The 56,938-nt window shown below is 73.1% G+C and carries 52 protein-coding genes and 3 pseudogenes (1 of these 55 cut by a window edge); 27 read left to right on the top strand and 28 right to left on the bottom strand.

The genetic code is table 11. The features are described 5' to 3' along the window. Window positions 1-378 carry the 3' portion of a winged helix-turn-helix transcriptional regulator gene (locus tag CHB98_RS15845; RefSeq protein ID WP_245821223.1) on the top strand. The gene continues 129 nt to the left of window position 1, outside the view, so 378 of the gene's 507 nt are visible here — the last part of the coding sequence; its start codon lies off the left edge, out of view; the stop codon is at window positions 376-378. Next, entirely contained in the window at window positions 375-914 is a 540-nt protein-coding gene (locus CHB98_RS15840; RefSeq protein ID WP_089306567.1) for a PaaI family thioesterase, read from the top strand. The genes CHB98_RS15845 and CHB98_RS15840 overlap by 4 nt, the downstream gene beginning before the upstream one ends. A 7-nt stretch (window positions 915-921) precedes the next feature. Here the strand turns inward: CHB98_RS15840 and CHB98_RS15835 are convergent, their stop codons facing one another. Beyond that, the gene (locus tag CHB98_RS15835; protein WP_089306566.1) at window positions 922-4,167 is read right to left on the bottom strand and encodes a TM0106 family RecB-like putative nuclease; all 3,246 of its coding nucleotides are present in this window, start codon (window positions 4,165-4,167) and stop codon (window positions 922-924) included. A gap of 171 nt (window positions 4,168-4,338) precedes the next feature. On the opposite strand from CHB98_RS15835, the gene CHB98_RS15830 reads away from it, so the two are divergent. Further along, a complete protein-coding gene (locus CHB98_RS15830; RefSeq protein WP_089306712.1) occupies window positions 4,339-4,575 on the top strand; it encodes a ribbon-helix-helix domain-containing protein in 237 nt (78 codons plus the stop codon). Next, entirely contained in the window at window positions 4,575-4,892 is a 318-nt protein-coding gene (locus tag CHB98_RS15825; RefSeq protein WP_089306565.1) for a type II toxin-antitoxin system PemK/MazF family toxin, read from the top strand. Before CHB98_RS15830 ends, CHB98_RS15825 begins: the two co-directional genes overlap by 1 nt. Window positions 4,893-5,116: 224 nt before the next feature. Here CHB98_RS15825 and CHB98_RS15820 read toward each other — a convergent pair whose 3' ends face one another. From CHB98_RS15820 to CHB98_RS15805, 4 genes are all read right to left on the bottom strand, one after another. Continuing rightward, window positions 5,117-5,398 carry a type II toxin-antitoxin system RelE family toxin gene (locus tag CHB98_RS15820; protein ID WP_089306564.1) on the bottom strand — a complete coding sequence of 94 codons (282 nt, stop codon included), beginning with the start codon at window positions 5,396-5,398 and terminating at the stop codon, window positions 5,117-5,119. Beyond that, the gene (locus CHB98_RS15815) at window positions 5,395-5,667 is read right to left on the bottom strand and encodes a type II toxin-antitoxin system Phd/YefM family antitoxin (protein WP_089306563.1); all 273 of its coding nucleotides are present in this window, start codon (window positions 5,665-5,667) and stop codon (window positions 5,395-5,397) included. Before CHB98_RS15815 ends, CHB98_RS15820 begins: the two co-directional genes overlap by 4 nt. Window positions 5,668-5,974: 307 nt before the next feature. Then, window positions 5,975-6,343: a nuclear transport factor 2 family protein gene (locus CHB98_RS21200; protein ID WP_179224568.1), complete on the bottom strand. Its 369-nt coding sequence runs from the start codon at window positions 6,341-6,343 to the stop codon at window positions 5,975-5,977. Window positions 6,344-6,608: 265 nt separating this feature from the next. Further along, on the bottom strand, window positions 6,609-6,833 hold the full coding sequence (locus CHB98_RS15805; RefSeq protein ID WP_089306561.1) for a hypothetical protein: 225 nt from the start codon (window positions 6,831-6,833) through the stop codon (window positions 6,609-6,611). Window positions 6,834-6,916: 83 nt separating this feature from the next. On the opposite strand from CHB98_RS15805, the gene CHB98_RS15800 reads away from it, so the two are divergent. Further along, window positions 6,917-7,333 (top strand): cupin domain-containing protein, encoded by a 417-nt coding sequence (locus tag CHB98_RS15800; RefSeq protein WP_089306560.1) that lies wholly within the window; start codon window positions 6,917-6,919, stop codon window positions 7,331-7,333. A 9-nt stretch (window positions 7,334-7,342) separates the two neighbouring features. On the opposite strand, the gene CHB98_RS15795 is transcribed toward CHB98_RS15800, so the two are convergent. Continuing rightward, entirely contained in the window at window positions 7,343-8,419 is a 1,077-nt protein-coding gene (locus tag CHB98_RS15795; protein WP_089306559.1) for an extracellular catalytic domain type 2 short-chain-length polyhydroxyalkanoate depolymerase, read from the bottom strand. Window positions 8,420-8,514: 95 nt separating this feature from the next. Then, window positions 8,515-8,829 (bottom strand): DUF3303 domain-containing protein, encoded by a 315-nt coding sequence (locus CHB98_RS15790; protein ID WP_089306558.1) that lies wholly within the window; start codon window positions 8,827-8,829, stop codon window positions 8,515-8,517. A 271-nt stretch (window positions 8,830-9,100) separates the two neighbouring features. On the opposite strand from CHB98_RS15790, the gene CHB98_RS15785 reads away from it, so the two are divergent. Next, complete coding sequence (locus tag CHB98_RS15785; RefSeq protein ID WP_143425111.1) at window positions 9,101-9,691, top strand: hypothetical protein; 591 nt, start codon at window positions 9,101-9,103, stop codon at window positions 9,689-9,691. Further along, on the top strand, window positions 9,688-10,587 hold the full coding sequence (locus tag CHB98_RS15780; protein ID WP_089306556.1) for a phosphorothioated DNA-binding restriction endonuclease: 900 nt from the start codon (window positions 9,688-9,690) through the stop codon (window positions 10,585-10,587). Before CHB98_RS15785 ends, CHB98_RS15780 begins: the two co-directional genes overlap by 4 nt. A 233-nt stretch (window positions 10,588-10,820) precedes the next feature. On the opposite strand, the gene CHB98_RS15775 is transcribed toward CHB98_RS15780, so the two are convergent. Continuing rightward, entirely contained in the window at window positions 10,821-11,420 is a 600-nt protein-coding gene (locus tag CHB98_RS15775; protein ID WP_179224566.1) for a DUF4352 domain-containing protein, read from the bottom strand. A 420-nt stretch (window positions 11,421-11,840) separates the two neighbouring features. Between CHB98_RS15775 and CHB98_RS15770 the strand changes: the two genes are divergently transcribed. The 3 genes and pseudogenes from CHB98_RS15770 to CHB98_RS23115 all read left to right on the top strand — a co-directional run. Further along, window positions 11,841-14,423, top strand: a complete 2,583-nt coding sequence (locus CHB98_RS15770) for a DEAD/DEAH box helicase (protein ID WP_218822389.1) — start codon at window positions 11,841-11,843, stop codon at window positions 14,421-14,423. Beyond that, window positions 14,420-14,692 carry a hypothetical protein gene (locus CHB98_RS23120; RefSeq protein WP_483866707.1) on the top strand — a complete coding sequence of 91 codons (273 nt, stop codon included), beginning with the start codon at window positions 14,420-14,422 and terminating at the stop codon, window positions 14,690-14,692. The genes CHB98_RS15770 and CHB98_RS23120 overlap by 4 nt, the downstream gene beginning before the upstream one ends. Before the next feature lie 60 nt (window positions 14,693-14,752). Next, window positions 14,753-14,947, top strand: a pseudogene (locus CHB98_RS23115) (hypothetical protein); the annotation flags it as partial. A 232-nt stretch (window positions 14,948-15,179) separates the two neighbouring features. Here CHB98_RS23115 and CHB98_RS15765 read toward each other — a convergent pair. Further along, window positions 15,180-16,799, bottom strand: a complete 1,620-nt coding sequence (locus CHB98_RS15765) for an N-6 DNA methylase (RefSeq protein WP_089306554.1) — start codon at window positions 16,797-16,799, stop codon at window positions 15,180-15,182. A gap of 95 nt (window positions 16,800-16,894) precedes the next feature. On the opposite strand from CHB98_RS15765, the gene CHB98_RS15760 reads away from it, so the two are divergent. Beyond that, window positions 16,895-19,870, top strand: a complete 2,976-nt coding sequence (locus CHB98_RS15760; protein WP_089306553.1) for an Eco57I restriction-modification methylase domain-containing protein — start codon at window positions 16,895-16,897, stop codon at window positions 19,868-19,870. A 428-nt stretch (window positions 19,871-20,298) separates the two neighbouring features. Here the strand turns inward: CHB98_RS15760 and CHB98_RS15755 are convergent. Beyond that, a pseudogene (locus CHB98_RS15755) lies at window positions 20,299-21,519 on the bottom strand (IS256 family transposase). 247 nt (window positions 21,520-21,766) lie between these two features. On the opposite strand from CHB98_RS15755, the gene CHB98_RS15750 reads away from it, so the two are divergent. From CHB98_RS15750 to CHB98_RS15735, 4 genes are all read left to right on the top strand, one after another. Further along, on the top strand, window positions 21,767-23,464 hold the full coding sequence (locus tag CHB98_RS15750) for an AIPR family protein (protein ID WP_089306552.1): 1,698 nt from the start codon (window positions 21,767-21,769) through the stop codon (window positions 23,462-23,464). Between the two features lie 602 nt (window positions 23,465-24,066). Further along, window positions 24,067-24,528: a hypothetical protein gene (locus CHB98_RS15745; RefSeq protein ID WP_245821218.1), complete on the top strand. Its 462-nt coding sequence runs from the start codon at window positions 24,067-24,069 to the stop codon at window positions 24,526-24,528. A gap of 121 nt (window positions 24,529-24,649) precedes the next feature. After that, on the top strand, window positions 24,650-25,273 hold the full coding sequence (locus tag CHB98_RS15740) for an antibiotic biosynthesis monooxygenase (RefSeq protein WP_089306711.1): 624 nt from the start codon (window positions 24,650-24,652) through the stop codon (window positions 25,271-25,273). A 605-nt stretch (window positions 25,274-25,878) separates the two neighbouring features. Further along, window positions 25,879-26,766, top strand: a complete 888-nt coding sequence (locus CHB98_RS15735; protein WP_089306551.1) for an alpha/beta fold hydrolase — start codon at window positions 25,879-25,881, stop codon at window positions 26,764-26,766. A 252-nt stretch (window positions 26,767-27,018) separates the two neighbouring features. Here CHB98_RS15735 and CHB98_RS15730 read toward each other — a convergent pair whose 3' ends face one another. After that, window positions 27,019-28,224 (bottom strand): MFS transporter, encoded by a 1,206-nt coding sequence (locus CHB98_RS15730; protein ID WP_179224564.1) that lies wholly within the window; start codon window positions 28,222-28,224, stop codon window positions 27,019-27,021. Between the two features lie 282 nt (window positions 28,225-28,506). Between CHB98_RS15730 and CHB98_RS21750 the strand changes: the two genes are divergently transcribed. The 4 genes from CHB98_RS21750 (at window position 28,507) to CHB98_RS15715 (ending at window position 31,308) form a co-directional block, all read left to right on the top strand. Continuing rightward, window positions 28,507-28,650, top strand: a complete 144-nt coding sequence (locus CHB98_RS21750) for a hypothetical protein (RefSeq protein WP_179224562.1) — start codon at window positions 28,507-28,509, stop codon at window positions 28,648-28,650. Window positions 28,651-28,682: 32 nt separating this feature from the next. After that, window positions 28,683-29,276 carry a tetratricopeptide repeat protein gene (locus CHB98_RS15725; protein ID WP_089306549.1) on the top strand — a complete coding sequence of 198 codons (594 nt, stop codon included), beginning with the start codon at window positions 28,683-28,685 and terminating at the stop codon, window positions 29,274-29,276. Window positions 29,277-29,461: 185 nt separating this feature from the next. Beyond that, the gene (locus CHB98_RS15720; protein WP_089306548.1) at window positions 29,462-30,706 is read left to right on the top strand and encodes a polyhydroxyalkanoate depolymerase; all 1,245 of its coding nucleotides are present in this window, start codon (window positions 29,462-29,464) and stop codon (window positions 30,704-30,706) included. Window positions 30,707-30,879: 173 nt separating this feature from the next. Further along, the gene (locus CHB98_RS15715; RefSeq protein ID WP_089306547.1) at window positions 30,880-31,308 is read left to right on the top strand and encodes a DUF3237 domain-containing protein; all 429 of its coding nucleotides are present in this window, start codon (window positions 30,880-30,882) and stop codon (window positions 31,306-31,308) included. 373 nt (window positions 31,309-31,681) lie between these two features. Here the strand turns inward: CHB98_RS15715 and CHB98_RS15710 are convergent, their stop codons facing one another. Then, complete coding sequence (locus CHB98_RS15710) at window positions 31,682-33,079, bottom strand: DUF4407 domain-containing protein (protein WP_089306710.1); 1,398 nt, start codon at window positions 33,077-33,079, stop codon at window positions 31,682-31,684. A 159-nt stretch (window positions 33,080-33,238) separates the two neighbouring features. Here CHB98_RS15710 and CHB98_RS21745 point away from each other — a divergent pair, with 159 nt between their 5' ends. From CHB98_RS21745 to CHB98_RS15695, 3 genes are all read left to right on the top strand, one after another. Beyond that, the gene (locus tag CHB98_RS21745) at window positions 33,239-34,360 is read left to right on the top strand and encodes a TolB-like translocation protein (RefSeq protein ID WP_089306546.1); all 1,122 of its coding nucleotides are present in this window, start codon (window positions 33,239-33,241) and stop codon (window positions 34,358-34,360) included. 209 nt (window positions 34,361-34,569) lie between these two features. Continuing rightward, window positions 34,570-35,151 carry a DUF6318 family protein gene (locus CHB98_RS15700; RefSeq protein ID WP_143425108.1) on the top strand — a complete coding sequence of 194 codons (582 nt, stop codon included), beginning with the start codon at window positions 34,570-34,572 and terminating at the stop codon, window positions 35,149-35,151. Between the two features lie 113 nt (window positions 35,152-35,264). Further along, the gene (locus CHB98_RS15695; RefSeq protein WP_143425107.1) at window positions 35,265-36,059 is read left to right on the top strand and encodes a hypothetical protein; all 795 of its coding nucleotides are present in this window, start codon (window positions 35,265-35,267) and stop codon (window positions 36,057-36,059) included. A gap of 84 nt (window positions 36,060-36,143) precedes the next feature. On the opposite strand, the gene CHB98_RS15690 is transcribed toward CHB98_RS15695, so the two are convergent. Continuing rightward, window positions 36,144-36,752 carry a TIGR03086 family metal-binding protein gene (locus CHB98_RS15690; protein ID WP_245821216.1) on the bottom strand — a complete coding sequence of 203 codons (609 nt, stop codon included), beginning with the start codon at window positions 36,750-36,752 and terminating at the stop codon, window positions 36,144-36,146. A gap of 131 nt (window positions 36,753-36,883) precedes the next feature. On the opposite strand from CHB98_RS15690, the gene CHB98_RS15685 reads away from it, so the two are divergent. The 3 genes from CHB98_RS15685 (at window position 36,884) to CHB98_RS15675 (ending at window position 39,285) form a co-directional block, all read left to right on the top strand. Beyond that, entirely contained in the window at window positions 36,884-37,276 is a 393-nt protein-coding gene (locus tag CHB98_RS15685) for an excalibur calcium-binding domain-containing protein (RefSeq protein WP_089306542.1), read from the top strand. A 70-nt stretch (window positions 37,277-37,346) separates the two neighbouring features. Beyond that, complete coding sequence (locus tag CHB98_RS15680) at window positions 37,347-38,144, top strand: class F sortase (protein WP_245821214.1); 798 nt, start codon at window positions 37,347-37,349, stop codon at window positions 38,142-38,144. A 67-nt stretch (window positions 38,145-38,211) separates the two neighbouring features. Then, on the top strand, window positions 38,212-39,285 hold the full coding sequence (locus CHB98_RS15675) for a transglycosylase domain-containing protein (RefSeq protein WP_089306541.1): 1,074 nt from the start codon (window positions 38,212-38,214) through the stop codon (window positions 39,283-39,285). A gap of 50 nt (window positions 39,286-39,335) precedes the next feature. On the opposite strand, the gene CHB98_RS15670 is transcribed toward CHB98_RS15675, so the two are convergent. From CHB98_RS15670 to CHB98_RS15630, 8 genes and pseudogenes are all read right to left on the bottom strand, one after another. Continuing rightward, window positions 39,336-39,632: a hypothetical protein gene (locus CHB98_RS15670; RefSeq protein WP_089306540.1), complete on the bottom strand. Its 297-nt coding sequence runs from the start codon at window positions 39,630-39,632 to the stop codon at window positions 39,336-39,338. 111 nt (window positions 39,633-39,743) lie between these two features. After that, window positions 39,744-40,778: a hypothetical protein gene (locus CHB98_RS15665; RefSeq protein WP_089306539.1), complete on the bottom strand. Its 1,035-nt coding sequence runs from the start codon at window positions 40,776-40,778 to the stop codon at window positions 39,744-39,746. After that, window positions 40,771-41,796 (bottom strand): hypothetical protein, encoded by a 1,026-nt coding sequence (locus tag CHB98_RS15660; RefSeq protein WP_089306538.1) that lies wholly within the window; start codon window positions 41,794-41,796, stop codon window positions 40,771-40,773. Before CHB98_RS15660 ends, CHB98_RS15665 begins: the two co-directional genes overlap by 8 nt. Next, window positions 41,793-43,205: pseudogene (locus tag CHB98_RS15650) on the bottom strand (UGSC family (seleno)protein). The gene CHB98_RS15660 and the pseudogene CHB98_RS15650 overlap by 4 nt, the downstream one beginning before the upstream one ends. Then, on the bottom strand, window positions 43,202-44,263 hold the full coding sequence (locus tag CHB98_RS15645; RefSeq protein WP_089306536.1) for an acyl-CoA dehydrogenase family protein: 1,062 nt from the start codon (window positions 44,261-44,263) through the stop codon (window positions 43,202-43,204). Before CHB98_RS15645 ends, CHB98_RS15650 begins: the two are co-directional and overlap by 4 nt. Then, window positions 44,260-45,393, bottom strand: coding sequence for an acyl-CoA dehydrogenase family protein (locus CHB98_RS15640; RefSeq protein ID WP_089306535.1), 1,134 nt, complete (start codon window positions 45,391-45,393; stop codon window positions 44,260-44,262). The genes CHB98_RS15645 and CHB98_RS15640 overlap by 4 nt, the downstream gene beginning before the upstream one ends. 73 nt (window positions 45,394-45,466) lie before the next feature. Continuing rightward, window positions 45,467-46,204, bottom strand: a complete 738-nt coding sequence (locus CHB98_RS15635; protein WP_089306534.1) for an enoyl-CoA hydratase-related protein — start codon at window positions 46,202-46,204, stop codon at window positions 45,467-45,469. A gap of 42 nt (window positions 46,205-46,246) precedes the next feature. Further along, on the bottom strand, window positions 46,247-48,391 hold the full coding sequence (locus tag CHB98_RS15630) for an acetate--CoA ligase family protein (protein WP_089306533.1): 2,145 nt from the start codon (window positions 48,389-48,391) through the stop codon (window positions 46,247-46,249). A gap of 93 nt (window positions 48,392-48,484) precedes the next feature. On the opposite strand from CHB98_RS15630, the gene CHB98_RS15625 reads away from it, so the two are divergent. Beyond that, window positions 48,485-49,141: a TetR/AcrR family transcriptional regulator gene (locus CHB98_RS15625; protein WP_245821212.1), complete on the top strand. Its 657-nt coding sequence runs from the start codon at window positions 48,485-48,487 to the stop codon at window positions 49,139-49,141. A 60-nt stretch (window positions 49,142-49,201) separates the two neighbouring features. Here CHB98_RS15625 and CHB98_RS15620 read toward each other — a convergent pair whose 3' ends face one another. From CHB98_RS15620 to CHB98_RS15590, 7 genes are all read right to left on the bottom strand, one after another. Then, window positions 49,202-49,972, bottom strand: a complete 771-nt coding sequence (locus CHB98_RS15620; protein WP_089306531.1) for a fumarylacetoacetate hydrolase family protein — start codon at window positions 49,970-49,972, stop codon at window positions 49,202-49,204. A 45-nt stretch (window positions 49,973-50,017) separates the two neighbouring features. Next, complete coding sequence (locus tag CHB98_RS15615; RefSeq protein WP_089306530.1) at window positions 50,018-50,518, bottom strand: AbrB family transcriptional regulator; 501 nt, start codon at window positions 50,516-50,518, stop codon at window positions 50,018-50,020. Beyond that, entirely contained in the window at window positions 50,515-52,089 is a 1,575-nt protein-coding gene (locus CHB98_RS15610; RefSeq protein WP_089306529.1) for a tripartite tricarboxylate transporter permease, read from the bottom strand. The genes CHB98_RS15615 and CHB98_RS15610 overlap by 4 nt, the downstream gene beginning before the upstream one ends. A gap of 16 nt (window positions 52,090-52,105) precedes the next feature. Further along, window positions 52,106-52,666: a tripartite tricarboxylate transporter TctB family protein gene (locus CHB98_RS15605; protein WP_089306528.1), complete on the bottom strand. Its 561-nt coding sequence runs from the start codon at window positions 52,664-52,666 to the stop codon at window positions 52,106-52,108. Further along, window positions 52,663-53,652, bottom strand: a complete 990-nt coding sequence (locus CHB98_RS15600) for a Bug family tripartite tricarboxylate transporter substrate binding protein (RefSeq protein WP_089306527.1) — start codon at window positions 53,650-53,652, stop codon at window positions 52,663-52,665. Before CHB98_RS15600 ends, CHB98_RS15605 begins: the two co-directional genes overlap by 4 nt. 80 nt (window positions 53,653-53,732) lie before the next feature. Then, window positions 53,733-54,515 carry an enoyl-CoA hydratase-related protein gene (locus CHB98_RS15595; protein WP_089306526.1) on the bottom strand — a complete coding sequence of 261 codons (783 nt, stop codon included), beginning with the start codon at window positions 54,513-54,515 and terminating at the stop codon, window positions 53,733-53,735. 3 nt (window positions 54,516-54,518) lie between these two features. After that, on the bottom strand, window positions 54,519-55,733 hold the full coding sequence (locus CHB98_RS15590) for a CaiB/BaiF CoA transferase family protein (protein WP_089306525.1): 1,215 nt from the start codon (window positions 55,731-55,733) through the stop codon (window positions 54,519-54,521). A gap of 162 nt (window positions 55,734-55,895) precedes the next feature. On the opposite strand from CHB98_RS15590, the gene CHB98_RS15585 reads away from it, so the two are divergent. Beyond that, entirely contained in the window at window positions 55,896-56,732 is an 837-nt protein-coding gene (locus CHB98_RS15585) for an IclR family transcriptional regulator (RefSeq protein WP_218822387.1), read from the top strand. Window positions 56,733-56,938 lie beyond the last annotated feature (206 nt).

Raw genomic sequence — 56,938 nt, 5'->3', positions numbered from 1 at the left:
CACCGCTTCAGCGACATCGCCCGCGGCACCGGTGCCCCGCGCGACCGGCTGTCCGCGCGGCTCACGGCCCTCGTCGCGGCCGGGGTGCTGGAACGGCGTCCGTACGCCACCGCTCCCCCGCGCTCGGGCTACCACCTCACGGCGGCCGGCCGGGACCTCGTGCCGGTGCTGCAGGCGCTGCTGCTGTGGGGCGAGCGCTGGGCCGCCGACCGGCCGGCGGTGCGGCTGCACCACGAGACGGCCGGCCACGGCGACCACCCGGTCGACGGCACCTGGACCTGCCGGACCTGCGGCGAGCCGCTGGCCGGCGCCCGCCCCACCCTGACCCCGGCCGGCCGGACGCTGCTCGGCCTGCCACCCGAGGAGGACCCGCGATGACCGACCGAACCGCCGACCTGGTGACGCCGCAGGAGAGCTGGGGGGCCAGCCGGTCGCGCAGCGTCGAGTGGTACGACCCGATGGTCACCGCGGCCGGCGCGGCCGGGCTGAGCGGGCTGGACGCGATGCGCGCCATCCGCGACGGGCGGCTGCCCCCGCCGCCGATCGCCTCGCTGCTGCGCATGTCGGTGCACGCGATCGAGGAGGGCATGGTCGAGTTCGGCTGCGCGGTCGACGAGTCGGTCTACAACCCAATCGGCGTGGTGCACGGCGGCCTGGTGTGCACGCTGCTGGACACCGTGGTCGGCTGCGCCGTGCACACGACGCTGCCGCAGGGCGTCGGGTACACCTCCATCGAGCTGAAGGTGAACTACCTGCGCGCCGTCCGGGCGACCAGCGGGCCGCTGCGCGCGGTCGGCCGGGTGGTCAAGCCCGGCAGCCGGGTCGCCTTCGCCGAGGGCGAGGTCACCGATGCCGCCGGGCGGGCGGTCGCCACCGCGTCGGGCTCGCTGCTGGTCTTCCCCCTGCCGTCCTGAGCCGCGCTCACCGGACGACGGTGGCCATCTCCACCAGCCGGCACAGCGCGTTGACCTGGCGCAGCTGCTCCGGCGTCCGGACGGCGGCGTCGAGCAGCTCCTCGCTGAGCACCACGACGGCCAGCGCCTTGGCCCGGGACACCGCCACGTTGAGCCGGTGCAGGTCGTAGAGGAAGGGGACCCCGCGGGGCGCGTCCTCCGCCGACGTCGACGTCATCGAGTAGACGACGACCGGCGCCTCCTGTCCCTGGAAGCGGTCCACGGTGCCTACCCGGGCGTGCGGCAACAGCGTGCGGATGGCGCCGACCTGGCTGTTGTACGGCGCGACCACCAGCACGTCGTCCGGGCCGATGGGCCGCTCGCGACCGTCCGCATCGGTCCAGGCGGCCCCCTGCAGCGACCGCCACAGGCCGGCCACCGCCGCGGCCTCGTCGTCGGAGACGGCCGCCGCCGGGCGGGTGTGCGCGACGAAGCGGACGGCGAGCCCGCTGGCCCAGCCGTCGAGGGCGATCCGCTCGCGGCCGGCCGCGGACTCCAGCCGCCCCTCGTAGGCCAGGTCGGACACGAACGCGGTGAGCGCCGGGTGCATCCGGTAGGTGCGGTCGAGGAAGACGCCGCGGTCCTCCGGCACGGTGGCGTGCCCCTGGAGCAGGTGCTCCAGCGCGGACAGCCCGGACTCCCCCGGGTGCACCGCCTGGGTCGGCTGGGCCAGCTGCTGCGGGTCGCCGAGCAGCACCAGCGAGCGGGCCGACCGGGCGACGGCGACCGCGTTGGCCAGCGAGAACTGCCCGGCCTCGTCGACGACCAGCACGTCGACGGCCTGGGCCAGGTCCGGGCGGGCCCAGAACCACGAGGTGCCGCCGACGAGGGTCGCCGTCCCGTCGAGCAGCTGGGCGGCGACGTCGTTGCCGTCCCTGGACCAGGCCACCCCGGGCGCGCCGCAGGCCTGGTGCCCGTCGCACTTCTGCAGCGCCGGGCGCTCCACGGCGCGCAGCACGTTGCCGATGACGGCGTGGGACGTCGCGGTGACGCCGACCTTCTTCCCGGCGTCCAGCAGCGCGCGGATCAGCCGAGCCGCGGCCCGCGTCTTGCCGCTGCCCGGCGGGCCCTGCACGGCGAGCACCTGGCCGTCCAGCGCCCGGCCGAGCCGCACGACGGCGTCCCCGGCCTCCTCGCCCGGCAGCCGCCGGGTGTCCGGCGGGACCACGCGGTCCAGCAGCGCCTGGCCGAGGCACGGCCGGCCGGCGAGGACGTCGTCCGCGGTCGCGGCGATGGCCTCCCGCAGCGGCCGGTCGTCGATCGGCCCCTCGGGGCCCAGCCCGCGGGCGGCCGCCGGCGGCTTGGCGGCCTTGACCACCATCCGCCCGCCCGCGGCGTCGAGCTCGCGCACCTCGCCGACGCGCACGCGGGTGTCGACGTCGACGGCGCGGGAGCCGACGGAGAGCTTGGTGTCCTGCGGCGGGAACCAGAACTCGTAGAGCTTGCTGCGCTTGTCGCTGCCGATCTCGAAGCCGCCGGTGACGCCGCCGAGGGCGGTGCGGTCCTCGACGAGCTGCTCGTCCTCCAGGTCGGCGCGGGCGTAGAACTCCCACCAGCCGGGGCGGGCCTCGCGGCGGTGCCACTGCACGAGGTCGCCGAGCAGCGGGTGGCCGGCGTCGCGGAGCCGCTCGACGAGGGCGGACTCGGCGGCCTCGGCGTCCGACCCCGGCGCCGGGGCGGTGGCCTCGGGGGCCGCCGGGCGGGGCAGCACGCCGTACTGGGCGGCCAGCTCGGTGCGCTGGGTCTCCAGCCAGTCGTGCAGCTCGCGGGTGGAGTCGACGTCGTCGCGGTTGTAGTCCTCGATGGCGCGCAACCGGGCCGGGTCGCGGTCGGCCAGCCACTTCTCGTACTCGACGACGCTGCCCATCGCGTCGGCGACCTCGCCGGTGTGCTCGCGGCCGTAGAAGGCCTCGACCTTCTTGATCGAGTAGGACTCCCCGCTGATCCGCATCCCCTGGCGGACGACGGGCAGCAGGTCGACGAACCGGCCGGCGCGCAGCAGCTGGTCGAGCTCGGCCTCGCGGACGCCGTACCGCCCGGTGAGCCGCTTGAGCGCGCTGACCTCGTAGGCGGCGTAGTGGTAGACGTGCATGCCGGGGTCGTCCCGCCAGGCCTGCACGAGCCGGTCGACGAGATCGGCGACCATGCGGCGCTCCTCGGCGGCGTCATGCGCCCACAGGGCGGTGAACCGGCCGGTGCGGTCGCCGAGGCCGGCCAGGTACTCCAGCCCCTGGCCGTCGCCGGCCAGCGGGTCGCCCTCGAAGTCGAGGTAGCGGTCGCCGGGGCTGGGCTCGGGCAGCCGCAGCAGCCCCTGGGCGAGCAGGGGTGGCAGCAGCGTGCGGGTGGGCCGCTCGGCCTGCCGGCCGCGCAGCTGCTCGCGGGCCTGGTCGCGCAGCCGGGTGCGGGCGGCCCGGCCGAGGCCCGCGTCCTTGAGGGCGGTGTCGGAGGCCTCGGCGAGCGCGGTGAGGGTGGCGATCCCGGCGCCGCGGAGGGCGGCGCGCTGGTCGCGGCGCATGCCGGCGACCAGGCTCAGGTCGTCGCCGGCCCGGAGCTCGGCGGAGCAGCGCGGCGCCCAGGTGCACTGGTCGCAGTGGCCGATCGGGACCGGCGCGGTCGGCGGCACGCCGGCGACGAACACCTCGAGGCGGCCGCGGGCGCGGCGGGCGTAGGCGGCGACGTCCACCAGCCGCCACGGCCGCTGCGCGCCGTCCCCGGTGACGACGTGGATGCGCCGCGGCTGGAGGTGCTGCAGCGTGGCGAGCCGGTCGGCGTAGGTGGCCATCTGCAGCAGCGCGGGGACCTTGACCCGGCGGGCGAGCTTGGCGTCGGCGACCTCGTAGGACCAGGGGCCGAGCACCGACGGCGTCGGGGTCTTGAGCAGGAAGTCGGCCTGCCCGCCCCACCGGCCGTCGAACAGCGTGGCCTGGTGGACGACGTCGACGCCGGCGCGCATCGCCTCGACCGTCGCCGTCTCGTCGCGGCTGCCCTGCAGGCGGGCCACGCTGAGGCCCTGCTGCTCCAGGTACTCCAGGTAGGACAGCTCGTGGGCGATGCCGAGGTCGGCGACGAGCACCGTCTGGTCGCTCACCCCCTCGGCGGGGGGCTGCAGCCGGCCGTCGGCGACGGCGAGGTTGAGCGCGGTGAGGTGGGTGCACTCCTGGTGGCGGGTCAGGTCGCTGGGGCTGAGGACCAGCCGGCCGTCGAGGCGGTACACGGCGTCAGGCCCGGTCGAGCAGGGTCGAGTGCGGCAAACGTTCCCCCGGAGTGCTGCGTGCAGAGCCATGTGCAGGCTGTCACGGACGGCGCCGACCCGGAACCTCCCGCACCGATCGGCCCCTCCACGCTGTGGTACCAATACGAATCCCAGCCGGGTACCGTGGCCCGCGTGAGCACGCAGATCGCCGTCCGGCTCCCCGAGGAGCTCGTCGCCTTCATCGACCGACTGGTGGCCGACGGCCGGGCTCCGTCCCGCGCCGCGGTCGTCAGTCAGGCGCTCCAGCGGGAGCGGCGCCGCGAACTCGCGGCTCGCGACGCGGCCATCTACGCCGCCGCCGCGGGCGACGACGATCTCCAGGCACTCGCCGAGCACACCACCCGCACTCCGCTCGACGACCTCGATTGATGCGGCCCATCCATCTCGCCCAGCTGGACGAGACCCGGCCGGTGCTGGTGCTGACCCGCGAACTCGTGCGCCCGCACCTCTCGCGGGTCACCGTCGCCCCGATCACCAGCACGGTCCGCGGGCTGTCGACCGAGGTTGCCGTCGGACCGGACAACGGCCTGGACAATCCGAGCGTCGTCAGCTGCGACAACGTGGTCACCGTGCCGGCCTCCGTGCTCGGGAGGCAGATCGGCCGACTGCATCCCAAGCAGGAGGTCGCCCTCACCGCAGCGCTGCACGCCGCCTTCGACCTCGAGGACCTGCCGGGTCGTCGGTGAGCCGGTGCTCCCGTGCATGCGGCGCCGGCGCTGGACCAGCTACGGAACGAGGGCTTGCCGACCTGGGATCGGAACCGGCCGAGGCTCGGGCCGTCCGTTCTCGTCGACGCCGAAGACCTCGAGGCGGCCGCGGGCGCGACGTTCCCCCCAAGTGCGGCGTGCGGAGCTCCGCAGAGGCTGTCACGGACGGCGCCGTCCCGGGACCTCCCGCGCCGGGGTGCGCGTCAGTCCGGCAGCGGCGGCCGGTAGGCGTGCGCGCGGTGGGCGACCCGGACGACGAGGACCCGGCGGTCGGTCTCGTCCACCTCGATGAGGACGCGGTAGTCGCCGCGCCGTGCGCTGCGCAGTCCGGACAGCGGGCCGGTCAGCGGCTTGCTGAGGCAGAGCGGGTTGTCCGGCAGGACGGCGGTGATGAACTCGACGACGGCCACAGCCACCTTGTCGGGGAGCTGGCGCAGTTGGCGTCTCGCTGCCGAGGAGACCTCGACGGCTAACGGTCCGGTCACTCAGGAAGCCCGAACTCGGCCCTCAGCTCGTCGCCCGACACGGTGCGCCCCGTCCGCTGCTCACCACGGGCCTCGTCGACATCGGCACGGACGTCGGGCTGGGACAGCCAGAACAGCGTCTCGTGCAGCGAGTCGAGATCGGCCTTGGCCATCAGGACGGCGGCCTCGCGGCCGTGGCGGGTGATCGTGACGATCTCGTGCGTGGTCTCGGCCGCCTCCACCAGCGCGGAGAGCCGGTCCTTGGCCTCACTGAGCGGGATGGACGTCATGACGCCATACTAGCCGGACTTCTGGCCAGAAGTCGCCGCTCACCACTTGACACGCCTCGGCACCCACTCGCCTCCCCCCGCCGCGCCCGGTCACCGTTCCCGACGCCATGGCCGCGCCCGACACCCCGCCCGTCCGGATCAGCGCGCGGGGCCCCGTGCAGGCCACGGTGACCGGGCGGCCGGCACCGGGAGCCGGCGGCCCAACTGGCCGCCGTCGGGCTCTGGGACCCCCTCCGCCACCGGCGCCGGACCGGACACGGCTTCGGTCAGTGACCCTGCCGCGCGGTGGCCGGAGGGAGTGCCCGGGTCACACGGTCCAGTCGGTGTAGTCGGCGAAGCGCGTGGCGATGCCGTCGGACATGCGCCAGACGTGGGCGCATGGCGCGTCGAGGGTCCGGCCCTCGCTGTCCCTGCCGACGAAGCGGCCGGTCACCACGACGTGATCGCCGGCGTCCAGGAACTGGTCGGTCTCCAGGCCCACGACCCCGGGACCACCCCAGTACTGCACGAACGACGTCCACACGTCGTTCACCACGCTCTCGGCACCGTGCCACGTCCCGCTGAACGGCATGCCCCTGCCGTGCTCCGCCCACTCGACGTCCGGAGCCAGGATCTTGCTGGCCGCATCGAACTCCCCTCGGCTGAACGCCTGGTAGGCGTCCTGGAGCGCAGCCACGTCCGACTGTGACATCACGGTCCCCCTTCTCCCGGGCGACCACCGTGCTCCCGTCCGGCCCCGGTCACCAGGGCCATCGGACCTCGCACCGGGGGCCTCCTGCCGGCGCACTGCGCGATCCGCGGACTCTGCACGCTCGCGGCGCCGGACCGACGGGACCACGACGGCGAGCAGGACCCTCGGCACCGGGCCGCCCGCCCTCGTGATCGACGCGCGCTCGCCGGCAGTGGCGACGGCGAGCACCTGACGGAGACGTGCCGCTCGATCACGGCAGGACCGCGTCCCCCTCGTTGCCGATGTGCTCGGTGAGCGTGTCGCGCAGCTCGGCCAGCTCGGCCAGCTCGACGGCCGCGCGCAGCCGGTCCAGCGCCGGTTCGAGGGGGGCGTGGTCGTCCCTGAACTCGGTGAGGTCGACGTGCGGGCCGGCCGAGTCGGGCACCGGGTCGGCGTCGCGGCGGGACCGCACGCGGACCGGGTCGGTGGTGGGCATCGTCTCCTCCTCGGGCCGGGCGTCGGGGCGGTCGCGCGCTCCCCTGCTTGACGCCGGGGAAACGGCGCGGTCGGCTGGCGGGCATGAGCGAGCAGCACGCCGACGGCTGGCACCAGCCGCTGCGGCACATCCGCGCCTCCGACCTCACCGGCGACACCGGGCAGACCAGCGGCATGGACCGGCGGGAGGCGGTATCGGCGAAGACCGTCGGCTCCCAGCGGGTGTGGATGGGCCAGACCCACGTCGCCCCGCGGACGTCGTCCGGCGACCACCACCACGGTGACTCCGAGACCGCCATCCACGTGCTGCGCGGCCACCCGGTGTTCGTCTTCGCGGAGGACGGCCAGGAGGTCCGGCTGGCCACCTCGCCCGGTGACTACGTCTTCGTCCCGCCGCACACGCCGCACCGCGAGGAGAACCCGACCGACGAGGAGGCCGTGGTCGTCATCGCCCGCAGCAGCCAGGAGGCAATCGTGGTGAACCTGCCGGGGCTGACCTGACGCGGGGGCTCAGCCGCCGAGCGCGGTGACCATGTTCATGACGGTGGCCATCTGCGGGCCGCGCTTGGTCGCGTAGTCGACGTCCGCGGGGCCGAGGTAGCCCCACCAGTCCCAGCACCCCTTCGGGTTGCCGAGCAGCGGGTCGGGCCGGGCCTGCGGGTAGAGGACGACGAAGCGGTTGGTGTCGGCGTAGGCGTTGAGGTTGGACTGCTCGACGAACGTGCGGCCGATCTGCTCGGCGGTCTGCTGGCAGCCGTGCAGGGCGACGACGACCGTGCAGGAGGCGCCGCCGGTGCAGGTCGCCGGCGTGTACAGGTAGCCGGTGGCGCCCATGCCGATGGCGGCGGCGCCGGTGCGGGTGACGTCGCCGACGCCGAGGGACGGCGGGACCGCGTACGGGTCCTGGAAGAACTCGGTGACCGTGCCGCGGGGGTTCCCGGTGTTGGGCGCCTTGACCGACCCGAGCATGACCTCGAGCGACTCGGCCTGGGCGTCGTAGGGCGCGCAGTCGTTGATGTAGGGCGCTGCGGTGGCCGCGCAGTCGACCGGCCCGAGCGGGCTGATCCAGCCGTGCCCGGCGTCGACGCCGTCCTGGTAGGTCAGCGGCGTGCCGTAGTGCCGGTAGTAGGCGGCCAGGTCGTCGGCGACCGGGCGCTTCACCGTCGGGTCCTGGCTGCCGTGGAAGAGCCAGGTCGGCATGCTCGCCAGGTTGGCCGTGGGGTCGATCTTGCCGTCGCGCTCGTACTCGGCGGTCTTGGCGTACTGGAGGGACAGGTCGCGCGGCAGGGTGGAGTCCGCGCAGGCGTAGAGGGCGACGGCGACGTTGCCCATGGCGCACCAGTAGGGGCCGGCGGCGTAGACGGCCGCGCCGTCGATCCGGCTGGAGTAGGCCACCTGCAGCTGGTTGGCCATGTAGCCGCCGGAGGAGATGCCGGTGACGTAGGTGCCGTCGATGGCGAGCTCCGGCAGCTCGGCTGCCGGGGCGCCCTGCGCGGCCTGCCCCACGGTGAGGCCAGTGACGGCGAGGACGAAGGCGGTCGCCAGGACGGCGACGCGCCGCCGCAGCCCTGCTCGCGGACGGGGCACGGGTCCTCCAGCTCACTCAGCGTGGCGTGACCTCGCTCACTGTACCGACGGCGCTGCGGACCCGCTCGGTGCGTGCCGGCCGGTGCCATCGCCGGTCACCGGGTGTGCAACGACTCCCGGTACTCGATCCCGCGCGTCTCGGCGGCGACGGCGTCCATCACGTCCAGCACCGGCTCGACGGTGAAGGAGAAGCCGGCGTAGACGGTGGTGAGGTACTCCAGGTCGGCCGGTTCGTCGGTCTCGACGACGGCGTACCCGCCGAACTCACCCAGGCGGACGACGAACTGGTGGAACTCCAGGCTCTTCGGCATCTCCCACCCGGAAGAGATGTCGAGGACCCGCTTCTGCGCGGCCTCGTACTCCGCGACCGAACCGGTCGGCCGCTCCCGCCACGTGACGACGTACTTCATGTCCCTCTCCCCCAGACGTGCGGTGGGTGGCGAGGCTCCCGAGGACCGGCGCGGAGGCGCAAGGACGTCGGCGACCGCGGGTGACGACCTGTCGCCATCTCGACGAGTCGACACGGCGAGTTGACGACCCGAGCCGCTCCGGCACCAGGATCCGGGTCGGACCGACGGGCGCGCCGGAGCCGGAGAGCCCGGGACCGCCGTCCGCCGTCTCGTCCCGGGCGTCCCGGCGCGGTACCCCCGGCCGTGGCCTGCCGTCAGCGAACCTACGGGCATGGACAGCACGGGGTGGGGCAGTCCGCCGGCGCCGGGTCTCCTCACCGGCCGCGAGCCCATCGAGCGAGCGGGCGCATCGCTGCAGGACTTCTGGGCCTGGAGCATGTCGGACCTGCGCACCACCACCGTGCGGTCGCTCCTGACCGAGTTCCTCGTCGCCCGGGCGGTCGGTGCCGCGACCAGGCCGCGGGTCGAGTGGGATGCGTACGACGTCCTGACCCCGGACGGCGCTCGGCTGGAGGTCACGTCGGGCGCCTACCTGCAGTCGTGGCCGCAGTCGCGGCTGTCGACCATCCAGTTCGGCGGCCTCAGCGCCCGCACCTGGTCGGAGTCCGACGGCTGCAGCGCGGCGGGCTCGTACAACGCGGACGCCTACGTCTTCGCCGTCCTGACCGCCGCGGAGCACGACCGGTACGACGCGCTGGACGTCGAGCAGTGGTCCTTCTGGGTCCTCCCCCGGCACACCGTCGCCGCGACACGGCAGCGCACGATGCGCCTGTCCCGGGTGGAGGTGCTCGCCGGACCGGCGGTCGGCTACACCGACCTGGCGGAGCGGATCCGCGAGGTCGTCAAGGGTGATCGGTCGTGACGGCGGCCGACGCCGAGCAGGTGCTGGAGCGGTTGTCGTCCCTCCGCCAGCACCAGCAGGACGGACGGCGCTCCCCGCACAAGCCGCTGCTGGTCCTTCTGGCGCTGGGCCGGCTCGCGGCGCGCGGGTCGAGCGCACTGCCCTGGTCGGAGACCGAGGAGGAGCTCGCCGACCTGCTGCGGGACTTCGGGCCGACGTCGAGGACCTCACGTGCGCAGAGCGCCGCCTACCCGTTCACCCGCCTGCGCGCGGACGGCGTCTGGACCCTCGACCGTGACGTCCCGATGGACAACGTCGGCCCGCTCCGAGACGGCGTGACCGGACGGCTGGAGGCCTCTCTCGAAACGGCGCTGCGGGCCCGGCCGGACCTCCTGGGCACGGTCGCCCGCGGGCTGGTCGAGAGCCACTTCCCGGGGACGGTGGCGCCGGACGTGCTGGTCGCCGTCGGCCTGGACCCGGAACTGCTGGAAGGCCGCTCCACCGGTGCGGCTCCCGGAGCGCGGCGGCGCAGCGGCGCCTGGCCCGCCCGGGTCATCGAGGCGTGGGACCGGCAGTGCGCCTTCTGCGGCTTCGACGGCGCCGCCGGCGGGGCCGTGGTCGGCATCGAGGCGGCACACGTCCGCTGGTTCACGCTGGGCGGTCCGGACGACCTGGACAACGGCCTCGCCCTCTGCTCGCTGCACCACAAGCTGTTCGACCGCGGGATGCTCGGTCTGGACGACGACCTCGCCGTGGTCGTCTCCCGGCGCTTCTCCGCCCGCACTCCGCAGGGCCGCGCGGTGTACGACCTGCACGGCCGGCCGCTGCGGCCGCGGCCCGGCACCCCCCCGCCCGCCGAGCGGCACGTCCTGTGGCACCGCGAGCAGGTCTTCCAGGGGATGGCGCTGGCCGGGTGACTACGACACCTAGATCGAAGCGTCACCCGTCCGCCGAATAGGGACACGCACGCCGTCACATGCGTGCATTCGGCGTCGATTCTTCAGAACGCAACCCGTTCACCTGAAGCCCATAGTCTAGTGAACGTCCGTAGTGTGTCAGCATGCGGTGCCGGGTCGCCTCGAGATGACCGCGGAACGCAGCCCAACCTCCTGCCGAGGCTCCTCGACATGAACGTTCTGGGGATGGAGCCTCACACGAGGTTGACGATTACACCACCGGAGAAGACCGAGTCGTGCAGTTCGATCGACACAGGCGTCATGCCGGCCGGCACGTCGAAGATGACCTTGGTGGCAAGGCTGTTACCCGGGTTGATCTCCTCATAGAGCCATTCGGCATCCTCGAGGTAGATCGCCGCCTCGCTGTCCGCCGAGAACTTCTGACCTTCGGCATTGAACAGGCTGCAGTTCTCGCCGGAGAAAGATTGCGGACCATCACCGATGTTGGTGACGGCCAGGTCGACGATGCAGAAGACCCCTTGCGCCTTCGTGTTGAGGTACTGGTCGCCGAGTTGGGTTCGGCCACAGTCGACACCGTTGACGACGAAACTGAAGTCGCCATCGGCGGCCGGCTGCCCGATGCCTGTTCGAGTCGGTGGTGCGGCTTGCGGTGGAGCAACGTCGTTGGACGGCTCAGCCACCTCAGGCTCACCTGTGACAGCCTCGGCAGGTTGGGGGTCAGTAGACGACTGGCCGCTGACGGCCTCCCCGGAGTCCGCCGGAGCAGTCGGGTGCGGACTGCCGTCGCTCAGTGCGGAAGCCAGCAGAAGCACACCGATGACGGTGGCCGCCACGAGAAACCACATCCGCTTGTGCAGGGGCGTCTGCCGTGGCGACGAATACGGCCCAGGACCCTGTGGGTAGTAGGGACCGTACGGCGGAGGCTGCGTCACGTCAGTCCTCTCCTGCGCTGGCGGGCGCCACAGTTGATGAGCCGGATGCTCAGTCCCCCATGAGAGGGAACCGACGGCTCACTCTCGCAAGATCCACAAGGTCGCGAAGTTCTCCCGCCGACTACGTGACTCGAACGAGTGGTCCTCCGCTTTCGTCCGCGGGCCCAGCGCTTGTGTCCCGTCCATTGGCTTGGACATCCGCCCAAGCGCTACTGGTACAGCCGTTGACCGACTCGCGAGATCGGTCGCCTCGAACAGGATCGACGTCTGTCTCCGTGCGTCGCAGAAGGCACAGCGAGACCGTACGGTTACGTTCAACTCATGGGGGACGTGCCCACCGGGCTGTACGAGCACCTGGTCACCGATCGGCTCAGCAAGGGCCTCGCAGCCACCCCCGCCGACCTCGTCCAGTTCGGCGGGCTCGATCCGGCCGACGCGCACGAGACGCTGACCCGGCACGTTGCCGATCTCGCCGGTCGGGCGCTGCGGGCCGCCGGTGGTGGCGACGCGGCTGCTGTCAGCCGGCAGGTCGAGCTGGCCAACCGCATCGTCGCTGCCATCACCGCCGTGGCCCCCGACAGCGTCGAGCATGACGCCGCCGTCCCCGATCCCGCCCGCACCCTGCTGGCGGTCGCCCCGCCGAGCGGCGTCCCCGGGCCCGTGGCGTTCCCCGAGCGGCCGGCCGTCCCGCTCTCGACGAGCGCCCTGCTGGTCAACGGCCGCGGCCAGCCGAGGATCGGCTACGAGGTCACCCGCGAGATGGCGTCGGCCGACCGCGTCGACCTGCTGTGCGCCTTCGTCAAGTGGCACGGCCTGCGCGTCCTCGAGGACGCGCTCACCGATTTCCGCGAGCGCGGTGCCCGGCTGCGGGTCATCACGACCACCTACATGGGCGCCACTGACCAGCGCGCGCTTGACCGCCTCGTCGAGCTCGGCGCCGAGGTCAAGGTCTCCTACGAGACCCGGACGACGCGGCTGCACGCCAAGGCGTGGTTGTTCCACCGGGGCACCGGCATGTCGACGGCGTACGTCGGCAGCTCGAATCTCTCCCGCGCGGCGCTGCTCGACGGACTGGAGTGGAACGTACGGCTGTCCAACGTCGAGCAGTCGCACCTGCTGACGACGTTCGCCGAGACCTTCGACAGCTACTGGGTCGACCCGTCGTTCGAGGACTACCTGCCGAGCCGGGACGGCGACCGGCTGCGGGTGGCGCTCAGCGCGGAGCGCGGCGGCCCGACGGACCTGCCCATCGAGATCGCGACGCTCGACGTCCGCCCGTTCGGCTACCAGCAGGAGATCCTCGACGAGCTGCAGGCCGAGCGGGAGGTCCACGACCGCTGGCGCAACCTCGTGGTGATGGCGACCGGCACCGGCAAGACGGTGGTTTCCGCGCTCGACTACCGGCGGCTGCGCTCGGCCGGCACCGTGGAGCGGCTGCTGTTCATCGCCCACCGCGAGGAGCTGCTGACCCAGAGCCTGTCGACGTTCCGGCACGTCCTCCGGCAGGGCGACTTCGGTGAGCTCTTCGTCGGCGGGCAACGGCCGCGGCAGTGGCGGCACGTCTTCGGGTCGGTGCAGTCGCTGACCCAGCTCGACCTGGCCAAGCTCGACCCGGGGCACTTCGACATGGTGATCGTCGACGAGTTCCACCACGCGGAGGCGGCCACTTACCGCCGGCTGCTCGAACACCTCCAGCCGAAGGTCCTGATCGGGCTGACGGCGACACCGGAGCGGACGGACGGCGGCGACGTCCGACGCTGGTTCGACGGCCGGACAGCGGTCGAATTGCGGCTGTGGGAGGCACTGAAGCAAGGGCTGCTCGCGCCGTTCCAGTACTTCGGCATCCACGACGACGTGGCGCTGAACCAGCTGCGGTGGAAGCGCGGCCGCGGATACCACACCACCGAGCTGACCAACGTCTACACCGGCGACGACCACCGCGTCCGGCTGGTCCTGCAGGCGGTGAAGGATAAGGTCGAGGACCCCGGTCGGATGCGAGCCCTCGGGTTCTGCGTCAGCGTTCAGCACGCGCAGTACATGGCCGACCGGTTCACCAGAGCCGGCATCCCGAGCCGCGCGGTGACGGCGACCTCGACTCGCGAAGAGCGGGCCGCCGCACTGGCCGCGCTCCGCGACCGCACGGTCAACGTCCTCTTCACCGTCGACCTGTTCAACGAGGGGCTCGACATCCCGGCCGTCGACACCGTGCTGTTCCTCCGACCCACCGAGAGCGCGACGGTGTTCCTCCAGCAGCTGGGCCGCGGGTTGCGCCTGGCCGAGGACAAGGCCTGCCTGACCGTCCTCGACTTCATCGGCGCCCAGCACAGGGAGTTCCGCTTCGACCTACGGTTCCGCGCGCTGACCGGCAGCTCGCGGCGAGGCGTGCCGCGCGACGTCGAGCAGGGCTTCCCCACCTTGCCGGCCGGCTGCCACATCGAACTCGACCGCATGGCGCAGCGGATCGTCCTCGACAACATCAAGCAGTCGCTGAGCGTGTCGTGGAAGGGTCTGGTGAACGAGGCCACGCGCGAGCAGTCGCCGTCGCTGGCCGACTTCCTCGAGGAGACGGGCATCGAGCTCGAGGACCTCTACCGCGGCAATGGCCGCAGCTGGCTGGACCTCCAGCGGGCAGCCGGCTGGATCGATGACACGCCAGGTCCGGACGACGCCGCGCTCGGTGCCGCGCTGGGCCGGATGTTGCACGCGACGACCTGGAGCGGCTGCAACTCCTCCGGTCGGTCACGGAGCCGGACGCCGCCGAGCGGACCAGTGCGCGACTGCGGCGGCTGGTCGCGATGCTGCACTTCTCGCTGTTCGGCTCGCGGACGCCGTTCAGCAGCGTCGAAGCGTCTCTGGCTCGGCTGCTCGCCAACCGGGGTCGCGCTGAGGAACTGGTCGAGTTGAGCGACGTCATGCACGAGCGGATCCACCGAGTAGCGCGTCCGCTCAGCGAGGCCGGCGACCGACCGCTGCACGTGCATGCGCGCTACAGCCGCGACGAGGCGCTGGCGGCCTTCGGGCTCGAGGACCTCAACGGCACGTGGGGCTCGGGCGTGCGCTGGGTGCCGAGCGACCGCACGGACGTCTTCTTCGTGACCCTGCAGAAGACCGAGGCGCACTTCTCCCCCACCACGATGTACGCCGACCACGCCATCACTCCGACGCTATTCTAGTGGGAGTCGCAGAACGCGACGGCGGAGCGGTCAGCGACCGGGCAGCGCTACGTCAACCATCGGGAGATGGGCACGTCGGTGCACCTGTTCGTCCGCGAGTCCAAGACGGCGGACGGGACGCTCGGTACGGCGCCGTACCTCTACGCCGGGCCGATGACCTACATGTCCCACACCGGCGAGCGCCCGATGCTCATCCTTTGGCAGCTCAACCACGCTCTGCCGGCCGATGTCTTCCACGCCGCGAGGGTCGCCTGAACCCGCCTCATTCACCCAACAAAAATGGTTGACTCGAATGAAGATCGCCTGCCGCATCTTGTCCACTAATTGAGCCAATGCCTTACGGGATCACCCAACGGCACGGCACCACACCACGTTCGAGGGACACGCTACTTGCCAATCGTCGCCGACGACGGATGGTTCGCCGCCCCCAGTGGCGATCGCCAAGAATTCCCGACGAGCGGATGAACCTTCTACAGCCACCAAGCCGCTACGCCTCGGTGGCTGATCTGCTCGAACGACCACGGCCACCGCGTCTATCACGCAACCGCACCCACGCGGAACGGGCGGACTGGACCTGGTCGCGAGCGAATCCCAGTGCGTCGATCAGCAGCGCTTGATCCACCAATTCGACCGCGTCATCGGTACGACCTTCGCGGAGCAGTTCGTCGACCTTCGTCGTTAACGCCTCGTCCACGAGGGCAGGACTTGGGATGGGCATGTGCTCGGCCTCTGAGGGCTCCAGCTCGAGGATCCCTCCGCCGTAGCTGCGACCCACCACCTCCGCTGATGCGAAGGTCACGCTGTTCAGCGCCGCAACGGCAAGTTGCGCAGCGGTGGCATCAAGCCTGCGCAGGGTCACGCGATGGACGGTGTCCGTGCTCGTCGCATCGGTATGGTTGGCGAAAATCCGTGGATACCTGTGGATCTGTCGCAACATAAAACCATCAGGGGAGCCTGTCGAGGGAACGCGCCACCATTCACGGCGGATTCGGCACTTATAGCCCCGGTGAACCTCCTCGGCTTCACCTTCGGCTATGTGTTGCCTCAGGCCGGTGTGGTTCTCCGGCGTCACGTCCGGGGGCACGTCGAGCAGTCGGGTCCGTGCTGCCGTGGCGGCCTGCTCGTCCAGGTCCGCGCTGGTGAACGCGACGCCGGTGAGTTGCGCGCTACGCGAGACCAGCCCCTTGGTGAGCTCGTACAGACCGAGTGCAGCAGCCTCTCCCGCGGTCATGGTGAAGAAGCTGTTCCGGCCCGTCACGACGCCCACGTCGACCGAGGCCCAAGCGCCAACAGTGGTCAGCCGAGGATCCTCGCGCATGCTGCGCAATCCGACGATCTCGTCTGCGGCCAGGTAGTACTTCGTCCACTTCTCACTGTCGTGCAGTGGCGCGACGACCGCCGGAACTGCGCCCAGGTCCAGGTCGCCCAGGTCGGCCGCGTCGTGGACCTCCACGCCACGCATCACGGCTGGGCCCTCCCCGCGCGTTGCCAGCAGGAGCACGACCTCCTGCAAGATGCCGGGGAAGACGAGCTTCCGGAAGGAAATCAAGGTGATCTCCGCACAATTGTCCACCAAGTAGGCGCGCAGGGCCTTTGCATAGCCGACCTGAAGGAGTTCCGCGGGCAGGACGAGGCCGACGCGGCCACCCTCCCTGACCGCGACCACGGACGCCGCGACGAAGGGCATCCAAGCGTTCATCAGCTTCGTGGTCGGTAGCCCCTGTTGGCGCATGAAGCGCAGGGCCCGCTCCCGCTCGGTCTCTGACCAGTTGCCGAAACGGATGTACGGCGGGTTGCCCGCAACACCGTCGCGGCGGCCGTGCTGAGCCTCGTCGAACCAGCGGAAGAAATCGTCCTGGACCACGTCACCGTGCTCACCAGCGCGGCGCGCCTCATCCGGCTCCAGCTCGACACCCAGCACGTCCGCCGGTCCGGCCTCGGCAACGAGGTGGCGAAGTATGACGCCGTCCCCCGCCGCCGGCTCCAGGAGCCGGGGCCCGGCGGCCGCCACCCAGGCCGCCAAGGCCCGGGCGATCGCGTCGGGTGTGTAGTAGCCGCCCCTGAGCTTGTCGACATCTGGCGCGATCTTGCTGGTGAAGCGAGGCATGCGACGAGTATCGGCTGAGGTACCGACAAGTCGCGGCCGCCCACCAGTGCGTGTCTGCGCTCGCTCAGCGCCGCTACCGTGTTGTGCTTCGCGGCGTGGGATTCATCCGCCTCGACAAGGAGGCAGCACGGCAAGAGCTGGCCAGGCTGGTGGAGCAGTACGCCACGCAGCGCGCTTCGTTGGAAGCGGCCGGATCTACGTACCCGGAGGCCCAGGTCAGGCTCGACTACATCGACAAGATGCTGCGCATCCTCGGCTGGGACGTCGACAACGACGAAGGCCTCCCTCACGCGCTCCGGGACGTCGTGGTCGAGCAGACCCTCTCGGAGGAGGGCAGCACCGGCAGGCCCGACTACCGGCTGCGCGTGGACGGTCGGGACCGCCTTCCCTGGGAAGCGAAGAAGCCCTCCGTCCGGCTGCCGCTCAGCCGCGAATCCGCCCACCAGACGCGGACGTACGGGTTCACCCTGCGGCTGCCCGCCGCCGTCCTGACCAACTTCTCCGAGCTCGTCGTCTTCGACACGCTGAACGAGCCCGACGAGTCGCAGGGGACCGACTTCGCCGTGATCCCCGGATGTCGCTTCGCGTACACGGACTACGTGCCGCACTTCGACGACCTCTGGCAACGACTGTCCTACGAATCCGTCGCCGGTGACGACTTCTACTCCGTGTACGAGTACTCGGAACCCCCGCGTGGAGCCTCTCCCTTCGACCGGAGCTTCCTCGAGCACTTCCGTGGCTGGCGCCGTCAGCTGGCCCAGGGAATCGCCGACCGGGATCGTGCACTTCCCGCGGCTCAGGTCGGCCGGCTGACGCAGCGACTCCTGAACGCGCTGCTGTTCCTCCGGGTGTGCGAGGACCGCAACATCAAGCGGTACGAGGACCTGCTGCGATCCTCCGCGGCCCACGCGCTGCCGGAACAGTTCAAGCGGGCGGATGAGGTCTTCAACGCTGGACTGTTCCGGGCGCTCGACGCGGTCGAGGTCGATGCGGACGTGCTCGGCTCGGTCGTCCGGGATCTCTACTGGCCGAACAGCAAGTTCGCCTTCGGCCTCCTGGAGCCCGACACGCTCGCCGCCCTCTACGAGCAGTTCTTGGCCGAACGCATCGAGATCGACGCAGACCGGGTCGTGACGCTGGTCCCGAAGCCCGAGCTGGTGCATGCGGGAGGGGTCGTCCCGACACCGGCGGCCGTGGTGGACAGACTCTTCGACCTGGCCGTGGGCCCGCACCTCGTGGCGGGTGAGCCCGTTCCCGCGGAGTTCACGCTGGCCGACCCGGCCTGCGGCAGCGGCGTGTTCCTCGTCGCAGCCCTCCAGCGCCTCATCTGCCACACGGAGGCCGCCACAGGACCTCTCGACCTGGCAGGTCGCGGACGGTTGGCGCGCACACACGTCTTCGGCGTCGACATCGACGGTGAGGCCGTCGAGGTGGCGAGTCTCAGCCTGCTGCTCGTCGTGCTGGGGGAGGACTTGGTGGACATCACCTCAGCGCACGCGGTGCTGCCCAGCCTCAATCACAACCTGCAGGTCGGCAATGCCGTCGTCGGCCCCGACTTCGACCGGATCGTCCCCGACGCGGCCGCCGTCCCCGAGGTGCGAGCCGCCGTTGCGCCGTTCGACTGGGCACGCGCCTTCCCGGATGTGCACGGGGCCGGCGGCTTCACCTGCATCGTCGGAAACCCGCCGTACATCCGGATCCAGGTGCTCGCCTCGTACATGCCGGATCAGTTGGAGTACTTCCAGGATCCCCGCTCTGGGTGTGCCTCGGCCCAGTCGCACAACTTCGACTTGTACATGATCTTCATCGAGCGATCACTCCGTCTCCTCGCGCCCGACGGCACACTGGCCTTCGTCGTCAAGCACGGCTTCACGTCGTCGGCGGCAGGCAGCCGGCTGCGCGGTGTCCTCGGGAAGAGGCTGCGGCAGCTCGTGCACTTCGGGGTCCAGCAGCTCTTCCCGGGTCGCCTGACCTACACCTGCCTCATCGTCGCCTGCGGCACGGACGAGCCGTCGAACCTGGAGGTGTCGCTGGTCTCCGACGCTCCTGGGTACCTCAGCGGGGATCCGCAGGCCGTCACGCAGGTATCGATCCCCCGCTCGGAGCTGGGAGAGGCCGTCTGGCCGATCGCCGCCTCCGAAAGCGCGTCCGCCTTCGCCGCGATGGAGACCGCGGCCATCGCTCGCCTCGGTGACGAGAACTGGGTGGACATCTTCGTGGGAGTGCAGACCTCCGCGGACGACGTCTTCATGCTGCGGGTCGCAGCGGACGATCCGGCGAGCGAGTGCGTGGATGTGCTGGACGAGGACGGTGTCCGCTGGCCGATCGAGCGAGGGGTGCTGCGCCCCGCGATCCGCGACGTGCCCCTCGCGCCCTACGGCGACCAACCCGACGGCGACTACGTCGCGATCTTCCCCTACGAGGTGGCACAGCCCCGCCCCGGCCACAAGCGCGGGAGGGCCACACCGTTCGACCCCCAGACGATGGCGGCCACATTCCCGAAGGCTCTCGCCTACCTGCGCGCCAAAGAAGGCCGGTTGCGCGCACGGGCTGTGACCCTGGACGAGGCGTTCTGGGCGTACGGACGTACTCAGAGCCTGTGGAGGATGGACGGCCTCAAGATCATCAACCGCACCCTGTCCGTCGTACCGCAGTACGTGCCGGACCGGCTCAATCACGTCGTCCCGGGTGGGGGAAGCGGCCCGTACACGCTGCTCCGCCCGTCACCGCGGTGCCCGATCTCCGTGGAGGTCGTCATCGCACTGCTGTCCCACCCGGCCGTCGACGCCTACGTGGCCGCCCGGGCCCGCGCCTTCCAGGGCGGGTTCGTCGTGCACTCCAAGGAGTCACTGAGGCACGTCCCGATTCCGCCACTCCCTGTTGGAGCGGTGGCCGAACTGGAGCGGAACACCACGGAGCTGCAGACCCTTGAACACCGGCTTCGCGAGGAGAACGACAGCGTGCTCCGGGCGTCGATAATTCAACGCCGAGGCTATCTTGCCTCAGAGAACCGGTCAATCATCACCAAGGCGTACGGCCTGACCGAGGACCAAGTACAAGCTGCCCTCTGATAGCAACTGCCCCCGACGGCCGGTTCCGCCTACCGATATGCGTATAAGGGGTCGAACTCGCGGTCGAGCCAGGTTCTGGCCGCATACGGTCGCAGGTGGAAATCTGACGTTCGAGTCCATCCTCCTCCAGCTGGGCTGGGCGTAAGCCTTTAGGCTTGGTGCCGCAACGCCGCACAACCACCTCGGCTCGCTCATCCAGGAGTGCGTTTATAAGAAGAGTAGTGCGGCGCCTGACTAAGAAGTCGTTGCGGAGGTACGCCAGCGGGGGTTGGCCTCGTCGCGCCACGGCCGCCTCACTTGTGTCACCAGGTGGCGGGGTAAAGAAGGCTGGCCTTTCGCGACGCTTCTACGGCGGCCACCGAGCCCCAAGGGGTGACGTCCCGCGCCGTGGTGTAGCTCGCGGCCGTGAGGAGGGTCTGCGAGTTGGACTATGACGCGATCAGTGCCGGCTGCGCCACCTCCTCGTCGAGTCGGTTGAGGAGGGCCATGGAGCCTTCGGAGAGGTAGCGGCGGTCGGAGACCTGCCATTCGTCGTGGGCCTCGACCAGGATTGCGCCGGCGAGGCGGAGCAGGGCGGCGGGGTTGGGAAAGACGCCGACGACGTCGGTGCGCCGCTTGATCTCCTTGTTCAGCCGTTCCAGTGGGTTGGTCGACCAGATCTTCTTCCAGTGGCCGATCGGGAAGCCGGTGAAGGTCAGCAGGTCGTCTTGGGCCTCCCGCAGCATGGCCTCGACCTGCGGGAACTGGCGGCCGAGCATGCCGGCGATGACGTCGAACTGGGCGTGCACGTGCTCGGCGTCGGGCTGGGCGAAGATCGTGCGGATCGCGGCGGCGACCATCTCGGCGTTGCCCTTGGGCACCCGGGCGAGCACGTTGCGCATGAAGTGCACCCGGCAGCGTTGCCAACTGGCGCCCAGCAGTACCGCGGCGATCGCACTCTTGAGGCCGGTGTGGGCATCGGAGATGACCAGCTGGGTGCCGGCCAGGCCGCGGGCCTTGAGCGAGCGCAGAAAGGCGGTCCAGAAGGCGCCGTCCTCAGAGTCACCGACCGCGAAGCCGAGCACCTCCCGGTGCCCGTCGGCGGCCACCCCGGTGGCGATCACGACGGCCTGGGCGACCACCCGGCGGTTGACCCGCGCCTTGCAGTAAGTCGCGTCCAGGAAGACGTAGGGGAACGCCTGCTCGGCCAGCGAGCGGTCCCGGAAGGCACTGACTTCGGCATCGAGGTCGGCGCAGATCCGGGAGACCTCGGACTTGGAGATGCCGGTGTCGGCGCCCAGCGCGCGGACCAGGTCGTCGACCTTGCGCGTGGAGACGCCGTGCAGATAGGCCTCCATCACCACCGCGAACAGCGCCTGGTCGATCCGGCGGCGGCGTTCCAGCAGCGACGGGAAGAACGAGCCAGCCCGCAGCTTGGGGATCCGCAGCTCCAGATCCCCGGCGGTCGTGGTCAGCGTGCGCGCCCGATGCCCGATGCCCGTTGCGCTGGGCGGTGCGGTTCTCGGTGCGCTCGTGTGGGCTGGCGCCGATCACCGCGGTGAGCTCGGCCTCGATCAACGCCTGATAGAGCGTCTCGGTGGTGGTACGGATGCGGTGTCGACGTCGGCGGCTTTGAGTGCCTCGAGCAGGGCAGACTGGTCCAGGGCCATCGCGTGGCCGTTCTCTGAGTGAACCTTGGCGGGAACACGCAGAACATCCACGCGGTGGTCCCTCGCACGCCAGCACTCGCCGACGAGCTCAGGACCTCCGACCAGCTACACCACTTCTTGGGACGTCACCGCGACCAGCCGACGAACGGCTACTCGCGCAGGTTGCACCGTCGGTGCCGACGCGTGTTTCGGCCAGCCCCTGGCGCGTCGTATCACAACTTTGGATCAACTACCGTCTAATGGGTCCATGGACGCAACCTCCCGCAGGCTGCTCGAAAGCCAGTTTGCTGTACATCAGATCGGTGATCGGTCAGCTAGCGCCGCCATGCTTGCTTGGTTCCTTACTCATGTCGAACGATTGGACCCAGAAGAAGTCCCGTTAGCCATTTGTGACGGCAGCGGGGACAAGGGTATTGATGCTCTGACCGTCAATGACGACCTGAGCGAGGTCACTCTCTATCAAAGCAAGCGAATTGAAAGCTCGACGAAAACGCAAGGCGATAATGACATGAAAAACCTCATGGGCGCTGCCAGATACTTTCTAACGCCGGAAAGTGTGGACGGCCTTCTTGCCAGTCGCCCGAACCTCGAACTGCGACGCCTTCTCCTTAGGCACGAAGTTCGAGACAAAATCGCGCAAGGATATAGGGTACGCCGCCTCGTCTTTGTGTCAAACGCCACACTGGACGCTGCCGGATCGAGTTTCCAGGCAGCCATGGCCGGTCAGGAGCCTGCGTTAGACGTATGGCACGGCGAGCGCGTTGCAGCCGTAGCCGAAAGAGTGGTCCGCGCGGGAGTCAGGCCAGAACACACCACATTGATTGCAGCCACAGCTCCCCTTCTTGACGAGCTCAACGGTCAGGCTAAGCTGGCGGTCGCCCTCGTTCCAGCGACGGAGCTTGTGAAGCTCCCGGGACTTGACGACCTGACGCTCTTCAGCAGGAATGTCCGACTGTCTGCCGGCAATACTCGGATCAATCGGGAGCTGGCCAAGACGGTGGCAGATCCAGGTGAGCATGAGCTGTTTCCCGCATCTCACAACGGGATAACACTCCTTACGCTTGGCCTCAAGGTGCGCGGATCTCGCCTTGGCCTTCAAGGAGTAACCGTTGTGAATGGTTGCCAATCCCTATTGGCCCTTCATCGAGCACGTCAGACACTTACACCTCAACTAAAGTTGTTGGTGAAGGTCATCCAGCTACCCGACCCCAATAGCACATTGAGCGACACGATTACTTACAGGGCAAACAACCAGAATGCGGTGAACATTCGCGATCAGCGTTCAACGGACTCAATTCAGCTGGATCTACAGCGTCACGTCAAGGAGAAGTTTGGGTCCACGTTCGCCTACACGATTAAGGTGGGCGAAAGAGGTTACGCTGACCGCTCGTTAGATAACACCTTGGCCGCGCAGCTCATTATGGCGGCGTATCGGCGCCGCCCTGCAGCTGCCGTAAGAAAAGTTAGACTCTTCGACCAGGATTATCACAGTGTCTTTTCATCTGACATAGACGCCGATAAGCTGTTCTTGCTGAGCTTGATTAGCGAGGCAGTCGAGGTGGCGCGCGATGACCTTCGAGGCGAGCTACGGTCGTCGTTTTCGTCGGTTCGCTTCGTGGTCGTATCCTTGCTCGCCGAGCTACTACTTTTGACGGACGCGGGAGCACGCCTACTCGAGAAGCCTGGGCTATGGCTGCCGAATCAAACGGACAAGGTGCTTAGCTTCCTTACCGAACGAGCCCGTGATGTCGCAAGTAACATCAATGATTACGTCAAGGATGCCGTCGACACGGCTGTCCGAGAGGATGGCGACTTTGATGCCAAGACGGTCTTCATGAGCACCACGGGCATCGCTCCTCTTCGCCGCGAGATCGTTACCTTTTCGCGGCGTCTCCACAGCCGTGATCCCGGCTATTTGTTCGACCTGGCGCCACAGGATGCCTAGTTTCCGGACCACATAGGCATTAGATCCGCGGAGACGACGGACCGCGTGACGCGCTCACTTCGGCGTCGTCAAGTTGCTCCGTCTAGTACAGCCACCGTTTGTGCCGGTGGCGGTCGCCACCCGGCCGGGGCTCGATCCTCGGCCGGGTGGCTGCTATCTCAGCGGTGGCATGAGTGGCGGTCCAGCCGTTGCTGTTTGCCTCTCTTTTCACAGTGGCATTCGGTCGTCGGCGACCGGAACCCCCAAGCGTCGAAGAGGCCGCGGCGGCCCCGCGAGCGCGCCCATACGGGTTTCTGACCGCCGCGTGGCGGCCTCCGCATGCCCCGGCGCGCCGACAGCCGTCGCACACCTCGCCGAAGCCATTGCCTGGTGGATTAACGGCCGAGAAGCTGACCCGCGGGGCGATGCCGCCGGGGCGCCGCCCGAACGGGAGGTGGCATGTACGCCCGATCCACCAGCATCCGCGGCAACCTCAGCAACCTCGACGCCGGCATCGCCTACGTGCGCGACGAGGTGCTGCCGACGATCGGGCAGTCCCCGGGCTGCCTGGGCCTGTCGATGCTCACCAGCCGGGAGGACGGTCGCTGCATCGTCACGACGTCGTGGAGCGACGAGCAGGCGATGCGCGCCACCGCCGAGGACGCCCGCACCCTCCGACACACCGCCTGCAGCACACCGTCGGCGGCGAGCACGCGGACGTCGACGAGTGGGAGATCGCCGTCGTCCACCGGGACCGCCCGGCCGGGGACGGCGCCGGCGCGCAGGTCACCTGGGCCTGCATCCCGACCCACCACGTCGACGACCTGCTCGACGCGTACCGAGACAACCTGATGCCCAGGCTCCGCGAGCTGCCCGGCTTCTGCAGCGTCAGCCTGCTGGTCGACCGGCGCACCGGCCGCACGGTCAGCGTCACCAGCTTCGCGGACCGCGACGCCGCCGGCCTGGTGCGGAAGCACGCCAGGGTCCTGCGCGAGCAGTTCGCCCAGGCCATGGGCGCGAAGGTCGTCGACGTCGCCGAGATGGACCTCGCCCTCGCCCACCTGCGGGCTCCCGAGACGGTCTGACTCGCGGGTCGCTTCACCGACCGCCGACGCCGAGCCTGTTGTCACCGGGCCCCGGCGGGAGAACGATGTGCCGCGCGGCGACGCCGCAGGGGCGCCGCCCGCCATCCGGAAGGAGGGCGGCATGTACGCCCGTTCCACCACCGTCCACGCCGACCCGCAGCGCATCGACGAGGGCATCGCCCACGTCCGCGACCAGGTCATGCCCGCGCTGCAGAGCATGCCGGGCTGCATCGGCCTGTCGATGCTCTGCGACCGCGACAGCGGCCGCTGCATCGTCACGGCCAGCTGGGACTCCGAGGAGGCGATGCGCGCCACCGCCGACAGCGTGCACCAGATGCGCCAGCGCGCCGCGGAGGTGATGGGTGCCCGGGACATCAGCGTCGACGAGTGGGAGATCGCCGTCGTGCACCGGGCGCACAACGCCGGCGACGACGCCTGCGCCCGCGTGACCTGGACCCGCGTCGACCCGGCCCGCATGGAGGAGACCCTCGACGCCGTCCGCACCAGCCTGCTCCCGCGGATGGACGGCGTCCCCGGCTTCTGCAGCCTCAGCCTGATGATCGACCGCGGGACCGGCCGCGGCACGCTCACCGCGGTGTACGACGACCGCGCGGCGATGGAGGCCTCCCGCCAGCAGGTCATGTCCATCCGGGAGGAGTTCAGCCGGCGGTTGGGCATGGAGATCACCGAGGTGGCCGAGTTCGACCTGGCCATCCACCACCTGCGCGTCCCCGAGATGGCCTGAGGACGGCGGCCGGCGCGGGCCACCCCGCGCCGGCCGCCGACGCCCGCGCCTCCGCCGGAAGCCCCCGCCCTGAGCAGGGCTCCCCGGCGTCCCTGTCTTCACCGGGGAGCCGGCCGGCTTCGGGCACCGTCGCCACGTCCGTCACGCTGCGAGAGGCAGGGACACCCTGGCGAACGCCGTGGCGGACGACGTCCCTGGTGGCGCTCCGGGGCTCCCCTTGATGCTGGGCAGCGGCGAAGGGCTCGTGCTTCGCTGCCGTCTCCGAACTGCACGGGCCCCGGCTGAGCCCGCGCCAGGTCTTCCACGACAGACCGCTGCTCCACTGGCGAAGGTGCTCCGCGGAAGCCTGTCGCCGCGGCGCGGACGAGGACGCCGGCATCGAGAGGCTCGCCCAGGACCAGCCGGAGAACGACGACGACTTCGCGGAGATGCCCGAGGACGTCGCCGAGCTGATCGCCGCCGAGGGCACCGCCCTGGTCCGCATCGGGATGCCCCGGGTGCCTCCGGTCGCCGATTGACCCGGGGGTGAGCGGCCACCACCATGGCCGGGATCGACCAGGCCGCCGTCCGGTCTGCCCACCCAGTCGATGACGACGAGGGAACCCATGAGCACCACGGACACGATCCAGATCCCCCACCTCGGTGGCTCGACCATCGGCTACCGGTTCGGCAAGGCCTACGACGCATCGCTCCCGACCCTGGTGATGGTCAACTCGTTCAGCACCTCGGTCGAGCTGTACCGGCCGCAGTTCGCGGACGAGAAGCTCTCCGCCACCGCCAACCTGCTCGCCCTCGAGCCCTACGGGCACGGCCGGACCCGCGCCTCGTACGGGCAGTTCACCTACTGGGACACCGCCATCGCGGGGCTGCAGGTGCTCGACGCGCTCGGCATCTCACAGGCATTCGTGCTGGGCACCTCGCAAGGCGGATGGGTCGCGGCACGCATGGCCATGCTGGCCCCCGGCACCGTCACGGGCATCATCCCGCTCGGTACCTCGATGGACTTCGAGAGCCAGCGCAGTCGCGAGCTGGGGTGCTGGGACGGGATCGAGTTCTGCACGCCCGCCATCGACGCACTCGCCGAGGCTGTCGGCGACGACTGGGTCATCCCGGTCGAGCTCGTCGACGCCGTCCTCGCCGAGGGCTTCGGCGAGGACGTGCCGGCCGACGATCGCGCGTTCTGGCACGAGACGCACCAGGAGAACTACGCCGGCGACGCCGGACGTGAGCGGCTCCGGATCAGCAGCATCAACCTGCGTGACCGGGACGGCCTGCACGGCCGGTTGGACAGCGTGCGGTGCCCGGTCCTGTGGCTGCACGGCACTGCCGACCGCGTCTACTCGGTACCGAACGCCGAGGCCGAGGTCGAGTTGTTCGTCAACAGCGCCGGCGCCGAGCTTCGCGTCGTCGAGGGCGGCCAGCACTTCCTGAGCGCCACGGACCCCGACGAGGTCAACGCCGCGGCGGTCGAGTTCATCAACCGCTGGAGGTAGCGCGAAGCCGGCCGCCGGCTCCTGCCGCCCAGGGACCCGCACGGCGTCCTGCTCGGCCCCGACCTCGTGTGGCGGACCGACCGGTGGCTCGCCGTCCGCAGCGCCAACCGCGACCCCGACTTCCGCAACACCAGGAAGGTCAGCGACGCCGAGCTCGACCTGCAGACAGCTACGAGGTGCCGCTCACCCGCGGCCTGCGCGGCGTGCACCTCCACTCCACCGACCCGGAGACCTAGCGGTTCCTCGAGGAGCTCATCGGCTGAGCCGCAGACCCACGTCGCTGCGACCCGGCTCCCGGGTCGCGCGCAGCACACCGACGTTGAGCCCCGCCCCGGCGACGGCCACCGCCGCGGCCAGCACGAACGGCACGAGGAACCCGCCGGTCGCCTGCGCCAGCGCGCCGCCCAGCGGCGGGCCGCACAGCTGCGCCACCCCGAAGGCCAGAGTGCACCGGCCGAAGGCGCCGGCGAACTCGCGCGGGGTCAACGATTCGGACAGGTGCGCGGCGATCACCGCCGGCAGCCCGGACATCATGGCGCCGAACAGCAGCGCCGAGCCCGAGGCCAGCGGTTCCACGCCCACCGGCACCAGCAGGATGGCCCCGGCCATCACTAGGAAGCCCAGCACCAGCGTGCGCCCCCGGCCCCACCGGTCCGACAGCAGCCCCAGCACCAGGCCGCCCCCGATGAGCGCGACGCCGACCAGCGTGTACACCGCCGACGCGTGGCCCGCGGAGAAACCCGCGTCGTCCTCCAGCGCGGTGACCAGGTAGGTGGTGTAGATCGAGTAGGCGAAGCCGTAGGCCGCGTACCCCCCGGTCAGCCCGACCCAGCCGGGCACCCGGCGCAGCGCCCTGGCGCGGACGGGCTGGGCGTCCAGCCGGTGCGGCGCCGGCCGCAGCAGGACCAGGCAGGCGACCAGGGTCACCACCGCGATGACCGTCTCCACCAGGTAGACGGTGCGCCAGCTGGCGTCGCCGCCCCGCGCGTGCAGCACGGCGGCCAGCGCGCTGGCGACCACGATCCCCGCGCCGATGCCCGACCCGGCCACCCCGATCGCCGCGCCGCGCCGTGAGGGGCGCACCACCGACCCGGCCAGCCCGGGCGCCGGCACCCAGATGAACGCCCCGCCCAGCCCGGTCAGGGTCAGCCCGACGGCGAGCTGCACGGCGCTGCCCGCGACCGTGAGCAGCCCCAGCCCGACGGCGGAGGCGGCCAGGCCGGCCTTGATCGCCGCCGCGGGGCGGATCCGCCGCGACAGCGCGCTGACCGTGAACGTCCCCACCAGGTACGCGGCGACGTTTGCCGTGCCGACCAGCCCGGCCACCGCGTACGAGCCGAGGAGGTCGCGGTCGATCGCCGGCAGCAGCACCGCGTAGGAGAACCGGCCGAACGACTGCGCCACCCCGGAGGCCAGGGCCACGAGCAGCACGAGCACCCGGGGGCGCACCCGGGTCACGAGCCACCGGGCCCGGCGTCCGGCCGGCCGGCCGCAGCCGCCGGCACCGGCAGCGCCCCGACCGGCATCAGGCGGCGCGGACGACGACGCGGCGCGGGAGCGGTCACGCCACCGGATGCTGCCGTGCCGCCCTCCCCGGGTCGACGGCGACCCTGCCGACGCGTCCACTACGACCGGGCCTGTCCGGCCCATCGACGTCGCCTCGCTCCAGGTCGACCGCCTGGGTCAGCTCACCGCTCCACCCGACCGAGCACGGCGTCGCACCTCGACCGCACGGCGGACGTGCTGCGCGACCTGATCCGCTTCGGGCACGCCGAGCGCGGTCTCCGCCAAGGGCTCACGGACGACGCTCTGGCCGCCGTCGATGCGTCCGCCGACGCCTTCCTCGCGGCCGTGCGCCGGTGGAGGGACGACGACGCGTACTGACCTCGGCGGTTCCCACGGCCTACCGTGGCCCGGTGCGCGGACCGCTGACGGACGACGAGGTCGAGGATCTCTACGCGCGCGCGACGTCACCCGAGAAGCACCGCGCGGCGGCCGAGAAGCTCGAGGCGTGGGCGGCCGAGCCGCACCCCGACGACGCCGTCAATCCCGCTGCGCTGCTGGTGCGCGCCGGCGAGCACCTGACCGCCGCCGGCGACCACGACGGCGCCGTCGTCCTGTTCCGCCGCGCGGTGGCCGCGGGGCAACCCGTGCCGCCCGACGTCCGCTGCTACCTGCACAGCGGGCTGCTCGAGGCGGGCGACGTCGAGGGCGCCCGTGAGCTGGCCGACGAGCTGCGCCGCGAGCGGTCCGCCGACGGCGACGTCCACCTCTTCGTCGGCGAGGCCTACGAGCTGGCCGGCGACCTGCGCCAGGCGCACCGCTGGCTGACCCTGGGCGCCCAGCGGGCGCTCGCCGACGTCGAGGACGGCGACTTCTCCGCCGCCGACGACGCCCCCGGCCTGCTCATGGCGCGCCTGCGGGTGCGGGACGCGCTCGGCCTGCCACTCGACGACTACGACGCGCTGGTGACCTCGGCCCTGCTCGGCGAGCGCGTCGCCCCCGACTGACCGGCCCCGCGCCGGTCGAGAGCCGCCTGTTGCCCCTGGTGCAGGCCGGACGCACGTGCCGGCGGCGGCCCTCCGGACACCCTCCCGTGCGAGCCGCCCGCGCCGATGTCGTTCACTGCGGTTAACGTTTCCGCCAGGTGACACAGGTCACCGTCGTGTTTCCGACCGAGTGACGAGGCAGGCCGATGCTCTACACCGCCTACGAGTTGAACCGCCGAGCAACGGCGCCGGTCCTCCATGCATCCGAGCTCACCGCCCGCGCCCTGCACCTCCTGCCCGGCCCGCTGGGCAAGGCGCCGGCGGTCCGGCACGTGCGCGCGGCCTTCGACATCCTCGCCAAGGCGCGGCCCACGCACGACCGCCCGGCGTTCGGCATCGACTCGGTGACCGTCGGCGACCGCGAGGTCCCGGTCGTCGAGCGCGCGGCGCTGACCACGCCGTTCGGCACCCTGCTGCACTTCGACCGGCCCTCGGTGACCGGCCAGCCGCGCGTGCTCGTCGTCGGCCCGATGTCCGGGCACTTCACCACGCTGGTCCGCCCGACCATCCGCACGCTGCTGACCGACCACGACGTGTACGTCATCGACTGGCACAACGCCCGCAACGTGCCCGCCTCGGAGGGCCCGTTCGGGCTGGACGAGTACATCGAGCACGTCATGACCGCGCTGCGCCACCTCGGCCCGGACACCCACGTCCTGGCCGTGTGCCAGCCCGCCGTCCCGGTGCTCGCCGCCGTCGCGCTCATGGCCGAGGACGGCGACCCCGCCACCCCGGCCAGCCTCACCCTCATGGCCGGCCCGATCGACACCCGGGTCAACCCCAACCGGGTGAACCTGTCCGCCTGCGGCAAGCCGCTGACCTGGTTCGAGCGCCGGCTCATCGACGTCGTCCCGCGCCGGTACAAGGGCGCCGGACGGCGGGTCTACCCCGGCGTCGTGCAGCTGACCGCGTTCATGTCGATGAACCCCAAGCGGCACGTCGACGCCCACCTGCGCATGTACCGCGACCTGGCCGCCGGCAACACGGCAGCGGCCGCGACCACCCGCGCCTTCTACGACGAGTACGGCGCGGTCATGGACGTGCCGGCGGAGTTCTACCTGGAGACCGTCGGCCGCATCTTCCAGCAGCACGAGCTGGCCACCGGGCGCTTCACCTGGCGGGGACGGCGGGTCGACCCGGGCGCCATCCGCGACACCGCGCTGCTCACCGTCGAGGGCGCCAAGGACGACATCTGCTCCCCCGGCCAGACCGAGGCCGCCCACCGGCTGTGCACCGGCATCCCGGCCGAGCGCAAGCGCCACCACCTGCAGAACGGCGTCGGCCACTACGGCGTGTTCAGCGGCTCCCGCTGGGACACCGAGATCTACCCCGTCGTCCGCTCGTTCATCGAGTCCGTGCGCACCGTCGAGCGGACCGCATCCTCCGGCTGACCGCCCGTGGCCGGGCCGCCGCAGCGGCGGCCCGGCTCGGGACGCCGAGTCAGCTTCCGATCACCCAGCGTGCCCAACAGCTCCTCGTGACGCGGGACAGTGCCGGAAGACCCCGGTGCCCTCCTCGGGGGCGACGCTAGCGTCGCCGCCTGCCGAGGACCCGGGGAGGGGCGATGACGATCGAGCTGGTGCCGCTGTGCACGATGCACATCACCGTGAGGCCGCCGCTCGAGGTGGGGACGGGGCCGACCGGGACGCGACTGCTTTTCGAGCAGGAGAGCGTCAAGTTCGAGGGGGAGCGCTTCAGCGGCGAGCTGGCCGGGGCCGCCTCCGGAGACTGGCTGCTCGTCGGACCCGAGGGCACGGCCACCCTCGACGTCCGAGCGACCGTCCGCACCCACGACGGAGCCCTGGTCCTCTGCCAGTACCACGGGCGGATGGACGTGTCCGACGGCATGGACCTGCCGAAGACCATCTACGCCGCCCCGCGCTTCGAGACCGGCGACGAGCGCTACGCCTGGCTCAACCGGGTCCAGGCCGTGGGCAAGGGGATCGTCCACGAGGACCTGACCATCGACTACGAGTGGTACGAGGTGCGCTGAGCAGACCGGCCCGGAGTCGATACACCGATCACCGGCCCGTCCGCTGCCCCGGCGCCGCCGGCCTGTGCACGGCGCAGCGGCCTGTGGACGACGGCGGTCCGGCCCCCCGGCGCTGCCACGGTGGGCCGCGTGCCCACTCCCGCCCTCGCCGAGGTCCCCGTCCGCTCACCGCTCGCGCTGACCCGCCGGTGCGCCACCGTGCTCGACCCCCCGGTGTTCGACCGCCGCAGCCCGTGGCTCACCCGGTTCGGCGCGGACGGCCGGCACCTCCCGCTGGTGATGCCACGACCTGCATCTCGTCGTCGTGGAGGAGGACGGCGACCGGCGCGCCTGCGGCCAGCCGTGAGCCGGGCCCCTCGTCGGCGGTGTCTCCTCAGACCCCCGTCGGGACGCGGTCGGCCGGGCGGCGGCGGCCGGCCAGCAGGCGGCCGAGCGGGCCGGTGTCCCACGGCCGCATGCCCTCCGGCGCCACCTCGGCCGGCGCGTGCGCCATCGCCGCGGCCCGCTCGGCGGCGCGGACGGCCGCCTCGCGCTCGATCCGCGCCGCCGCCTCGGCGGCCTCGCGGCGGGCGACGATGGCCGACTTCTGCCGGTCGATCCGCTCCTGTTCGGCCATGACGAGCATCTCCTCGCGCGCCGCGGCGACGGCCAGCCGCGACTCCCGCTGCATCGCCTCGATCTGCACGTCGCCGGAGTCCCGCAGCGCGGTCAGCTCGTCGTAGGCCGAGCGGGGGCCGAAGTTCAGCAGCAGCTTCATCAGCACCGGCAGGATCTCGATGCTCATGAACAGCAGCGACAGCATCACCTGGGCGAGGGCCAGCGTGGTGTTGCGGTCGCCGAGCCGGTCGAGGGCCTCCATCCGGGCGAGGATCCCGTCGGCGTCCTCGTTGGTGGCGTCGAACGCCGTCTGCAGCCGGGTCTGCTCGGCGGTCAGCCGGGCCAGCTCCGCGCGGTCGGTCTCCAGCGACGCGGCGGCCAGCCCGGCCGCGCGCCCCTCGGCCGCGGAGGCGGCCGCCGTGGTGGCGTCCAGCGCCGACTTCGCCGCGGCCACGACGCCGGCCTGCGCGTCGGCGGCGGCCCGCGCCTCGACGTAGGCCTGGCCGGTACCGGCGTCCCCGGTGCCGCAGGTGCCGTCCAGCTCGCACTGCGCCCGGGCCTCCAGCTCCCGCTGGGTGGCCAGCGCCGCGTCGTAGGCCTGCTGGGCCGCCGTCGCGTCGCCCTGCACGGCCGCCAGCTGCGGGTCGGCGACCCCGCCGGAGGCCACGATCGACTCCTGCAGCGCCACCTCCTCGCGCAGCTGCGGCAGCCCGGCGAACCGCGCGTCGGTCTCCAGCGTCTCCCGGTAGGCGTCGGCGTCCTCGGCCTGCATGGCCTTGACCTCGGTGTCGATCTCGGCGGAGAACACCTGCAGGGTGAGGGGCGTCGCGATGACCGCGCCCAGGATGAGCGCCAGGCCGATCCGCGGGACGGCGAGCACCAGGTTGCGCTTGAGGGAGGCGTCGTGCGCCATCCCGACCAGCAGCATCCGGTCGAGGTTGACCACGACCGCGCCCCAGCCCAGGCCGACCAGCAGGGCCAGCGGCCACCACACGCCCAGGGCCATCGCCACCGCGAACGCCATGGACACCACGGCCAGCCCGCCGGTGCTGAGCAGGACCCCGCCCAGCGCCACGAAGCGCGGCCGCGCCCCGGGCGCCGCCTCCAGCACGTCGGGGCGCGCCCCTCCGAGCACCGCCAGCCCGTCACCGATCCGTCGCTGCACAGCCGCCATCGAGCACACTCCCCGACGACGGGGGTAGAGATCAGTCCGTCGTCTCCCCTGCGTCATCGGCAGGGCGACGGCGCGGGGGCACGGTGCGGCTGGTCACCACCGAGTTGCCGCACCACCCGTCACAGCGGACGCTCGGCGTCTGCCCACCCCGGAGCCGTGATGCCCCGCGTCCGCCGCACCGCCGCGGTCCTCGCCGTCGTGCTCGCCGCCGCCGCGTGCACCGGCGGCGGGGACGACGACTCGCCCCTCCCCCGCAGCGGCCCGGACGGCGGTCCCGCGCTGCTGGGTGCGGTCGACCTCGACGCCGCCGTCGACGGCGACGTCCGGCTGCTCGACCTGGCCCCCGACCCCGGCGGCACCCCGGTGGCCCTGCTGGTGGACGACGGCACGCGCGGCTGGCTGGTCGAGGTCGGCCCCGGGGACGACGGCCCGACGGCGACCACGCTGCTGGAGGTGCCCGCCGTCGGGGACGACGCCGAGCTGAGCGTCCTCCCCGACGGCTCGTTCCTCGTGGCGGGCACCGGCCCGACCACCGGCTACCAGCTGCTCACCGTCCCGCCCGACGGGCCGGCGAAGGTCACCGCCCTCGGCCAGCGTCCCGACCGCGCGACCACGGCGCTGTCCCCGGACGGGCGCACGCTCTACGCCGCGCTCACCCTCACCGCGCCCGGGCCGGCCCAGCTGCTCGCCGTCGACCTCGCCGCGGGCGTCGTCCGGACCGCCGCGCCCGTCGTCCCCGCCGGGACCGTCACCGCGCTCACCTCCCGACCGGACGGCACCCTGGCCGCGCTGGTCGAGACCGGCGAGGGGCGTGCGCTGCTCGCCGGGTACGACGCCAACCTGCGGCCGGTCGGCGAGCCGATCGACCTGGCCCCCGACGCCCCGGTCGGCGTGCCGGCCGACCTGGACGTGACCGCCGACGGCACCGTCGTGGCCACCGCCTACGTCAGCGCGGGCCGCGAGACGGGGCGGCTGGTCACCGTGGTGGACGGCGAGGTGACCGGCTCGGTGGACCTCGAGGGGGTGGGTGACTCAGCGCTGGACGTCCTCGTGTCCCCCGACGGAGGCACCGCGCTCGTGCCGCAGGCCGACCTGCTGTTCCCCGCCGAGCTGGTCGTCGTCGACCTGACCAGCGGCGAGCGCGCGGCCACGGTGTCCCTGTGCGGCGGGGCCGGCGTGCTGGGCGACGTCGCGGCGGTCGGTGCGGACGGCGGCCTGGTGGTCACGGGGTCGTGCATCGACGGCGACGGCCCGCAGGCCACCGCGTTCCTGGTCGGCTGACGGCGGTCGCCCGCTGGACCGGAACCCCCTCTTGTGTTGATCATGGGACTGTGCCCGGTCGCCACAGCGTGTCGGAGCGTGTCGCGAGCAACAAGACCATGATCAACATCGGGTCCGGGAGTGGACGCTCGCGGTCGCGGTCGCCTGATCGGGTCCGCTGTCCCCAGGCGTGCCCTCGCGCGGGGGCCGATCTGGCTATCGTGCTCGCCGTGCGTGATCAACTGCGGACGGCAGCGGCTGTGGCTCTGGTGGGGACGGCACTGTTGTCCGGGTGCTCGGAGCGCCAGGAGGCCAGCGCGACCCTGCCCCCGGCGAGCGCGGCACCCCCGACGAGCGCCGCCGCCCTGCCACCGCTCGGGCCGCCGGACCTCCCCATGCCCGACGAGGCCCGCGCACAGACCCCGGAGGGCGCTCAGGCGTTCGTGCGCTACTACATCGACCTGATCAACCGCACGTCGACCGTCATGGACGCCGCGCCGCTGCGCGAGTTCAGCGACGGGTGCCGCGACTGCAACCGCATCGCGACCAATGTGGAAGAGCACGCTGCCCTGGGCCACGACTATCAAGGCGGCCAGGTCGTCATCGGCAATGTTCTGGCTCCGGTGATGGGGGATGGGGAGGCCTCAGTCCCGCTCTATGTCGGCCAGACGCCACTGGTCGTCCGAGACGGGTCTGGGACCGTGCTGTCGGACGAATCGTCGGATGAGATACCCGAGATGTACGCCGGCATTGGTCTCCGGTGGGACGACACCCGCCAGACGTGGCTCATGCAGGACTTCACAGTCGGATGAGCCGATTGCCGTACTACGCGACCGTGGTCCTGAACGCTTTCGTGGTGGCGTGGGTATTCGCTTCGCCGGCGTCCGCTGCTGGCGGCGGCTGCAGCAACACCCTGTGTCCCGAGGTGGGTGCTGCACCAAGTGCCCTCACCGCGTCCTACGTCAGCGGGTCCAGTGGTGGTGGGTGGACTGCGTCTAGCAGCGCCCCGGCCGACCAGCCCTGGACCTACCGGCTGACCAAGCCGTGCGCCATCAGCGACCAGGAAGCCGGCGCCTGTGGTGCCGCCGACTTCCGCGAGTGCCCCGCGCCGCCCGACCGGGTGGTCGAGGACTTCGTCGTCGAGCAGCGCCGGCTCGTCCTGCCCGGCGACCGCACCGTGGACGGCTTCCCGACGGGCGGTCAGCCTCCTGGCACACCCGTTGGGCAGTGGGACACCCTCTTGCGGGCCTGCATCGACATCACTGCGCTGAACCCGCCGCCGAGCCCCGACGAGGTGTACCGCTACTTCCGCACCCTCCCGCTACCCGAGCTGCCCACCCGCCAGCAGCCGCCCGGCGACGGCCTGTCCGGGCTGCCCGTCGTGTTCCACACCGACGGCCCGACCACGCAGACCTTCGACCTGGACATCCGCGGCTTCGACGTCGACATCGTCGCCACCGCGAGCAGCTTCACCTGGCACACCGGCGACGGCACTGACCTGGTGAGCTCCGACCCCGGCGCGCCCTGGCCGGACCACAGCGTCAGCCACGACTACCGCAGCGGCACCTACACGTCCTCGCTCACCACCACCTGGACCGGCACCTACACCGTCGACGGAGGCGCGCCGGCCGACGTCCCGGGCACGACCACCACCGACGGCCCACCGGTCACCTTCGACGTCCTGGAGGCCAGACCCGTCCTCGTCAACCCCTACGACTGACCGCTCTGCCGGCGCGATCCACGCCTTGCCGGCGGGATCGGGCCCGCAGAGCTCGGAGACCGCCGGCAGAGCGGGCCCGCACGGTCACGGCCGCCACCCCGGGTCGCGGCCGGTGAGGCCGAGCAGCCGGTGCAGCGGCGGGGCGCCGTCCGACACGGGCACCGGCGGGCCGAACAGCCCCGGCACGGGCCCCTGGGCGGCGGCCTCGGCGGCGAACCCCGTGCACGCCGCCACCGACCCCGGGTCCGCCGCATACTCCTGACCGGTGGCCACGGCGAGGTCCCAGCCGTGCACCAGCACCTCGTCCAGCGCCACGGCCGCGGCCACCGGCGCCGGCATCGTCACGCCACCCGCCTCCGCGGTCCCCTCCCACGCCGACGGGCGCCGCCACGCCACGACCAGCCCGTCGAGCTCCGCGGGGATCCGGGTGCGCCAGTCCGGCGGCAGGCCGTCGGGCGACAGGGACGCCTGCCCGGCCATGGGCGTCTTCTCCCCAGCCGCCCGGAACGCGGCCGCGAGCCCCGCCAGGTGCGCGAGCAACCCCGCCACCGGGGTGCCCGCGCAGGGCGTCGGGTCGCCGAGCTGGTCGTCCCGGACGCCCGCCACCACGCGGGCCACCTCGGCCGCCTGCGGATCCAGGTCGAACTCCACCGTCTCCATGCAGGGCAGACCGGCCGGCGGCCCCGGACTCACCGGCGTGTCCGTGCGTGTCGGCCTGGCAGCACCTGCCGAAGCGGACGCCCAGGTTCCAGGATGTCGCTGCGTGCTCATCGGGTGACGCACCGGTCACAGTGATCACTCGCTCACCTCACCCGGGAGAACCCATGCGCCGCACCGCCGCCGGTGTCCTCGTCACCGCCCTCCTCACCCTCGGGACCGCCGGCACCGCGCACGCCGCGATCGACCGCGACTGCCCCGACTTCACCACCCGGGCCGACGCCCAGGCCGCCCTCGAGGCCGCCCCCGGCGACCCCGAGCGGCTGGACGCCGACGGCGACGGCCTCGCCTGCGAGGACCACGTCTACGCGGCCGCGCCGGCCACCGGCACCACCACGGGCACCCAGGTGACCACCCGTCCGGCCGGCGCCGTGGCTGCCGGGGACGGCAGCGCCGCCGAGGACGGCAGCGTGCTGCCCGTCGTCCTCGGCGGTGTCGCGCTGGCCGCCGCCGGTGGCGCGGCCGTCGCCGCCCGCCGCAGCCCGCGCACCTCCGGCTGACCGGCGGGCCGTGCCGCGACGCCCGCTCCCCGCCCGCCCCTGCCCGCACCCGGCCGGGGCGGGCGGAGCCGTGCCCGGCACCGGCACGCTGGCCATCCGGCTGCGCGGGAGCGCCGACGGCGCGGTCCGCATCGTCGGCGCCTACCCGCCACCGCCGCCTCCGCCGGCCCCCGCGGACGTCGAGGCACTGCTCGCCCGCCCGCCCCGCGTCACCCGCTACGGCCGGCACCGGCAGCGCACGCCCCGCGCCGTCCTCGCCTGGTCCGCGGCCTCCGTCCTCCTCGCCGCCGTCGGCACCGGCGTCCTCGCGCTCGGCCCCGCCGCCGACCCGGTGCACCGGGTCGCCGCCGCCCCCGTCGAGCTGCCCGCCGAGCCCCCGGCGCCCGTGGCCGCCGCACCGGTCGCCGCCGTCCGCCAGCTGCCGGCGAGCCCGCCGACGGCCGTCCGCATCCCCGCCCTCGGGGTCACCTCCGCCGTCATGGAGCTGGGCCTGCGCCGGGACGGCTCGATGCAGGTCCCGCCGGGCGCCTACCCGGTCGGCTGGTACGACCGCAGCCCCACCCCCGGGCGGCTGGGACCCGCCGTGCTAGCCGGGCACGTCGACTGGGAGGGCGAGCCCGGGGCGTTCGCCGGCCTGACCGAGCTGCTGCCCGGCGACACGGTCGAGGTCGACCGCGCCGACGGCAGCACCGCCGTCTTCGCCGTCGACCGGGTCGAGGAGCACCCCAAGGACGCCTTCCCCAGCGAGGCCGTCTACGGCGACCTCGACCACGCCGGGCTGCGGCTGATCACCTGCGGCGGCGCCTTCGACGAGGACACCGGCGACTACGCGGACAACGTCGTCGTCTTCGCGCACCTCACCGGCTGACGCCCCGGATCTCACGCTGCGCCGCCGTACCATGACGGTTCGCGTCCACCAGGGAGAGCACCGACCCATGCCGCACGTGCCGCCGGACCGCTGGCCCGCCGCCCGATCCCGCCGGAGCCGCGGCCGCACCTCCTCCGACCGGTACGACGACGGCCGGCCGGCCCAGGACGACGGCCCGGTCCTCTCCCGCCCGGTCCAGGAGCCGTGGCACGACGGCGCCCACGGATACGGCGCCCCGCCGGGGGAGCAGCGGTGGAACCGGTTCCGCCGCCCCGGCGCCGGGCGGTCCGACCGCGACGAGCGGCGCCCCGAGGCCGACCGGCCGTCCCGCTCGCGCCGCACGCTGGGCCGGCGGGTGGCCAGGGTGCTCGCCGTCGGCCTCGTCGCCCAGGCGCTGGTGATGGTCTCCCTGCGCTGGGTGGACCCGCCGACGACCGCCTTCATGGCGGCCAACCCAGCCGGCGCCATCCAGCAGTCGGTGCCCGTCGAGCACGTCTCCCGCAACTTCCTCGCCGCCGTCATCGCCCACGAGGACGCCGAGCTGCCCTACCGCGCCGGCGCGGTCAGCTGGGAGGCCATGTGGGACCGCGCCCAGGCGCACCTCGCCGGCCGGGAGGACCCGTCGGGCTCGACGATCCCGCAGCAGGTCGCCAAGAACCTGTTCCTCAACCAGGAGATGAGCGCCTGGCGCAAGGCGCTGGAGGCCGGGCTCGCCGCCGAGCTGGCCCTGGTCGTCGACGACCGCCGGATGCTCGAGCTCTACGTCAACCACGCCCAGTTCGGCCCGGCGCTCTACGGCGTCTGCGCCGCCAGCTGGTACTACTTCGACACCCCGCCGCAGGAGCTGCCGGTCGACCAGGCCGTCCAGCTGGTCGGGCTGCTGCCCTCCCCGGGCCACGTGCAGCGGGCGCCCGGCGGCGGGCTGGACTTCGACGTCGCCGACGGCAAGGGATGGCTGTCCCGGTCGCACGTGGTCAACGCGCAGAACCGGGTGCCGCGGCACATCGAGCGGCTCGGCTTCCAGCCGGTCGAGGACGCCGGGATCACGGGGCTGGCTTCCGAGCAGCCGGCCTCGGGCGACGACTGCTCGACCCGGCCCGACGCGGTCACCGAGCTCATCGCCGCGGAGGGCACCGCGTAGCGGGACCTCCCGGGGCGGGGGCCCGCCGGAGGGACGCCGGACGTCCGGGCTCAGTTGTCGTTGCTGAGGTCGCCGGAGTCGTCCCCCCTCGCGGGCACGTCGGGCGTGACGTCGTCCTCGGGCTGCTCCGGGTCGGTGTCGTCGTCGTCGATGCCGCCGGTGTCGCGGTCGATGCCGTCCGCGTCCCCCTCGCCGCCGTCGACGCGGTCGGCGTCCCCGGCGCTGTCGGCCTCCTCGCCCGGCACCGCGTCACCCGCGGGGTCCCCCGCGGAGCTGTCGCTGCAGCCGGTCAGCCCCAGGCCCACCGCGAGCACCGTCCCGGTCAGCCACCGTCGCGTCCTGCGCATCCCACGTCCTCCTGTGCTCGAACCGCTCCCCACCGGCTGCCCGCGCAGCCGGTGGGCATGCGGGACGGCGGCCGATGACACCGGTTCGTCATCTGCGACCGCCCGCACGGCTCACAGCGGGCGGACGGCGGCGGTCACCGAGCGGGAGCCGCCGCTCCAGGTGGGCAGCAGCGCCATCTTGACCCCCGGCCCGCCGGTGACCACGACCCGGACGTCGTCGGCGCAGCCGGCCACCCGCAGGTCGCCCGCCGCGTAGGCCGGCACGTCCGCGCGGAAGGCCACGGACGGCGCCCACGCCCGCAGCAGCGCGCTGCCCTCCGCGAACAGGTGCCCGGCGATCCGGTCGGCGCCCCAGCCCTGCTCGCCGCACAGCGCGGCCAGCTCCGGCGGCAGCAGCAGGAACTGCTCGCCGCGGCCGGCCCGCCCCGGGTCCCCGGCCGCGAGCGCCAGCCCCGCCATCGCCGCCGCGGCCGGGCCCAGCACGGACGGCGGCTCGCGGTACCCCTCCCCCGGCAGCACCTCGACCGGCCCGCCCACCCCGGCCACGGTCACCGCGTCGACGTCCACCCCGAGCCCGCGGCGCTGGGCCAGCGAGGGCAGCGGCCGGGCCGCCTCCGCCGTGCAGCACGTGTACTTCGCGGGCGAGCCGATCGTCGCCATGTCGGTCAGCCCGGCCCGCGCGCCACCGGCCCCGGCCAGCGCCAGCGACACCGCGCGGCCGACCGCGGCGTTGACCGCGGTGCCGGTGCCCAGCCCGCCCGCGCCCGAGGTCATGCCGATCCGGCGGGCGACCGGCCCGTGCACCAGCACACCGACCGCCGGCGCCCCGGTCGTCGTCGCCAGGCCGAGCAGGTTGACCTCCGGCCGCAGCGCCGCCCGGCAGGCCGCGACGACCACCGGCAGCGCCGCGGCCGGGCACCCCGCGAGCACCGCGTACCAGGCCACCCCGCGCACGGTGAGCTCGCCGAACAGCGGCGGCACCGGGCCCAGGACGGCGTCCGGGCCGGCGACGCCGGCCAGCACCGCCGCCAGGCGGGCGGCGGTCGGCGGCACCACCGGCAGCCCGTCGCCGTGCCCCGCGGCCAGCAGGTCGGCCGTCACCGCGGCGGGGTCGGCGTCGGCGGCGACCAGCGGGAGGTCAGCCACCGGGCACGGCGCGCGACACCGCGGCGGTGGCCCCGAACGACGGGACCCACGCCGAGTGCTTCCCCGCTCCGCCGGCCACCAGCACGTGCAGCATCTCCGGGCCGGTGCTGACCGGATAGGCGTCGCCGTCGGGCAGCACCCCCCAGTCGGCGAACTGCCGCTGGTTGGCCTCCGACACGTGCGACACCGGGATCCGCGCCCGCTCCCACAGCGTGTCGCGCACCGCCTCGGCGGTCCAGCCGTCGCGGGCGAACGTGGCCGCGTGCTCCGGGCCGAGCACCAGGAAGTGCGGGCCCCGCACGTACACGTTGTTCGACCCGGGCTGGGCCATCACCCCGGCGATGGTGAGCAGCAGGTCCTCGGCCGTCGTCGCCCCGTGGTCGTTGACGTTGTGCGGGCCCTCGCAGGCCGCGACCGTCACCACCGACTCCCCCGGCGCGAAGCCGCGGCGCACCGAGAACGGCGGGAACGGGCTGTCCTCCTCGTTCTCGCCGAAGCAGAACGAGTACTTCGCCGGGCCGCCCTGGGTGGCGCGGTCCAGGACGCCGGGCCGCGCGCCGCCGACGTGGGTGGTCACCAGCTGCACCGCCCGGCCGATGACGGCGTTGGCCCGGGTGCCCTGGCCCAGGCAGTTGCCGCCGGAGTTGATGCCCAGCGCGCCGCGCACCGGCCCGTTGACGACCACCATCGGCGCGCACGGGTGGGTGGTGGCCAGCACGCCGTGCAGGTTGTACTCCGGTGCCTGCAGCGCGCGGACGGCGGCGAGCACCACCGGCAGGTCGCCCGGGCGGCAGCCGGCCATGACCGCGTTGGCCGCGAGGCTCTCCCGGGTGGGCACCAGCCCGGACGGCGGCAGCGGCCCCAGCTCCAGGTCGACGCCGTCCAGCGCGGCCAGGGCCGCCTCGACCCGGGCCGGGGTCGGGGCCACCAGTGGCAGCCCGTCGCCCCAGCCGCGGCGGTGCGCCTCCTCCTGCCAGCTCTCCTCGGTCACGCCGGGCAGGTCCAGCACCGCGGTCACGGCCGCCCCCTCGCCTCGTCGGCCATCCGCAGCAGGTCGCCGGCCGCGCCCTCGACCCGGCCGGCCAGCTCGTCCGGGGTCAGGCCGCCGACCGGGTGCGGGACGACGAGCAGCCGCGGGTCCACCCGCCGCGCGCGGGCCTGCGCCTGCACCAGCGGCAGGAACGTCTCGGTCACCACCAGGGGTGCCACGACGCCGCGCCGCTCCAGTTCCACCGAGTCGTGGAGACTCCACGACGAGCAGGAGCCCTAGTCGCCGACCGCCACCAGCACCATCTTGAAGCGCTGGGCCAGCCAGTCGATCTGGTCGGGATCGGCCGCCACCGAGGCGCTCTCCTTGGCCGCGAAGCCCAGCTCGGGCAGCGCCCAGTGCGCCTGCAGCCGCCCGCCCAGGCCGCGCAGCAGCTCGGTGGCGTTCGGCTTGGAGTTGGTGAACAGCGCCACGTCGGTCCAGGCCGCGGTGCTGGCGGCAACGGCGCCGGCACCGGCCGGCTCGGGCCGCACGCCGTGCGTCGGGTCGACGACCCGCAGCGACCCGGCACCGGCGGCGAGCGCCGCGACCGCGGCCTCCCCTGCGGCGCGCCCGTCGGCCTCCGCGGCGGCCAGCGTCTGGTCCGCGCCGGCCCGCGCGTCCCCGGCGACGAGCACGCCGGCCGACGGCACCAGCCGGCCGTCGGCGTCGGCGGCCAGCCCCTCGACCAGGCCCCCGGGACCGCGCCGGCCGACGAACGGGAACACCCCGGCGACGGCCAGCTCCCGCTCCCCGTCGGCGGTGCGGACGGCGACGCCGGACAGCGCGCCCTCCCCGCGCAGTGCGGTCACCGCCGCGCCGGTCAGCACCTCGACCCGCTGCTGCGCCGCCAGCAGCCGGTCCCGCGCCGCCGACCAGCGCGGCTCCCCGGGCACCAGCACGGTCACCGCGGTGGCGTGACCGGCCAGCTCGAGGGCCTCGGTCGCCGTCCACTCGTCGTCGCCGACGACGGCCACCGGGCGGCCGCGGAACAGCGGCCCGTCGCAGGCGGCGCAGGTGGACACCCCGCGCCCGGCCAGCTCCGCCTCCCCGGGCAGCCCCAGCCGCCCGGGCGAGAGCCCGGCCGCGACCACGACGACCCGGGCGGTCACCTCGCCCTCCGACGTCGTCAGCCGCGTCGGCGGGCCCGGCTGCACGCGGGTCACCTCGGCGTACGCGAGGCGCACCCCGGCGCCCTCGGCCGCGGCGGTCAGCGCCGCGGTCAGCTCCGGGCCGGTGCCGCCGGGGTGGTCGTGCAGCGTCGTGAGGTTGACCAGCTGCCCGCCCGGGCCCAGCCGCTCGTAGGCCACCACCCGCAGCCCCGCCCCGGCCGCGACCCGCGCCGCGGTCAGCCCGGCGGCGCCGGCGCCGACGACGGCGACGTCCCAGTCGGCGCTCACGCCGGCCCCCGCGCGATGCTGGGCCACAGCGCATCGGCGCCCTCGGCGGCCAGCCGGCGGCCGAGCTCCCGGCTCCAGTGCCGCTCGCTGCCGAACTCGTCGCGCCACGACCACAGCCGGCGGGTGAGTTGGCCGAGCTCGTACTCCTTGGTCATGCCGATCGCGCCGTGCGCCTGGTGGGTGGCCCGCGCCGCGACCGTCGCCGCCTCGCCGGCCGCCGCCTTGGCCGCCGCGACGTCGTCGAAGGCCGGGTCCGGGCGGGCGTTCAGCGCGGCCACCCGGACGGCGAGGCCGGCCAGCTCGGCCTCCTCGGCGATGGTGACCAGGTGCGCCTGCACCGCCTGGAAGCGGGCGATCGGCCGGCCGAACTGCTGCCGCTCGCCGGTGTAGCGCACGGTCAGCTCGGTGACCCGCGCCAGCGCGCCGGCGATCAGGGCGGCCCGGGCCAGCGCGCCGCGCAGCCGCAGCGCGCCGGGGTCCACGCCGTCCGGCGCGGGGCCCACCGCGTCGGCGGGCAGCTCGACGTCGTCCCACACCAGGGTGTCGCGCGGCTCGGCGGCCAGGTTCCGCCCGGTCGTCACCGTCGCGGCGGCGGTGGGCGCGGAGACGACGACCCGCCGCCCGCCGTCGTCGGCGAACGCCACCACCCGCTCGCTGCGCCCGCCCCACGGCACCCGGGACAGCCGCGCGGAGAACCGCCCGCCGCGCAGCGCGACGGTGTCCCCGGGCGCGCCGACCGCCACCGACACCGGCCCGGCGGGCAGCGGCAGGCCGGCCGCGGCCAGCGCCCAGCCGCCGAGCAGCCCGGTCTCGGCCAGCGGCACGGGGGCGGCGAACCGGCCGGCGACGGCGAGCAGCGCGCAGGCGTCGGCGACGTCCCCGCCGGAGCCGCCGGCCTCCTCGGGCACCGACACCAGCGGGAAGCCGCCCTCGGCCAGCGCCGTCCAGAGCCGCTCGCTCCAGCCGGTGGCCTCCGCGGCGACGACGTCCTCCGGGGTGCACAGGTCCCCGAACAGGCCGGTGGCGACCTCGGTCAGCATCTCCCGGTCCCCGCTCATGCCGTCAGCGCCTTCGCGGCGACCGAGCGCAGCACCTCGTTGGTCCCGCCGCGCAGCGTGTAGGACGGCGAGGTGATGACCGCCTCGGCGAGCAGCGACGCGAACAGTGAGTCCGCGCCCTGGTCCAGCTCGGTCTCGGCGGCGTCCCGGAGCGCGGCGACGAGGTCCTGCTCGAAGCGGGTGCCGACCTCCTTGACCAGCGCCGCCTCCACGACCGGCGCCTGCCCGCGGTCCAGCGCACGGGCCACCGACAGCGACAGGTGCCGGATCGCCCGGGCGCGGGCGGCCAGCCGGCCGAGCACGGCGGCGTCGGCGTCGGTCACCGACGGGCGCTCGCGCAGCCAGGCGCGCAGCACCGGGAAGGTGGACAGCCAGCGGTCGGGTCCGGCGCGCTCGTAGGCCAGCTCGCTGGTCACCTGGGCCCAGCCGCTGCCCAGCTCGCCGAGCACCATGTCGTCGGGCACGAACACGTCCTCCAGGGCCACCTCGTTGAAGTGGTGGCTGCCGTCCAGGTACGGGATGGGCGAGATCCGCACGCCCGGCGCGGCCAGGTCGACGACCAGCTGGGACAGCCCGGCGTGCTTGCGGCCCTCCTCCATCGGCGAGGTCCGGCACAGGACGGCGAAGAAGTGGTTGCGGTGGGCCTCGCTGGTCCACACCTTGGTGCCGGTGACCGTCCAGCCGCCGTCGGCCCGGGTGGCGCGGGTGCGCACCGAGGCCAGGTCGGAGCCGGAGTCGGGCTCGCTCATGCCCAGGGAGAAGTAGAGCTCGCCGGCGGCGATGCCGGGCAGGAACCGCTGCCGCTGCTCCTCGGTGCCGAAGTGCAGCAGCGCCGGGGCGGTCTGCCGGTCGGCGACGAAGTGCGCGCCGATCGGTGCGCCGGCGGCGAGCAGCTCCTCGGCGACGAGGAACCGGTCGACGGCGCTGCGCCCGTGCCCGCCGTAGCGCGGCGGGATGGCCATGCCGACCCAGCCGCGCTTGGCCAGCGTGCGGGAGAACTCCGGGTCGTGCCGGCCGGCGAAGCCCAGTGCGGGGCGGTGCCCGGCGGGCAGCTCGGCGGCGAGGAACTCGCGCACCTCGGCGCGCAGGGCCTCCTCGTCCGGGGTGAGCGCGGTGGGGGCGAACTGCATGGCGTCCCTCCAGGGGGAGCCCCGCCGGGCCGGGTGACGTCGCCGACCCGGCGGGGGTTCGGGGTCAGGCGGTTCAGGCGGTCTCGCGCCGCCGCTGGGACCACATCTGGGTGGCCCGCTCGAAGTGCAGCGCGGCCTCCCAGCCGATCCCGGGCGGACCGGCCTCGGTGCGGAACGAGCGGGCCGCCTCGCGGGCCAGCTCCGGGTCCTTCGCCGCGCGGCCGGCCAGCTCCATCGCGAGGTCCTCGACCTGCTCGTCGGGGACCGCCTTCCACGCCAGGCCGATCTCGGCGGCGCGCACGCCGTCGACCTCCTCGCTGAACAGGCCCATCGCGGCGGTGGCCTCGCGGCCCGCCGTCCGGCTGCTGATGGTGAAGTAGCCGCCGCCGGGGTGCAGGCCGATGCGCAGGAAGCCGGCCAGCAGCCGGGCGGTCTGCGAGACGACGCGCAGGTCGGTGGACAGGGCGAGGTTGATGCCCGCGCCGACCGCGGCGCCGCGCACCGCGGCGATGGTGGGCACCTGCAGGGTGCCCACCCGGCGGAAGGCGGTGTAGACCGCGCCGAGCTCCTTGTACGTCCGGTCCTCGGCCTGGTCGGCGCCGGCCGTCCAGCGCCGCCGGTCCGCGCCGGAGCAGAAGGTGCCGCCCGCGCCGCGGACGACGGCGGCGCCGATGGCCGGGTCGGCGTCCACCTCGTCGCACAGCTCCGACAGCTGCAGCCCCATCTCGGGGGTGAGGCCGTTCTTCACGTCGGGGTTGTCGACGGTGAGCACGGCGATGCCGCCGTGCCGCTCCAACTGGATCTGTCCCACGCCGGGTGTCCTGCCTCTCTGCTCGTCGATCGGGGTCGGGGGCTACTCGCCCACCGGCTCGCGGGAGCCGGTGGTGCGGACGAGGACGTCGACGGCGGTGGCGCCGCGCCCGCGGGGGCCGACGATCAGCGGGTTGACCTCGAACTCGGCCAGCCGGTCGCCGGCGGCCAGCGCCGCCTGCGACAGCCGGACCACGGCGTCCACCGCGGCCGGCACGTCGGCGGGCTCGGCGCCGCGGAACCCCGCCAGCAGCGGCCAGGCCCGCAGCCGGCGCAGCATCGCCCACGCCTCCTCGGGGCTCACCGGCGCCAGCGCGGAGGCGAGGTCGCGGTACAGCTCGGTGGTGACCCCGCCCAGGCCCACCGTGACCACCGGCGGGAAGCCGTCGCGCCCCGCGGTGACGGCGAGGACCAGCTCGGTGCCCGGCGGGACGAGCCCCTGCACGAGCACCCCCTCGACGCCGGGCACGTGGTGCCGCCGCGCGGCGGCGAGCAGCTCGGTGAACACGGCGGCCGCGGCGTCCGGACCGACGCCCACCCGCACGCCGCCGACCTCGCTCTTGTGCGCCAGGTCCGCGGCGGCCAGCTTGAGCACGCCCGGGCCGGGCAGCGCGGCGACCGCGTCGCGCGCCGCCTCCGGGTCGGTGACCAGGACCGAGGACGGCTGGGCGATGCCGACCGCCCGCAGCAGCGCCGCGCCGTCCACCACGGGGGCGTCGAGCAGCGCGCGCACCGCGGCAGCCGGGAGCTCCGGGACCGGCGGCAGCGGCGGCGGGGTGCCCGGCGACCGGGGCGGGGCCAGCCGGGCAGCGACGCGGGCCAGGTCGCCGACCGAGCCGAACACCGGGACGCCGGCCTCGCGGAACACCCGCCGTCCCTCCACCGTGAGCTCCTGCCCGGCGATCCAGCCGACCAGCAGCGGGCAGGGCAGCGCGGCCGCGGTGGCGACGAGATCCTCGGCCAGCCGGGCACCGGCCTCGCCGACGACCATGGTCACCAGGACGGCGACGACGTCGACCGCGTCGTCCTCGGCGATGATCCGGCAGACGTCGCCGAAGGCCTGTGCACCGCGGTTGAACAGCTGGGCAGTGACGTCGACCGGGTTGGCCAGCGCGCCGAAGGGTGGGATGAGCGGGCGCAGCCGGGCCTGGGTGGCCGCGGACAGCTCGGGCAGCTGCAGGCCGACGTCCGCGCACTGATCGGCGGCCAGGCTGCCGGCCCCGCCGGAGGTGGTGACGACGGCGACCCGCGGTCCCTCCGCCGGCCGCCCGGCGGCCAGCACCGCGGCGACGGCGAGCAGCTCGTCGACGTCGTCGACCAGGGTGACGCCGTACCGCTGCGAGGTGAGCACGAAGGCGACGTCGTCGCCGAGCATCGAGCCGGTGTGGCTGGCCACCGCCCGGCGGCCGGCCGACGACCGGCCCGAACGCAGCACCACCAGGCGCTTGCCGGCCGCCTGCGCGCGGCGGGCCAGCTCGGCGTACGCGGCGCCGTCGCCGGTGGCCTCGACGTAGAGCATGAGCACCCGCACCGCCGGGTCGGCCAGCAGGTGCGCGGAGACCTCGGTGAGGTCCAGGTCGGCCTGGTTGCCGGTGCTGAACCACGCCTCCAGGCCCAGGCCCATGTCGGTGGCCAGGTCGAGCACCGAGCCGCCGACCGCGCCGCTCTGCCCGACGTAGGCCACCCCGCTGCCGGAGGCCAGCGGCCGGTCGGCGGCGGCGGTGAAGGTGGCCACCACCCCGGTGGGCGCGTAGAGGAAGCCCTGGCAGTTCGGCCCGACCACCCGGACGCCGGTCTCCCGGGCCACCGCGGCCAGCCGCTGCTGCAGCGCCACCCCCGCGGGGCCGACCTCGGCGAACCCGGAGGCGTAGACGACCGCCGCCCTCGCGCCGGCCGCGGCGGCCTGCCGGACGGCGTCCTCCACCCGCTCGGCGGCGACCAGGACGAGCACCAGGTCGACCGGGCCCGGCACGTCGGCCAGCGCCGGGTAGCACGGCTGCCCGACGAGCTCGGCGTAGTTGGGGTTGACCGGGTAGAGGCCGCCGGCGTAGCCGTGCTCGACGAGGTAGCGCAGCGGCCGGGACATCAGGTTCTCCGGCCGGCCGGAGATGCCGAGCAGCGCGATCCCCCGCGGCCGCAGCAGCGCGCCCAGCCCGTCGTCCTGCCGGCCCGGCGGAGGCGCGGTCATCGCAGGACGCCTCCTCGGGGGACGACAGGTGGACTCCGTGCAGCTAAGTTGACACCGACGTCGATGTCAACGGCCAGGCGCAGGAGGTGCCGCGTGCCCCGACCCGGTCCGCAGGCCGACGCGGCCGCGCTGCCCACGACCGAGCGCGGCCGCCGGATGCGGGCCCGGCTGCTGGCCGCCGCCCGCGAGGTGTTCGAGCGCGACGGCTTCCTGGACGCCCGGGTCACCGACATCTCCGCGGCCGCCGGCGCCGCGCACGGCAGCTTCTACACCTACTTCGGGTCCAAGACCGCGGTCTTCCGGGCGCTGGTGGCCGAGACGATGGAGGACCTCTACGCCTCCCTGGGCACCGCCGGCGAGGGCGGCCCGCCGGACGGCAGCCCGGCCGCCGTCGCGCGGCAGCGCATCGACGCGGCCAACCGCCGGTTCGTCGCCATGTACCGGGAGAACACCGCCCTCATGGCGCTGTTCGAGCAGGTGACCACGTTCGACCCGGAGGTGCGGGCGCTGCGCCGGGCCGCCCGCGAGCGCATGGTCGGCCGGGTCCGGCACAGCATCGAGCAGCTGCAGCGCGACGGCCTGGTCGCCGCCGACCTGGACGCGGAGTACAGCGCGCACGCCCTCGTCGCCATGGTCAACGGGCTGGTGCACTACTGGCTGGTGCTCGACGGCGGGTTCGAGCAGGAGCGCGTGGTCGCCACGCTCACCCGGCTGTGGGCCCAGGCCCTCGGCCTGCCCGCCCGCGGCTGACGCCCGCCGCCGGCGGCCCGACCGACCTGTCCTGCGTGGCGACCCGCACTCAGCCGGGGATCACACGATGCGGGTCGCGAGCGAGCCGATGCCCTCGATGCTCACCATGACCTCGTCGCCGGCCTGCAGCGGGCCCACCCCGGCCGGGGTGCCGGTGAGCACCACGTCCCCGGGCAGCAGCGTCATCGTCTGGCTCACCCAGGACACGCACGCGGCGACGTCGAGCAGCATGTCGGCGGTCGTGCCGTCCTGGCGCACCTCGCCGTTCACCGTCGTCCGCAGCGCCAGCGCCCCGGGGTCGAGCTCGGTCTCCACCCAGGGACCCAGCGGGCACGAGCGGTCGAAGCCCTTGGCGCGGGTCCACTGCTTCTCGGCGCGCTGCATGTCCCGCAGGGTCAGGTCGTTCGCGACCGTGTAGCCGAGCACGACGCCGGGCACCTGGTCGGCCGGCACCCGGGTGCACTCCCGGCCGATGACGACGGCCAGCTCGCCCTCGAAGTGCAGGTTCTCGGTGTCCGGCGGGTAGGGCACCTCGGCGTCCGGGCCGACCACGGAGGTGGAGAACTTGGCGAAGACGACCGGGATCTCCGGCACCTCGTTGCCCAGCTCGCGGGCGTGCTCGGCGTAGTTGCGGCCCAGGCACAGCACCTTGCTGGGCGCGACGGGGGCGAGCAGCCGGACGCCGGACAGCGGCGTGCGCTCCCCCGTCGTCCGGACGCCGTCGAACGGGTCGCCGTCCAGCCGCACGACGACGGCGTCCGCGCCGTCGCCCTCCACCAGGCCGTAGGACGCCGGGCCGCCGGCGGCCGGGGTGTAGCGGGCGATGCGCACGGTGTTCTCCTCAGCGGTCGGGTGCCGTGGGGCCGATCATGCCGGTCACGGCCGCTCGCCCAACAGCTTCAGGCCCAGGCTCATCAGCACGATGACCGAGGTGATCCGGAGCACGTGCACGCACAGCACCAGCGGGGCGTTGACGTTGGCGGCGGCCGACAGCGCGCCCATCTGGGCGATGCCGCCGGGCGCGGTGGCCAGCAGCGCGGTGTGCACGTCCAGGCCGGTGAACCGCCACAGCCCCCACGCCAGGGCCAGGCCGAAGACGAGGAACAGCACCACGCAGACGACGACGGCCACCGCGTGGTCCTTGAGGGCGGACAGCGCGCCGCGGGTCACCGTCTGGCCGAGCAGCCACCCGACCGCGCAGTAGACGACCCACTGCCCCACCCGGGGGATCTCGAAGGTGAGCGAGCTGCTCAGCTTGACGACGGCCACGCCCACCATGGCGCCGAGCAGCGGGGCGGCCGGCAGCTTGAGCAGGGTGGCCAGCGCCGCGCCGGCCAGCGCGGCGACCAGGGTGGTCGCCAGCGAGGCCAGGTTCACACCGTCGTCCGGTCGCGCGGCTCGGGCTGCTCGGCCTCCCGGCGCTGGCGGCCGACGGCCTCCAGCCGGGCCCGCACCAGGCGGCGCAGGTGCGGCACGAGCAGCGGGACGGCGACCAGGACGGCCATCACCGCGAGCAGCACCACCGACGTCGGGCGCTGCAGGAAGACCACCCAGCTGCCGTCGGAGATGAGCAGCGTCTGGCGCAGCGTCTCCTCACCGAGCGGGCCGAGGACGAGCGCGATGACCAGTGCCGCCGGGGACATCCCGTAGCGGCGCATGAAGAAGCCGAGGACGCCGCAGGCCAGCATGATGCCGACCTCGATGACGCTGCCGTTGACGGTGAAGGTCCCGACCACGCAGACCACCAGGATGATCGGCGCGAGCACCCGGAACGGCACCCGGGCGATGCTGGCGAACGCCGGGATGCAGAAGACGTTGACCAGCAGCAGCATCACGTTGCCGAGGTACATGCTGGCGATCAGGCCCCAGGCGAACTCCGGGTTCTGCTGCATGAGCAGCGGCCCGGGCTGCAGGCCCCACATGAGGAACCCGCCGATGAGCACGGCGGTGGCCGCCGAACCGGGGATGCCGAGGGTCAGCAGCGGCACCATGGCGCCGGCCGACGCGGCGTTGTTGGCCGCCTCGGGGCCGACCAGCCCGGGCATGGCGCCCTTGCCGAACCTCTCCGGCGTCTTGGAGATCGACTTCTCCAGGTTGTAGGACATCAGCGAGGCGACGGTGGCGCCGGCGCCGGGCGTGGTGCCGACGAGGAAGCCGAGGAACGAGCCGCGCAGCATGGGGCCGCGGGACTCCCGGCGGTCGGCCCGGGTCGGCCAGAAGCCCTTCGACCGGGAGCTGACGCTGAAGTAGCCGAGCCGCTCCAGGTGGCCGCCGCGCCACAGCGTGTGCAGCACCTCGCCGACGCCGAACAGGCCGATGGCGACCGGGATGAAGTCGATGCCGTTGATCAGCTCGGTGGAGCCGAAGGTGTAGCGCTGCTGGCCGCCGCCGATGTCGATGCCGACGGTGGCCAGCCCGAAGCCGAGCAGCGCCGACAGCGCCCCGAGCAGCCGGTTCTTGCCGACGATGACGATGAGGGTGAGCAGCCCCAGGATCACCACGAGGAACAGCTCGGGCGGGCCGAAGGTGGCCGCCACCGCGGCCGTCGCCGGTGCGGCGACGCTGATGAGGACCGCGCCGATGGTGCCGGCGACGAAGGAGGCGATCGCCGCCATGACCAGCGCCGGCCCCGCGCGGCCCTGCTTGGCCAGCGGGTAGCCGTCGAACGTGCTGGCCACCGTCGCGGACTCACCCGGCGTGTTGATCAGCACCGAGGTGATCGTGCCGCCGTACATGGCGCCGTAGTAGACGGCGGCGAGCATGACGACCGCACCGGTCGGGTCCAGGGTGAAGGTGATCGGCAGCAGGATGGCCAGGCCCGCCGACGGCCCGAGCCCGGGCATGACGCCGACGACCATGCCCATGAGCACGCCGGCCCCGAGCAGCAGGATGTTCTGCACGGTGAGCAGGGCCAGGATGCCCTGGCCGAGATCGTTGAAGACGTCCACGGCGGTGTGTCTCCCGTCAGAAGCGCGGCAGCAGGCCCGCGGGCAGCCCGGCGTTGAGGACCGACTGGAACAGCAGGTACACCAGCAGCGGGACGGCGAGGGCGACCACGACGTTGGTGACCGGGTGGCGGCGGTTGAGCAGGAACAGCGTCACCAGCAGGAAGAGCGCGCAGCTGACGACCATCCCCAGCGGGATGAAGAACACCAGCAGGAACACCACCGCGGTGGCGAGCACCAGCAGCAGCGGGACCGGGTGGCGGCCCAGGTCGGCGTCCCCGGCCTCCTCGTCGCCGGCCGCCCCGGTGCCCCCCGCGTCGTCCTCGCCGTCCACGGCGCCGGGCCGCAGGCTGGTGACCAGCGCCCAGAGCAGGATGACCAGCGCCGCGATGCCGATGACCCGGGGGAAGAAGCCCGGGCCGATGCGGCCGGCCGCCGTCCGCCACTCCAGCTCGAAGGCCATCTGCGTGTACCCGGCCACCACGACCAGCAGCACGCCGAGGAACAGGGACCGACCGGTGGGGCGGCGCCGGCCGCCCCGCCCCACCGGGCGGGACTCCCTGGAGGGAGCGGCGGTCACAGCGCGCCCTGCTCCTCGAGGATGGTGCGGAACTGCTCCTGGGTGTCGGTGAGGTAGGTGCGGAAGTCCTCGCCCCAGCGCAGGTCCTCGGTGAGGTAGTTGTCCTCGATGTAGGACTGCCACTGCTCGGTCTCGACGACCTGCTGCATCGTCTCGATCCACCACTCCTGCGCCTCGGCGGGGGCGTCCGGCGGCAGGATCATGCCGCGCGGCATGGAGGGGATGTTCTCGAATCCCAGCTCCTCGGTGGTCGGGACGTCGGGCAGCACGTCCAGCCGCTCGTCGGCGGTGGTGATCAGCGGCCGCATCTCGCCGGCCTCCACCTGGCCGAGGATCGAGCCGGGGTTGGACACCATCGCGTCGACGGCACCGGACAGCAGCGAGGTCTGCAGCTGGCCCTCCTCGTTGAAGGGCACGTACTCGACCTCGTAGCCGGACTGCTCGGCCAGCAGCGAGCTGACGATGAAGTCCACGTTCACCGTGCCGATGCCGCCGACGACCAGCCGGTCGGCCTGGGCGGCGGCCACCCAGTCCTCCCAGCTCTGGATCGGGCTGTCGCCGGGGACCAGGATGAGGGCGTCGTCGGTGGCGAACAGGCCGACGGGGGTGAAGTCGGTGGGCTGCCAGCCGGTGTCGGCCTGCAGCGGTGTGGTGATGAACGAGCCGGACGTCGTGGAGATGCCGTAGCCCGAGCCCGCCTGGCCGAGCAGGTAGCCCCAGCCGGTGGCCCCGCTGCCGCCCTCGCGGTTCTGCACCTCGATGTTCTCCGGGTACAGCTCCTCCTGCTGGAGGATGTCGACGATGGTGCGGGCCATGATGTCGTTGCCGCCGCCCGGGCCGAACGCGATGGTCCAGTCCAGCGGCTCGGACGGGTACTCCCCGGCGGCGGCCCCGCCGCCCCCGCTGCCGGAGTCCCCGGCACCGCAGGCGGCGAGCGGGATGGTGAGGACGGCCGCGGTGACGGCGGCCAGCTTCGAGATGCGCACTGCAGTACCTCCAGCCGGCGACTCTGCCGGGGTCGGGGCGGTCAACGGGTGGGCCGGGTCGGGGGCGGGCGGCACGCCGGTCACGACCACTGGAAGCTCGGGGGCCGCTTGGCCAGGAAGGAGCGGACGCCCTCGGCGTAGTCGTCGGTGTCGAAGGAGGAGTTGCGGATGTGCGTGGTGGCCTCGTCGTCGGCGAGCTGGCCGGCCACGATGCGGCGCACCATCTCCTTGCCCATGCGCACGCTGAACTGCGCCCGGGTGGTGATCAGCTCGGCGAACTCGTAGGTGGCCGGCTCCAGCTCCTCGACCGGGTACAGCTCGTCGAACAGCCCGAGCTCGAACGCCCGCCGGGCCTGGATCTGCTGGCCGGAGACGAGGATCCAGGTGGCCCGCGAGGGGCCGGCGAGGTCGACCACCCGCTTGGTGGACTCCAGGCTGTAGACCAGGCCGAGCTTGGCCGGGGTGATCGCGAAGCGGGCCCGCTCGTCGGCGTAGCGGATGTCGCAGGCCAGGGCCAGGCCGGCGCCGCCCCCGATGCAGTAGCCGTGGACCATGGCGATGGTCGGCTTGGACAGCCCCTCGATCGCCCGCTCGGCCGCGGCGACGTGCTCGTTGTAGTTGCGGGCGGCCTCGGCGTTCCCCCGCTCCCGCTCGAACTCGGAGATGTCCGCCCCCGAGGCGAAGGACTTCTGCCCGGCCCCGCGGAGGACGACGACCTTGACGCCCGGATCGGCGTCCAGGCCGGCCACCAGCCCGGGCAGGTCCCGGTACATGTCGATGCTGATCGCGTTGTGGCTGGCCGGCTTGTTCAGCACCACGGTGGCGATCGCGCCGTGCCGCTCGACGAGGAGGTGGTCGGACACGGGTCAGCGCTCCTGCAGGTCGGGGTGGGCGTCGTAGAGCACGCCCTCGGTGAACAGGTCCTTGATGTCGTGGTCGCCGACGCCGGCCTCGCGCAGCACCTCGGCGGTGTGCTGGCCCAGCCACGGCGCCGGGCCGCGCACGGCGGGGTGCAGGCCGGAGAACTTCGTCGGCGGGCCGATGGTGCGCATCGGGCCGATCACCGGATGGGTGACGTCGACGACCATGTCGCGGGAGAGCACGTGCGGGTCCTGCAGCGCCTCGTCGTAGCTGAGCACCGGGCCGCCGACGACGCCGGCGCGGTCCAGCCGGTCGATCCACTCCTCGGTCGTCGCCGTGGTCGTGATCGCCTCGATCGCGCGCTCGAGCTCGTCGATGTGCGCCATGCGGTCGGGCAGCGTGGCGAACCGCGGGTCCTGCGCCCACTCGGGCCGCTGCAGGACGTCGTTGACCAGGCGCAGCCACAGCCGGTCGTTGTTGGCGCCGATGACCACGTAGCCGTCGGCGGTGCGGTAGGCCTGGTACGGCGTCGAGCGGCGGTGCCGGGTGCCGGTGGGCTGCGGGACCTCGCCGTCGGCGAAGAAGGCCCCGGACTCCCACACCGTCCAGGCCAGGCCGGCGTCGACCAGCGAGATGTCGATGTACTGGCCCTCGCCGGTGGCCCGGCGGTGCATCTCCGCGGCCATGATCGAGTACACGGCGGTCACGCCGGCGGCGATGTCGTTGATCGCGATGCCGACCTTGGCCGGCTTGCCGCCGGGCTCGCCGGTCATCCGGAGGAACCCGACGACGCCCTGGGCCATGATGTCGAAGCCCGGCCGGTCCCGGTACGGCCCGGTCTGCCCGAAGCCGCTGATCGAGCAGTACAGCAGGTCCGGCTTCAGCGCCTTCAGCGCCTCGAAGCCGACGCCCAGCCGGTCGGCCACCCCCGGGCGGAAGTTCTCGATGACCAGGTCGGCGCCGCGCGCCAGCTGGTGGAACAGCTCGCGGCCGCGGTCGGACTTCAGGTCGAGGGAGACGCTGCGCTTGCTCCGGTTGGGCATCGCGAACGGGTAGCTCTCGCCGTTCACCTTGGGCGCCATGCGGCGGGAGTCGTCACCGGTGACGGGCTGCTCGACCTTGACGACGTCGGCGCCGAACTCGGCCAGCACCATCGTGCAGTAGGGCCCGGAGAGGAACCGGGTCAGGTCCAGCACCCGGAAACCGTCGAGGGGGAGCATGAGGTCCTTTCCCGCAATGTGGAATACGGTTCCGATTGGTGGGATGACCGTAGGGTGACGCGCGCCACAACGTCAAGGGACGCGTCCGGGTGACCCGCCCAGGAGCGGGCATCCTGGGCGGGGCGGTGCGGGGGCTCGGGAGGAGGCGCAATGGGAGGCGGGGTGACCGACGGTGTGACGCACGAGGGGGCCGGAACCGTGCGCAACGGCGTGCAGTCGATCGACCGGGCGGTGACGATCCTGCGCTGCTTCGACGCCCGCCGGCCGACCCTCGGCATCTCCGAGATCGCCCGCGCCACCGGCCTGTCGACGACCACCACGCACCGGCTGCTGGCGGCGATGCAGGCCAACCACCTGGTGCGCCAGACCACCGACCGCCGCTACGGCCTCGGCCCGCTGCTGGTCCAGCTGGCCCGCAGCGGGGCCCTGCCGACCACGCTCCGCGACGTCGCCCGCCCGGTGATGACCGCCCTGCGCGACGAGGTGGACGAGACCGTCGGGCTGCACGAGCTGCTGCCCAGCGGCGAGCGGGTGGTGGTCGACCAGGTGGAGAGCCACCACGAGCTGCGGCGCACCTACACCGACATCGGCGTCCCCATCGCCCTGCCGCTGGGCGCCCCGGGCAAGGCGATCCTGTCGGTGCTCCCCCGCGACGTGCAGGAGCGCTGCCTGGCCGGCCCGATCGAGGCGGTCACGCCGCGGACCGTCACCGACCCCGCGGCGCTGCGGGCCGAGCTGGTCCGGAGCCGCGCCCGCGGCTGGGCCGGGTCCAACGCCGAGCGCACCTCGGGCATCCGGGCGGTCGCGGCGCCGGTCTTCGACCACTCGGGGACGGTGGTCGGCGCCCTGGGCGTGTCGGTGCCGGCGGTGCGGATGGACGACGCCCGGGCCGAGGAGCTGGGCCGCCGGGTGGCGCGGGCGGCCTGGCAGGTCTCCGAGGGGCTGGGCGCCGCGACCGCCGCCGTCGAGGCCGCGGTGGAGCAGGCCGGGGGCCGGTGAGGGCCGGGCGGGCGCCCGCCGGGAGGCCGCCCCCGTGGGTCGCCGTACCACCCGTCACCTGAGGGGGCTAGCGTCCCGGGCCCATGAGCGAGTCTGCGAGCGGCCCGGCGGCCGGCGACCCCGACGTGTCCCTGCGCCACCCCGGGGGTGAGTTGCCCCTGCGCGTGGTGCCGGCCACCGAGGGGGCCAGTGGTCTGGACACCGGC

It is taken from the genome of Geodermatophilus pulveris, assembly GCF_900188375.1.
In the GTDB taxonomy this organism is placed as follows: Bacteria; Actinomycetota; Actinomycetes; order Mycobacteriales; family Geodermatophilaceae; genus Geodermatophilus; species Geodermatophilus pulveris.
The sequence above is the reverse complement of the archived record's forward strand: the minus strand, read 5'-3'. Positions and strand labels throughout refer to the sequence as shown.

Coding starts and splice junctions, on each gene's coding strand:
- CHB98_RS15715 (WP_089306547.1), top strand. CDS start 30,880: ATGACGATCGAGCTGGTGCCGCTGTGCACGATGCACATCACCGTGAGG.
- CHB98_RS15685 (WP_089306542.1), top strand. CDS start 36,884: ATGCGCCGCACCGCCGCCGGTGTCCTCGTCACCGCCCTCCTCACCCTC.
- CHB98_RS15800 (WP_089306560.1), top strand. CDS start 6,917: ATGAGCGAGCAGCACGCCGACGGCTGGCACCAGCCGCTGCGGCACATC.
- CHB98_RS15815 (WP_089306563.1), bottom strand. CDS start 5,667: ATGACGTCCATCCCGCTCAGTGAGGCCAAGGACCGGCTCTCCGCGCTG.
- CHB98_RS15645 (WP_089306536.1), bottom strand. CDS start 44,263: ATGAGCGGGGACCGGGAGATGCTGACCGAGGTCGCCACCGGCCTGTTC.
- CHB98_RS15720 (WP_089306548.1), top strand. CDS start 29,462: ATGCTCTACACCGCCTACGAGTTGAACCGCCGAGCAACGGCGCCGGTC.
- CHB98_RS15785 (WP_143425111.1), top strand. CDS start 9,101: ATGGACAGCACGGGGTGGGGCAGTCCGCCGGCGCCGGGTCTCCTCACC.
- CHB98_RS15740 (WP_089306711.1), top strand. CDS start 24,650: ATGTACGCCCGTTCCACCACCGTCCACGCCGACCCGCAGCGCATCGAC.
- CHB98_RS15735 (WP_089306551.1), top strand. CDS start 25,879: ATGAGCACCACGGACACGATCCAGATCCCCCACCTCGGTGGCTCGACC.
- CHB98_RS15770 (WP_218822389.1), top strand. CDS start 11,841: ATGGGGGACGTGCCCACCGGGCTGTACGAGCACCTGGTCACCGATCGG.
- CHB98_RS15675 (WP_089306541.1), top strand. CDS start 38,212: ATGCCGCACGTGCCGCCGGACCGCTGGCCCGCCGCCCGATCCCGCCGG.
- CHB98_RS21745 (WP_089306546.1), top strand. CDS start 33,239: ATGCCCCGCGTCCGCCGCACCGCCGCGGTCCTCGCCGTCGTGCTCGCC.
- CHB98_RS15590 (WP_089306525.1), bottom strand. CDS start 55,733: ATGCTCCCCCTCGACGGTTTCCGGGTGCTGGACCTGACCCGGTTCCTC.
- CHB98_RS15825 (WP_089306565.1), top strand. CDS start 4,575: ATGCGGCCCATCCATCTCGCCCAGCTGGACGAGACCCGGCCGGTGCTG.
- CHB98_RS15805 (WP_089306561.1), bottom strand. CDS start 6,833: ATGCCCACCACCGACCCGGTCCGCGTGCGGTCCCGCCGCGACGCCGAC.
- CHB98_RS15710 (WP_089306710.1), bottom strand. CDS start 33,079: ATGGCGGCTGTGCAGCGACGGATCGGTGACGGGCTGGCGGTGCTCGGA.
- CHB98_RS15750 (WP_089306552.1), top strand. CDS start 21,767: ATGGACGCAACCTCCCGCAGGCTGCTCGAAAGCCAGTTTGCTGTACAT.
- CHB98_RS15640 (WP_089306535.1), bottom strand. CDS start 45,393: ATGCAGTTCGCCCCCACCGCGCTCACCCCGGACGAGGAGGCCCTGCGC.
- CHB98_RS15840 (WP_089306567.1), top strand. CDS start 375: ATGACCGACCGAACCGCCGACCTGGTGACGCCGCAGGAGAGCTGGGGG.
- CHB98_RS15790 (WP_089306558.1), bottom strand. CDS start 8,829: ATGAAGTACGTCGTCACGTGGCGGGAGCGGCCGACCGGTTCGGTCGCG.
- CHB98_RS15630 (WP_089306533.1), bottom strand. CDS start 48,391: ATGACCGCGCCTCCGCCGGGCCGGCAGGACGACGGGCTGGGCGCGCTG.
- CHB98_RS15670 (WP_089306540.1), bottom strand. CDS start 39,632: ATGCGCAGGACGCGACGGTGGCTGACCGGGACGGTGCTCGCGGTGGGC.
- CHB98_RS15765 (WP_089306554.1), bottom strand. CDS start 16,799: ATGCCTCGCTTCACCAGCAAGATCGCGCCAGATGTCGACAAGCTCAGG.